The following is a 57,243-nucleotide window of genomic DNA, read 5'->3' as shown; positions in this document are numbered from 1 at the left end:
TGACTTTGTCACCGGGACTCAAAAGCGCACGATAGACAGCCTGGTTGGCCGGCGAGCCGGAATAAGGCTGGACGTTGGCATGCTCGCTGCCAAATAATGTTTTCAGGCGCTCAATGGCCAGATTCTCAAGCTCATCAACGATCTCGTTTCCAGCGTAGTAGCGCGCACCGGGGTACCCCTCGGCGTACTTGTTCGTGAAAATCGAGCCGTTCGCTTCCAGCACGGCCGAGGACGCAAAGTTCTCTGAGGCGATGAGCTTAAGCGTCGTTCGCTCCTGCCGCTCCTGTCTCAGAAGCAGCTCGTGAACGCGGCAATCAACCGCGGCCAAGGAAGACCGCCCTTGGGTGTCGGGCTGTGCGATCGCACCGTCTGCGGAGTTGTCCATGGTAGCTTCGCGCTCCAATTGGATTGACCTATTTCACGATCAAGCACGCGGTCCCCTTCGGCCGCGTGTCTCGTACCGCTTCGAGCCGCTGCAGGTCCTGTTTATGATAGCCGTCGCGATGGGGCAGGAGATCGACCAATAATTGAACCAGCCCGCCGTCGTTGGATCCTGCGTTGAGATGGTACGAGCGCCACGGAGGCTGTTCGTTGCAGCAAAGAAAGTCGGCTCTGGCGAGCAGCCGGACGTGTCGCGCAACCCGCTCTCGACACACGCCCAGAATCTCCGCTAGCTCGCAGACAGTTAGGTCCGCATGCGCACAAAGGCCCAGGATTCGAAGGCGGTCTGGATGCGCTGCCATGCGTAGGCGACTAACCAGTGTCATCATGGCTCAGGACCAAGTCCTACCGAATTTCTCATTTCGCGTTCTCCACAGAAGTTGCAGATTTCGAAGGTTGTCCAACGACCGGACAAATCTCGGTGGCCCTGACTGTGTCGAACAAACAAATGGGCGCTCTTCTTGCCTTTAGCCGAAACTGCAGGCAGGTCGGCGAGTCGAAGACAAGCGGGGCCACGGTTTGGAACCACTGACCTCAGACGTTGCAATAAGCCTACCATTCACAGCAAGCCGGAGTTGCTAAGAGTCTATGAATTTCCTTGAAGGATCTGTTGCAACGTTGCCCAGCCTGGCCTGCTCCCGGTTTGCAGCGGTCATGGTCAGGCGATCCATCGCCTCTGCGAGCACGATCAGGAATTTGCCCTGCATCGCATCGCTGATCAGCTCCTGAAGGCCGGGACGCAACAGCGACGCACCGCAGATCGCGCGGTGGGTATTGCTGTGGACGACTGTCCAACCTTGCTTTTCAGCACGCAAGCAGCAGAGCCGCAACTGATCCTCGATCGAGGCGTCTCGGTGATTGTCAGTTGAGTAGCGAGCGCCAAGCGCGACCTTCATGAGGCGGCCCCTTTCTCCGGGACGCGGTCTCGCGTCTGGCTATCCGTTTCGGCTTGAACGAAATCCCGTGCGGCCTGTCGCGCCAGCAGCCGGACCAGATTGACGAAGCGTCGATCGGGCTTCGGCGACGCAGGCACAGCCGATTCGCGGGCCGCGCCGGCGACCACACGAAGCTTTTCGGCTGTTGCCGTTTCGGCGCGCTATGATCGCGTTCCTGTCCTGACGCGAAATACACCGTTTCGCGACAATGATGCCAAGTCACAGTGCTTCGACAAGCTGGAAATTCTTTGTGATCAATAACGCGCGTCGCGCAGGAGCCAGTGCTGGCCGATGGACGGGCACCTTGTGCTCCGAAGAAGCCATGGCTATATATCCGGATAGAGAACGGAGGCACGCGATGGGCAACACTGCACAGAAGAGAGCCATCGAGAATTATCGCTCTCGCCTGGCTGAGCGCGGCATCGCGCGGTTCGAGATCCTGGCGTTCGACGCAGACCGCGATCTACTGCGAACTCTTGCCCGAAAATTAACGGAGAGCGGGCCGGATGCCCGACAGCTTCGTCGGACCATACAGCAAGCGGTGGCGGGTGAGCCACCGAAAGCGGGCAGCATTCTCGCCGCGTTGCGTCGCTCGCCTCTGGTTGGCTCCAGTCTCGACCTCAGCCGGCCGCGCGAAGAGGGGCGCAAGATCGACCTGTGACGCGCTACCTTCTTCATACCAATATCATCAGCAACGTCATAAAGCCGGAGCCTTCGGGCTCGTTGCTGGCCTGGATGGGCGCGCAGAAGGACGAAGACCTCTTCATTGCTTCGCTTACTGTCGCCGAAATTCGCCGAGGCATCCTAGAGAAGCCGAAGGGGAAAAAGCGCAGCAGCCTTGAAACTTGGTTCGAGGGCTCCGAAGGCGCGCCAGCGCTGTTCGCTGGCCGCGTGCTATCGTTCGACGAGAAAGCTGGCCTCGTGTGGGCGCGGCTGATGGCCAACGGCAAAGCCAGAGGCCGTTCGCGGAGCGCCCTAGACACAATCATTGCCGCTATAGCTGAAGCCAACGAGTGTGTCGTAGTGACCGACAATGAAAAGGACTTCGAGGACGTTCAGATAATCAACCCGCTCCGTAGCTCTGGAAGCCAAGCGGGTGATGATAGCTCCAACGGTCCGGCCGATTTAATTTGAGGATTTCAGCGGCACGGAGTCCGAACGTCTCGTGTTCGCCTACCTCTAGCGATGGCTGGATTGATCTTGCTTAGTTCGGCCAGGGACGTCTCTTCCAGTTCCGCTTTAATGCCATCCCGGTTCATCTAGTCAGCTCGATCTACCAACAGTTCGCACGCACGAGCGCCGCGGACAAGGCGCGATCGCAGGGACTGCGCGATACGCGTGTCGAGCTCGTCCATCTTACACTCGATCTTGTCTTCGAAGGCCTCTCGCCAAACGCCACTGTAGTCGATCCCGCGTGCGGCTCGGGGGCCTTCTCATCGAGGCTTTCTCGCGACTGGTCTGGCGCGCTACCAATAGCAAGTTCGCCCGCCGGGTACTCGTCGGTCTGTACTCTCTGGGCGTCCACATCAACTGCGGAGCTCTTGGCATCGCCGTGTTCTGCCTTTGGCTGGCAGCTCTCGAGCTCGACGAGCAGCCGATCAGCGACACCCGCGACCTCAAGTTCGACCCGGTTGACTCGATAACTCTATTGGCAGGTTCAGTCGGGGAGGATCTGCCCACTCCGATCACAAGCCGATCTGTCGACCCCGTGGTCGGGAATTCTCCATGGACCTTCGTGAAGAAGGAATGCAGCGCCGAAAGCCGAAGCGCTTCCGATACATCGACGCCCCTTCCGAGACGGAGCCCCGATTAGGCATTCCTGCCACTCTATCTAGCCGACCCCCGTGGCCGCGTTGCCGATCGGTGCGCACTGGTCGCCTACATCGCCCCGGCACGTGAAGATCGTCTCTGCTGACGCTCGTTGAGCAATTCAGGCCGCCTCCGGCTGGCGTTTGATCAGCGTCAGCGTCAACCAGCGCGCGGTCAGCGCCGGCTTTTTCGAGCCCTCGATCTCAATCGTCACGCCCAGCGCCGTCTGCACCCAGCCCGACGGCCTGACCTTGATGTCGGCCAGTACGAAACGGGTGCGGATGCGCGATCCGGTTTTCACCGGCGCCAGGAAGCGCAGCGATTCGAAGCCATAGTTGACACCCATCTTGCAGTTTTCGAGCGGCCGCATGGTCTCGAAAGTCATCGCCGACAAAAGCGAAAGCGACAGGAAGCCATGTGCGATGGTGCCGCCGAACGGCGTCTCGCGCTTGGCGCGCTCCGGATCGCAGTGGATGAACTGGTGGTCATCGGTGGACTCGGCGAACTGGTCGATCATCCGCTGCGAGACCACCCGCCACGGCGACACGCCGACTTCCTTGCCGACGCTGGCCAGAAGCTCGTCGAGACTGATCGGTTCCAAGCTAATGTCCTCCATTTCAAACGTCCGAAGCGCGAGCGGCTTCATTCCGTGAACAGTGTCAGCCCATGCTGCACCGACTGCCGGCCATCCATCGGCAGGATGGCCCCGGTGAGATGACTGCCGTCACAGCTGCACGAATAGAGCGTTCCGCCGGCAATCCCGCACCGATGCGGGCCGATCCGAACATGGCTGCAGACGAGCTGGCTTGTACCTCGGTCGCGGTGCGCGTCCTGCAGGCCACTGAAAACAGCTCGTCTTGCTACCGGTGATCATTCCGCCGGCGCCGCTATGCGGTATTGTCGCAGATTGATAAAATCAATTGTCTGGATAGGAACCATCCGTGTCTCGAATGGTGGAGGAGTAGTCCAGCAGACGGGATGGCTTGTGGTCCTTCTTGAAGCGCGCCGACCTCATTGGCCGCTAGCTGTGAGCCGGCAAGCAGCGCCAGTTCAATGACATTGGGTGTCGACACGGCAAGCGGCATCAGATGCTACTTCATGATGCGGGATGGCGCTTGCTTCAAGAAGCGCTCGCCTGACGTGGAAGCCAGCACCGGATCTGGACTGTCGATATGCGCCCGATATTCGCGCAGCACAGCGGCAACCGCAGCGACGATGATCTCAGCTGTTGCGAGCATGCCAACCTTGGTGCCGGCCACTCTGTTAGCCTGAAGCGCAGCGCGCATCTGATCCGCCACCAGACCGGGTTGCGTAACTTGGATTTCCAAGGCGTCTTCCTGGGTTTGCACCGTCAGCGCGCTGACAGCAAGGCAGGTGCGCACGTCAAGGCAAGCGATCGTCTCGATCTCGCGGGCAATTCCAGCCCCACCGCGGGAATCAGACCCTACAACAACGAACACATGCGGTTCTCGCCCCAGCGCTATTGTTCTGTCTTTCGATCCATTCTCGCGTGCGCGCTTCTGGGGCGTCGTTCAGCGCAAGGTCGGTGACCACGGCTGCGCTTTCGGCGCCAGCCTCGAAAAACGCCTTCGAGCCGGTCAGGTTGAGGCCGCCGATGGAGACCAATGGGATCGGCGCGACCTGGTGCTTCCACTCGCTGATCCGCTCGAGCCCTTGCGACGCCCATTCATCTTCTTGAGGCTAGTTGGATAGACTGGGCCGAGCGCCACATACTCCGGCTCGGCCACTGGCGCAGTTCGGTGTGATCGTGGATCGAAAGGCCGAGCTTCAATCCGGCGTATTTCATCGTCAGCATCGGCGGCAGCCAAATCCTTTTGACCAAGATGGACGAGTCGCAGCCTTCCTCGATTGCCGTGCGCCAATAGTCGTTGACGCTCACTTGGCAACCATGGACCGCGCAGGCGTCGTTCGCGCAGCGGATTTCCGTCTGCAGTCCTTTCTCGTCCATATCCTTTATCCGGAGCTGCACCAGACTCACGCCGAGCGGCACCAGCCGGTCAATCCCGCCGGCACGTCCACGACTTCATGAGAAGACGGCCCTGCCGATCGTCGGTGGGTAGCGCGGTTCGAGCATTCCCGAGCTGAAAGCTTCACGACCGGCATCGACCGCTTCGCCGAACGCACGCGCCATGCCGACCGGATCGGCCGCCCTCGGGACCGCCGTGTTCAGGAGCACGGCGTCAAACCTGAGCTCCATGACGGTCGCCGCGTACGACGGCCGTCCGAGCCGTGGATCCACAATCAACGGAATGTAGGGGAAATGTCCGCGCATCAACTGGACCTCGGAGCTCAACGCTTCATCGCATTAGAATGAGCGTTCGAAACGCAGGATACCGCCGACACTGCTCTTCTTGTTGGCATTGGTCCAGTTCACTTCGGAAGCTTTCACCTTTCCGACGGCGGAGCCTCCGTAGCGGTCATAGTCGAGTTCAGCCGTAACTGTGAAATCTGGAAGAAGCGCGTAGGCGACGTTCCCAGCGACACCATAGTTCTTGAGCTGATCACCCGAGAGCTGAAGGTTCAACGAAGTTGTCTCGTTGAGCTCGTAAGCGGCGCCAGCCCAGAAAGCCCAGTTCCCGCCCCAAATCTTATAGAAGCCGCGACCATGAGCGTCGATCGCGTTCATGGGGTCGTCGTTGAGCTTGCCATTGGAACCGTAGCCGAACATTCCGAACAGCAACAGTTCGTTGGTGACATTGATGTCGACACGGACCTTGGCGGCCACCGATTCGTAGTTGCTATCATAACCAGCAACGCCGGTGATCGCTCCCCAGCCATGTGTGTATTTCAAGCCGCCGACTATGTGCGGAGCGTAGTTGTCGATTGTGCCGACCACGCCTGAGCCTTCTTCGAGCGAAACCACGGCCGAAAAGCCGTTCCCGGCGTCGAAGTAGTACTGGACCACATTGGTATCCAAAGCGCCGTACGGAACCGGCGTCTGGTTGAGTACGTCACCCGCGCCGCCAATAAACATGTCGAAGGCCGACCAGTCCTTACCAACTCGGAGGCCACCAAGCTGAATCCAGGCGAAAGTCAAGATGCTGTCTCCGTTGAAGGCATAGGACCGAGAACTGTCCGAAACCGAAGTGTGGCGGTTACCGAAATTCACGCGGGTTTCGGTGTAGGTCTTCAACGTGCCGAGTTCGGTCTCCTGGCCGGTCCAAGCTTTCAGTGTGAAGCGCGTGTTGTTTTGCCATGTACCCTGATCCTCACCAGTCCTCACATCTGAGGTTCTTGCGTGGTAAAACAATCCGACATCGCCCAAGCCCACGTAGTAGCTAAGATAGCCGCCGATGCGCAGGCAGGTCTCGGTGCCTGAAATATAGACGTAGCTGGAGCCGTAGACGTCGCAGATCTTGAGGTACTCAGTGGGATCAGGCTCGGGGACGATGATCACGGCGCGAGCGTCGGAAGCGGCGATCAGTGCCGCAGTTGAGCCGAGGAGGAGGCTCCCAATGGTCATTGTTGATCTCCGTCTAAACAGTAAAAGGAATCGAGACCGATAAATGATTTTTGCTAAGCAAACGATTGATAGCGCATCAAGCTGAATTCTAGGAGTGTTGCTGCACCTGTCGTGCTAATACTCAGGAGAATTTAGAATGTGACTGAGACTTGTTGTCACATATATTAAGCAGTTATCACTCCCGGACGGTCATACAACATTTTTATACAATCACCCCTTTTCACCTCCGCGGTGGGCCTTACAAAGGGTACTACTGCAAATAACGTACCATCCTGACGACCCAGCTGCGGCTTGAAGCTCAAATGTGCGGGCGGACCTTGGTTCCCGCTTCCGTTCTTTTTGCCTTGCGGATCCACCCAAGCAGGAACGGCAAATCTTTCGGCTACGGCTCGTCTGTTCGCTTCGCGACAGTTTGGCTTAATGGCGACGGCATTGTTTGCTGTGAGCCCCGCCGTTGAGGCATCATGCGGCGGCCACCGCCCGGTACGACGCCGTCACTTTGGCGAGCTGATGGTCGATAACCACGCGCCGCAGCCTTGCACCACTGAATCAGTAGGCGCTAGCCTTGGCAGTGCGGCGGACCTGACGGTCGCGTCGAGCAGGTTCTCGTCCTGAAAGCGGCGCGCCACAGCTAATGCTTCTTGCCAGCAATTCACACAACGAGCTCATCGAGATGGCAGAGATCACTATGGGGCGGCGCTAGCTGGCGAGCAAAGTCTGGTCCCAACACCGTATTGTCTCGTCGGATGCGGCATCTGCGCTCAGAAGAATCTCCCACGCGCAGATGAAGGGAAGGTACGGTGGAACAAAACGGTGCGCGTGAGGGTTGCGGCGGGAACACCACGCTGACCGAGTGCGCTCAGACCATCGCTGTCCAGCCAAGACTGAACGGCGCCCATTGCTAAAAAATTTCGAGCCCAAAGCGGAACGGACTGACATAGCGCAAAGACGCAGGCGAGCGCAGCGGTAAGGTTGGATGTTATCAGCATGGGACGGTGACCGTTGCAGACCACGAAATTTCGAGAGGCCCGGCTGCCTTGGTACACTATCTATCCGGCTGTGTCGGAGTTCTCTGGGGCGGTCGGCGCCGAGGCTTATGAGGAATGGCTCAGGAACCTGCCGGCTGATGATCCGGTGTCACTCTATCTGCACGTTCCGTTCTGCCGATCAGCCTGCTGGTATTGCGGCTTCCCAACCACCATCACCCGCCGTGATGCGCCCATCCTCAACTATCTGGCGGCGCTGCGTGACGAGATCCGTCTGGTTTCGGTGCGAGTGCCGAAGACGTTGCCCGTGAGCGACATACATTTCGGCGGCGGAACGCCGTCTCTCATCGGACCAGCCGAGTTCCTCGCTCTGATGGAGTTCCTGCGATGCCGCTTCGCCATCTCGAAAACAGCTACGGTCGCCATCGAGATCGATCCACGCACGCTCACGCCCGAGATGGCGGAAGGCTTGGGAGCGGCCGGCGTGAACCGCGCGAGCCTGGGCGTACAGAGCTTCGATCCCATTGTTCAAAAAGCGATCAACCGGATCCAGAGCGAGGCCCAGACGTCGGCTGCCGTGGAAATGCTGCGCCGGCATGGAGTAAGCCGCATCAACTTCGACCTCATCTACGGCCTGCCGCGTCAAACGGTGGAGTCGTGCGTCGAAACAGTGAGGGCGGCGGTCGCCATGCGCCCCGACCGGCTTGCCTTGTTCGGCTACTCGCACATCCCATCCCAAATAAAGAATCAGCGCCTCATCGAGGCGGAATTTCTTCCCGACAGCGCTGCCCGCGCTGAACAGTATGCGGCTGTCACCGTGACGCTGATTGCCGCCGGCTACCGACAGATCGGGCTCGACCATTTCGCCTTGCCGGACGACGAGCTCGCGCTGGCACAGGAAACAGGTCGCCTGCGACGTAACTCGTTGGGCTACTCGGCCGATACCTGCAGAACCCTGATCGGTTTCGGCGCGTCGGCTATCGGCCGCATCGGCCAAGGATACGTTCAAAACGAAGTTACACGGGATTCCTACATCCGGCACATCGCAGCTGGCCGACTGGCGACATCGAAGGGCCATCGCCTCACAGACGACGACCGCGTGCGAGCCGCAATTATCGAGCGATTAATGTGCGATTTCGAGGCTGACGTGCCGGCAATCTGTGTCGCCCACGGATCTGATCCGATCCATCTTCGCGATTCGGCTGAGCGCTTGGCCATGCTGGCCAAGGACGGGATAGTGGACTTCGAAAACGGCTTTGTCCGCGTACGGCGGGAGCATCGCTTTGGGATTCGCGCTGTCGCTGCCGCATTCGATGTGTTTAGGGATGGCGTTACGTATATCCCGCAGCAGCTTAATGCGATGCAAAGCACAACATAGTCCGGCATCAATGTCTCCGCTTGGAACCGCCGGCCTACTTGCCACGCCGGCCGGGCGCTGGTCTGGCAAGTGGGCTTTCCGTTTGCCAATGCGTTCGTTCCCGGCCCTCACGGGGCGGCGAGTCCCTGCCGTGAGCGCCTCACCCGCGAGGCTACATGGCGGCCGTGGAGACTACCTCAGCAGCGGCGCCCGATCGGAAACCTTAGCACCTCAGCGCTTTGGCGTGGCTGCTTGAACTCTTCGACGGCAACCGCCTCAATTAGCAGGTCCAAGGCTTCGCGGCCCTTTGACTCATCGGGTCATCCCCACAAAGGTAGTCATACGCTCGATCTAAATGCACTCGGGCGGCGGAAAAATCGCTTGTCATATCATAGAACCCTCTCTACCCGCCCGCATTGCCGTCTACGAGGTGAAGGTAGTGCAATCGTCAATATATACAGATAAATTTGAATTAAATCGGAGATGATCATGGAGGCCGAGTTCCCTGACCTGATGCCGCCATCGAGCCCGCCGACGACCACTCGCTGGCGCTCGGTCGCTTCATAAATGCCGAGCACCCCGTCCCGCGACCACCTCTGACCTCCCTCCTTCGATGCTAGACGCGTGGAAGACATGGCTGCGCCGCCGCTGCGAGAAAGGCGTGTCCCGTTGCGCGGCGGCTGCATAGTGGGCAGCCAGCGCCGGGAGCTAATCGGCAAAGCCGCGTGTGGCGATTTTGCATAGCGGGCGCAGGCGAATCGCCACGCCCGTCCAGCATGTCCGATGCCGCGTAGGCCGCCAGGATCCCTGAGCGGAGTGCATGCACGATCCCGCGTGATGACAGTGGATCGGCACAGAACAGGCAGTCGCCCGCCGCGACCCAGCGGTCACCGGCGGCGGGATCGATCGTTGCGGTTCCCGCCGCCTTGATCATGCTGGCGGTCTCGATTGCGTTGGGCGGCACGAGCGGCGCGACGGACTGCGTTGCGGCTAAAGCGCGGTACCAATGTCCGGCTTTGCGCAGTTCGCTGCCCAGATCCGGATCGGTGAGGCACGCGCAAGTCGGCGCTGTACCACCAGCCTTCGGGACGCGCCTCGACGACCATGCTGCAATCGCCCGGTGCGCGGTCGAAAAAGCGTGTGTAGGCGGCAAGATGTCCGTGCATGGTGAGCTTGGCGCCGAAACATCGGGCCAGCCTCCAACTGGACCGGTCGCCCAAACCACGGCGCGGGCAACGATAGCTTCATCGGCCAGCTTGAGCAGCCAGCCTTGATCGTCGCGCACTGCCGAACCCACGGCCGAGCCAAACCGCGTGTCCACACCTGCCGCCTTGGCCGCCTGCACCATCAGCCGGTCGAATCGCGTCCGGTCGAGCTGCCAGCCGGCACCTTGAGCGGAAAACATGCCGTGCCGCTCGCTGGGAACTTCATTGGCCCACACCGAAACAAGCGCACGATTTTCAACGAAGCCGGCCTCGGCGAACGGCGTCCAGACACCAAGCTGACGCAGCAGCCCATTCGCTACTGCCGGCAGCACCTCTCCCGGCTTTGGCCGATCATGCCTTCCTGCTTCCAGCAACAGCACGCTCCGCGCGGGTGCATCGTTGCCAACGCCAGTCCGGATGTGGTCGCCGCCGAACGTGATCGTCTCAGCGAGCTGGCGGGACAAAATGCCAACCTCAAGATAGCGTTGGCCCGGATCAGCGAGGCGGACTGAGGAAGACTTTAAATTCAAAAGGTGACACGCGGCAATAGTCGCGTGCCGCTGTAGCCCCAGGCTCCGCTTCACCGTCGGGACCGATCGGTCGCACTCTCAGCCTGGGGTTCTTCTCTGCCACCCATCATCGAATTTTGGTGGATTGTCCGTCTCCCGCACCGGTTTGAGCGCGATAGACAAGAATCGCGTTTTCTGTGCCGGCCGGGCTTCAATGACGGGGATGGCGAAAAGCTGAGTGCTCGGGCTTGCGGGCCGAGCTTGTCGGCCGCTCGATGGAAAGGGTCATTTGAGGTGGGGTCTCGGCCGCGTGCAGCTGAAAGACACGCTCGTCCAGTTCCTTGTCCACTTCCGTCAGACGATGATTGAGGCGAAGGTAGTCCGTCCAGGTCGGCGTGCGGAACGTTTCTGTCCAATGCATAGGCTTCTGCAGGTTCCGCTGGAGCGTCCAGTTCCGAGCACCGACGCGGCTGTGTACATGGCGCCGCTGCCGCATGAGGTCGAGGAAGGCCTCGAGATTTCTCTCGGCTATCAGATATTCGATCTTGACCACGATCGGGCCGCTCCTCGGCTTCAAGTTGAGAGAGACAGCTGGGGCATCGAATTCCTCCAAGGGATCGGGCTCGGAGTCGCGGTGCTCTCGAAGAGGAAAGAGAACGCCGGCTGCAGCGACGATCAACAGGGCTCCAGCGGAGCCCTCCAGCGCCCAGGTCAACGAATGGTTTTCGGCCACCGTGCCCCACACCCAGCTGCCGAGCGCGATGCCGCCGTCTATCAAAGCATAGTAGATCGAGATGGTGCGCCCCACGACCCAGCGCGGGCTCGCCAGCTGCACGCTCACACCAACCCCGGACCAGGCGGTCACCCAGCCCGCGCCGCCCAAGGCGAGTGCAATTGCCGCAACGGCAATCGAAGATGTCAGTGCCAGGGAGAGAGAACACGCCGCACAGGCGACGCAGGAGAGCCTCATCAGCCTTTCTTGCGACAAGCTCCGTCTGAACAGGCTGTTGGAGAGGCCGGCGAAAACGGCACCGGTCCCGAAGCCAGCCATGAGCGCGCCATAGGCAAGCGGGCCTCCTCCCAGCTGGTCGCGGACAACCACCGGCAGCAGCGCGAGTATGGCGATGCTCGCCAGGCCAAAGAGGGTTCCGCGCGCGATCGCGGCCTTGATTTCCGATGACATCGCCGTGAAGCGCAGCCCGTCATAGATCGCCGTCCTCATCGACTCGCGTGGAAGAGGGGAAGAACGAACCTTCCACTTGCAGCGCCAAATAGTGGCCAAGGGTACGAAATAGGTGAGCGTGGTCACCGCGAATGCCGCCATAAGGCCAAACGAGGCAACTACAATGCCGCCGAGCGCCGGGCCCACAGTCCGGACGGTATTGAATCCAACAGAAAGCAGGGTGACGGCAGCGGGAACATCTCGTCGATCCACAATATCGCCAACCGACGCTTGCCAGGCCGGATCATTGAGAGCACCGCCGCTTGCGATCAAGAAGCTGAAGCCGAGGATCATCCACGGACTGACAAAGCCCAGCGCCAGCGATGCGGTCAGCATCGCGGAGGCAGTCACCATAAGGCACCGACCGGCGAACATGACCCGGCGCCGGCTGAAATTGTCAGCGAGAGCCCCGGCGAAGACAGACAAGACGAAGGCGGGCAGGTTCGATGAAGCCTGAACCAACGCAACCATCAGATCGGAAGTCGAGATCGTTGCCATCAGCCAGCTGATGGCGACAGTCTGCATCAACCAGCCGAGGCTTGAAACCTGCGTGGCGAGCCAGATCGAGCGAAAGGTGGGCTGCAGAAGTGGCCCAAAGGTCGTTGGTGCAGCCAAATCTTCGTTTGATCCAGCCACCCTACTCATTTTGCGAACCTTTTCTTTCCGTTATTGTCGCTTCCCATGTAATCTAGGCTGAACCGTGGCGGCTTAAGAATAGATGGCCCATTTGCCTACGACGAATGTGGCCACAGTTCCTCCTGACCAGTTGTCAGGCGGCCGGGACGCAGACATGGGCCGGCTCACTCGCCTTCAACGACATCTTGGTGAGCCGGGATTCACATGTCATTTGAGGCATCATGCTCGATCGACGCGCTGCCGAGCGATTTTTCGCGAAACGTTACCCTGTTCTTTTGTTGGAAACTCACTCATCAGCGGCGTTCGATGCTGAGTGTGGCTTCCGAAAAGTGAGGACGCTTGCAGATCTTTGACAGGATCAGTTCCCTGATAGATGCAGACGATTGCCAGGCCGCGATCGAAGACGCGCGCGCCCTGCTCCTTCAGTTCGGACAAAAGTCTGATGCGCTCACACATGCGATCGACGAGTTTCTGCTCGACCTGATGACATTGGCTTTCATCGTCGAATGTTACGGACGCGGCTTTGAACTTTTGGCGCGAACGCTTGCCCGTAGAAGGCTGGCGAAGGTCAGACTGTTGTCGGGAGGGGTCGGCCGGGCAGAACGGGTTCCAAAGCCTGATGGCTGAACCGGCGATCGAGCCGCGTTCCATTAACGACGTGGCGACCGCCAAAAAAAGGGCATCGGAAAACCGAGGCCCTTTAGGTGTAAAGTCAAAACCTTCAGAGGGGAACAGCTGATACCATGGAATGGGAGGAAACCATCGCGTGCATCAGCTGTAAGCTTAATGGCTAAAAGTTGTGCAATGCGCAAACACATTTTGTGCAATGCAGCTATGCAGTAACGCAAAGCCTCAAGTTGCAAGATCGATTTTGGAAATGTTTGCTGCTCGTACGGTGATGGGCGAGATCCTTAAGCGTATGTACGGCGGCATGATGGACGCTTGCAAGCAGCCAGACAAGATTATCGCGAAGCTAAAATAAGAGGTTCGATCCAATCGGCGATGCTCAATACCCGCGCCATTCTGGTTCAGCCGGGCGTTACATCGCCTCGCCAAGTTGAGGATGTATTGGTCGCGAGCAGCCGTGCGCCAATTTGGAACCCACGACCATATGCAACGATTGGGGACTGTCCGAAGAAGGCCGAGAACGGTTGAAAGTGCGCTAGATGGAGATATTCTGAATTGGAACGGGGGCCTGGTTTATCGCCAAAGCGAGACATGGATGAAAAGCAGATCGCGCCCAACGCCTGATCCAACCATTGCAACGGAAGTCCCCTGGTCGGAAAGCCTAACCGCATATGATGACAAGCATTTCGAGCTCTATTTGAAGCTCATGGACGCTTGCGCCGACAGTGCCAGCGAAGAGGAGATGGCGCTGCTTCCAAGCCGGCCGCCTCAATAACTGCGGCGCCGAACAAGGTTGCCCGAGAGATCAGGTGGCGCCCTCGGGGGATGCGAGGACACTTGAAAGCCGCAATCGGGTTATCATCTCCATACTGCGTGATCTCTCGGTGTACTACGGTCCCGACTTTACGGATGTCACCCCCGTCGGCCTGGGGCACCCCTTCAAGGTGACATTCACGTCGGCCCCGGATTTGTCTGGCACCTACGAGAACGTTGCAGGGAGCGGCTCGGTAAGCGGCTTTGAACGACCCGGTCAACTCGTAATGACCTACTCCGGAGCAGATGGGATGTCCCATGGAGTTGCCATTCTCCAAGACATTCAGACCCACCTTTCTTCCAACAACGTCGAGCATGATTACGTGGGAGCCGTTTTGGTCCACGCTTGCTATAAGGCGGACACCCAGCAGTGCGATGCCGCCAAATCACGCAATATAAATTCTGCAGGGCGATTTTGTCGAAAAACAGGGAACCCGACAAGGATCCTTCCCTCAAGGGTTACTCGACGAACCATGTTCGGCTTTTCAGAACGATCTGAAGCTGAAACTTAGCCCGACGGCACAGCTTTAGGCACGAAGGCGCTCACCAGGGTCGCAGCTCAAAGAGAACGGCGCCCTTCGCCGGGGGGCCGTCCGTTCCGCATCCCGCCTGACGGCGGCGCGTTGCTGATGCTCCTACGGCCGCCCTGTTGAGCCGGTCTCAGGGCCACGGTCTTTCTCCTGCACCGATCTGACTTGGTCCCGCTGGCGGGCATTTAGGTGCTTCCGTTTTGTACGCTCTTCTTTCTTGGGCCGCTTCGCGGCACGGCTGCGCCGACATGGATGTGCCTAGCGGCACCTCTCCTATGTAGCGGGAAGAGAGGCGCGCGGCCCTCTCTCCCCAGCAAGCCGCCGCGGGCGGGTTCCCCCATCTTCCTCCGCTTCGCTAGGTGCAGACCGGGGAGACCCCTCCGCCCCCGGGACTTGCCCCCCCCCTCGCTCCCCGCTACTCGCCGCGAGGCAGGGGTTCAGGGGACCTGAACCCATCAGGTCAATCCCTGAAATCAACACGAGCAAGTCCATGAATACCGCAGTTATCACTATCCCGCCCGCAGGTAGGGCCGAACTGGCCGCCAGCATCGAGGCCCATGGCCTCATCCATAACCTTTTGACCCGCAAGGCCCCGAAGGGAGCCAAGTTCGAAGTCGTCGCCGGAGGGCGGCGACTGGGGGCGTTGCGGTTGCTGCTGGACGAGGGCCGCACCTACAGGGCGTGGCTGTGACCAAGGATTATCCGGTCAACCGCTGGCTTGAAGACATTACGGCAGTTGCCGGCCATTATGCGTTTCTCCCTGAAGTCGACCTGCCAGATTTACTCAACGGCTTAGGCTACCGAAGCCTGGGGATGAGGATCTGGAGGGCATTGCCCAAACAGCGCGAGAGCACTGGGGAATCGGATTGCGACCGACCCCAACGTAGTTGCTCTGCTGGAGCAGATCGGCGTCGTCGTGGCGAGCGAACCAATGGAAACCACACAGTTGGATGGGCTAAGCAGGTGGGGATCTGATCGTCGCCCACACGTACTTCTAGCGCAGTCATTCGCGCGAAGACAATTTGATGCCGCGCACGAGTTGGCCCACCTCTTGCTGCACCGTGCAGTGTCCGAGGATGAGCTTGTCGAGAACTTCAAGCTGATCTAAGACCAAGCTCATCGGTTCGCTTCAGCGTTGCTTCTGCCGGCGAGTCAGTTCTCGGCTGAGGTCACTAGTGCCTCGCTTTGGGAGCTGAGAAGGTTCGCTGGCGCGTGTCCATCAAGGCTCAGATCATGCGTCTCCAACGCCTCTGCATTGTCGATGCCGAGGGAGCGACCCGCCTTTATCGTAGCTACAGCGCCAAGGGCTACTCAGGATCCGAGCCCTACGATGACGTTTGGCCGCTGCAGCAACCTACGTTACTGGCTGATGTATTTCGGACCGTGGTGGATGACGGGGGCTGTCCAAGGAAGAGCTTCGGCACGATCTGCCGTTGTTCGCTCATGATGTTGAGAGCTTGGCTGCACTTCCTCCGGGCTGGCTCTCGCAAGAGCCTGCTCGCGTCGTGAAGCTGAAGCTCGTGGCGCCGACCCGCGGTGAGGGGCCGTCCGGCCAGCTCGGCGAGGTCATACCAATGTCGCGCCGACAATAAGCGACGTCCGCCAAGAAATATGCCGCAAGCGAAACAGCGGTGGTGTGCTTACATATGGGCAAGCTGCCGTTGAGATAACCGTCTGCCTGTGCCTAGGCTGCCCTATAGCCGACAGGGAAAATGCGCTGGTGTTTCTTCTTGTAGATGCAGTAAGTGAGCAGATCGTAGGTGTTTGAGAAGCTGTGCAACCAGAATACATGGGGTTCGCCGTTCGCATCATAAAAGATGCTTTCGCCTTCGCCTACTGGACCCCGTTTGCGGTTCGTTGCGTGATCGCAGATCGCGGAATAGGCAACTGTGGTGGTGATTCCGGGAAAGTGCTCAGCTAAAGCTATCGATCTTGGAAAATATGCCACATTGTCATTCCCCGCCTTCTCGCAAATATCTCTGTGATACGGATGCCGACTGACAACGCCGAAGGCAGGAAACTCCGGGTCGCGTTCACAAACCATTTGCCAAAGTGTTGTTGTAAGTGTGTTCCCATAGCGCTTGCGAAGCTGCTCGATACTCTTCCATTCCAATGAGCAGTCCAGCGCTTCCGGTCGAAACCTTCCTCCGAGAAACAAGAGATGGCGTCCGCCATAGTTAGCTTCTGCTTCCATTGCCTGATGGAATGTTGGGTTCAGCGTGGACTCGTTGTCGCCCAGAAGCAGGGAGCGATGCCACGGTAGAAGGTCATGTGTAATTTCATGTGCGATGAGGAAGCGTCGCTTTAGCTCGGCTACCTCGTCATCGATGAAGATTCTTTTGTCGCCTTCCTTCAACATTAGGATACCACGAAGGCCATATTGCTGGACTACATCGACCATGCGCTTAGCCGTGCTGGTGATCTCGTTCCCAGCCATTCGCGCCCTGTGGGCGATCTCATCTAATAGGCTCAAGTTCGCCTTGCTATAATAGGTAAGGTCAAGCTTTTGCAGCGCGCGCACCTGCTCGAGCCTTAATGGGGGCTCTGGATTGCCGAGATCACGTAGCAAACGTGATATGTGCTCATGGATATCTCGGCGCTCAAAGTTCCCGATTATCGGCTCAATCGCAGACATGGTCATCCATTCTTCTTATCGATTGACGCCAGTACCTTAACGAAATCGTTGAGGTCGCGCCTTTCAGCCTGGCTTAGTTTCGATAGGTCGTCTGAACTCGCAGCAAAACGATGCACCGCTTCGGTGAGATTGTCATTCTGCGCGGACGCCGCCGCAGTCAGCAGTCCTACAGCACGTGCTGAAACCCCAATAAACTCGGCTAGCTGATGAACGGTACGCGGGCCTGGAACATAGTTGGGATCCTTCTCCACCTGCTCCAATTCCGCCGCATCAACACGAATTTTGGCAGCCAACTGCGCAATGCTTAAACCGTCCTTGCGTCGAAGCTGATGCACCAACTTAAACAACACAGCAGATTTCTGTTCGGGGGCAGCCGAATTAGGCTGCCCCGCAGTTGCTTGATGACGAGACTTCTCCTGCATAAGACGCTCAAGCGGAGCTGCGTCGCGGAGCGGGAGCCCCACGTCGCAATCGACATCCGGATCATGTTCGATATGGCTGCGCAGCCAATCGGCAGTGAAATGTAATTTCATGGTCGACTCCTCTTGTTAGTGTTGCACGGATAGGAAAGTCGCAGCATCCCTGCTGGAAAGCTCGAAGTATCTAAGTTCTTTATGTACTCCTTCGCTATCCGTTCCGAAATCCGTCATTCCGATCGCATCCCGGTAGAAAACTTCTGCGCCACGAAGTGAATGCAGGCCAATTCGGCCACCAAATTCCTCTTCTAGGCTCAAGCTGACTGCCGTACCGATGAGCACACGGCCCGCGCCCTTGTAAGTCGGGTCAGCAACCAACTTTGGTCGGTTCCATGGAGCCGTCGCCAAAAACTCCACATAGATCAGCGGCGCTCGCTGATGCTCGGGGTGGCGACTGAAGCAATCCTGACCGCCTTTGCGCGTCATCATGATGGCTTGGGTACTGCCACCACATTCAAGCACGAAGAAATCGAACAGGAAGGGGTCGTTCAGCGCAGCCAGCGCCTTCTTGCCCCATTCCCAATGGGCGTCTTCAGCATTGACCTCTGCTAACGTCTGAAGGGAAGCCTTAGCCTCCCTCCGACGCAACTCAAAAAGAGGTCGCCAGCGTCCTTCGATATGCGCGAGATTCGTGCTGTCCAAGCCATGATACAGGTGTGCATCTTCGTACAGGCCTGTGGCACGATTTTTGAGAAAGACTCGATCGATCAGCTCTTTCATAGAACCATCAGCTCTACTTTTTCTGATTTATCCGCGCTTTCGACGAATACCTTTTCGCCCCGCGCCAGTCGATCGTCGACTGATTTGTAGAGCCGCAGCGCTTGGCGAACGAGTGCGGTTTTAGACAACCCTTTTTCTTCACACATGGTTTCAAGGACGCTCATTTCTGCGTCCGACAAATTAAGCGTCATCGTACGCTTCACAGGCGTTTCTCCCTAACCAGCATCCTCCATGTAGCTATAAAGTCCATATCTGTCAATCAAAAAACAATCATTAATTAGCTAATTAATAGCTAGACATTGGCTAAAAAATCCATATATGATTTGTGCAGAATGAGAAACAAGGAGGCTTCAATGCCTGACGTAACGGACTTTACATATAAGCTGGATGGTCGCGTGATCGCCACCAATGACGCCATAATCTCAGGTCGCGAGGTCCGCACCATCGGCGGGCTCAATCCAGCTAGCGATTATATTCTCATCCAGATTGCGGACGGGTCCACGCGTTCGATCGGGCTTGAGGAGCAGACCGACCTGCGACAGATGCCGCAGCCGGAGTTCCTTTCATTCGAAGGCGATCGGACCTTCTCCCTCACCGTCAACGAGCGCGGCTGGGAATGGGGGTCGGCCAAACTCTCCGCAGCTGACATCTACCGTTACGCCAGCATCGATGAGGAACTCGAGCTAATCCTGGACAGCGCCGGCGACGCGGTCATTCCCACTGATGGCGAGGTGACTCTGAGCGGACAGGGAGTCGAGCGCATCCGCAGCCGCGAAGCGAAGACGGTGGTCATCAAGGTCAACGGGCGACCGCGTACGGTGCCTAAGAAAAAGCTCAGCTATCGCGAAGTCGCACTTCTCGCCTACCCTGACGCCGACTTCGAGAAATTCAAGTACACGATAACTTACCTGAAAGGTGTACACGGCGCGGAAGGTGATCTGGTGGAGGGCGAAAAGATCGAAGTCAAGAATGGGATGGTCTTCAATGTCCGCCGATCTGATAAGTCGTGATCCACATCTGAAGCAACTGCTGGACGAGGGGTTTGAGCTTGAGATGCGCGACCTCGTCCTCCTCGTTCACAGCGTGCCCTATGTGAAGCGGGACATGTCGCTTGGTCGAGGCACACTTGTCTGCACTCTGTCGCTGGATACGGAAGGCCTGACCTCGACTCCACTGACGGACCACACCATGTGGTTCGCCGGCGAGACGCCTTGCCATCGCGATGGCACGCCAATGACAAATATCATCCATAATAGTCAGGAAGCGACTGTGGGGTCGGACATCAAGGTCCACCATTATTTCTCGTCGAAGCCAGAAGGCACCGGCCAGTATGCCAACATTTACGACAAGGTTGTCACCTATGAGTCTCACCTCGGTGCTGCTGCGCGGTCTCACGACAAGACCGCCAACGCGCGTACAGGCGTCACGTTGGCCAGTGCGGAGGACGATAGTCCCTTCGCGATTCCCGATTCTGCGTCAGTCCGCTACGGAATCCTCGCCGCCAACCGCAAACTCAGGGGCAGCATCGCGATCATCGGCCTCGGCGGAACCGGTGCCTATCTGCTCGACCTCGCCGCCAAGACCCGTGTTGCCGAGATCCACATCTACGATGACGACCAGCTTCTCAACCACAATCTTTTCCGTTCGCCTGGTGCTCCTGAACTGGTGCTAGCGAAGAATTTCCCCCGCAAGGTAGATTATTACGCTGCGCTCTACGCGCGCATGCACAAGGGCGTGAAGCCGCACACCACTCGAGTGACGGCTGACAACATTGACGAATTTTCAGCCTATGACTTCGTATTTGTCTGCGTTGATAAGGGATCGTCGCGGCGCGTGATTGCCGAAGGGCTGGTTCGCCTGGGCATTGCATTCGTCGACACTGGCATAGGTATAGGGCTGGACGACAACACGCTCGACGGTTGCGCAAGGGCAACGTTTATTGCCCCTGGCATGCCGTGGGCGGAAGTGGCTACCCATCTGTCGTTCGGTGACGACGACGAAGAGGCCGATGTGTACGGAACCGAAATCCAGATCGCCGAACTCAATTCTTTGAACGCGATTATGGCGGTCATGCGCTGGAAACGCTGGCTGACCTTCTATCGTGATGAGCGCAACGAAAGGAACGCGACATACATGATCGAGGGCAACAATATCACAAACCGGGTGACATGATGGCTCGGGTGGATTGTCTTACAACGGTCTTCGTCGAAGACATTCCGGAACAACTGGAAGACGGTGTCCTTTACGTGTCGCGCGAATGCCACGTCGCGCTGCATAATTGCGCGTGTGGGTGCGGCGAGGAGGTTTCAACACCGCTCGTTCCGACTGAATATGACCTCATTATGGAAGACGAGGGAGCCTCGATATGGCCGTCGATCGGCAATCACGACTTCCCTTGTGGCTCGCACTACATCATTAAAAGCGGCCGCATCCAATGGGCCGGCAAGATGTCTCGCGCGCAGATCGAAGCGGGCCGCGTCCATGACCGTCTGCTCAAGCGCGGCGCCCAGCCGAAGGGGCTCAGGGCCATCGTCGCATGGTTCAAGCGCCTGTGGATCAAGTTCATTGGCTAATCAACGTTTGCCATGGGGTCGGCCGCAATTTGCGGTCGGGCTGGCGCCGACACGGCTGTCCTCCGATTGGCTCCAAGTAGGTCTAGGAAGCCGGTAGTCGTTGATGTTGCAAATCTGAATGAAGGGCAGGTTTCAGGGAAACGGTTACCTGGCGGCGTTGTCCAAATGAGGCGCGAAGCCCGATCTTTCATCCAGGAGCACCCGGACAACGCCGAAACTCGCTCGTCAGGGCCGGAGATCGCTTCGTTTTCTGTGAAGTCGGTCGATTAGGGATTCATTTTGGTCGGTACCCATCCAATTCTGAATGAACCGAATTTGGCGGTCTGACCGGCCGAACAGATAGGTGTCTGCTGACCCAACGACGTGTTCGTTTATTGGCCTAATGCCAAACCCAGACGCTGCCGCGCGCGGGATCATGTCTGTACCGCAATGCGGGCAAGAGCCCCCGAAACCCGCTTGCGGGCGGAATCTTCGCCCATCGACCAATGCGTTACGCATGGCACCTTTCCCGGCAATGCAGATATGTGGCAGAATTTATGGCCGGGAGCGGGAGCGAAGATATATGCGAGGGTAAAACCTTGGCATGCTTATCGTTGGGCGCGATCACTGAGAATGGCCTTTCAAACCAATCAGGAACCTGTTGCTGCCACCTACGGCATTGCCGGGACGTCGCGCCAGAACGCGACAATCGCGTCTGAGAACGTCTGGAACTGGTCATCGCTCACCTTGAGGTGCGTGTGGTTCAGCAGTTTCTCTGACCACGGCGGCCGAGTGCCTTTGAGCGGATCGTCTAGATACTCGGAGCAGGTTTTCTTCAGGTCATCCAGCGATTTTCCGGCGCCGTGCTTGTAGACGTTGACCACCAACCGGCACGCATCGAGCGTCTTGAAGTAGTCCGTGCTTCGGACTTTCCAGCCGAAACTTTCCAGGAGGTCTGCAATCTTGGCGAAATCCGCTGACCAGACCTTCGCAGCTGCCGTATCCCCTCGATGCCAGTTTCGTAATTCGCGGACCAGCCAGTCCCGCAGCTGTTTGTCCCACTCGTGGAACATCCCTGCGGTGACACTCAACCGGGTTTGGTCGCGTATGCCGCTCAGGAGCTGGTAGAACTCAATGCCGGCGTCGCGAGCAGCCTCGTAGAAATCCCCGGAATCGTCTCAAACCGGCCTTTGCTTTGCTCCAGCACTGCGGGGCCAGATCCGGCGTTCCCCGCCGCGCTGAAATGCCTCACTCCTGCGGCCTCACACTCGCCAGGAGGCACAAGTGCATCCCCATGCCTGACTGGCAGTGCGCTTCGCCGCAGGAAGAGTCCCGTTACTTTCCCGGCCTGGCAGGGCAGCTTGTCTCGGCGCCGCTGAATTCCGATCTGCAAAGCGGCCTCATTCCGTCACGCGCTGTGAAAAAAGGGCAGGAGGGCTACGGCTTCCATTTCAGCGTCAGCCGCTGAACGCTTGAGCCGTCTCTACGGCTATTCGGCTGGGGTTTTCCGAAGCTTTTCTAACACAAAGAGCTTGCCCTGGCGCACGGCGTACTCGATTGATTGCGCCTTCGCCAGATGTGCCGCAATCGAGCTGGCCAGCATGCAGCCCGTCCCGCGCATCGATGCGGCAAGACGCGGCGTGTCAAAGCGGACTGGTTCGTGATCGGGGCGCAACAGAATATCGGTTGATTGCGGTCCCGATGCATGGCCGCCCTTGATCAGCAGAGCCCGCGCGCCGGCTGCCAGCAATTCTTGGCCTTGCCACACTACGCCGTCCTCATCCACTGCCCGCTCCGAGCCAACAAGGAGTGCCAGCTCGAAGAGATTGGGGGTGACCAGACGGCAAAATGGCATCAGATCGCATTTCAGGGCGGCGATGGCGCCGGCTTCCAGGAGCGCCCGGCCTGACGTCGAGGCCAGCACCGGGTCGAGCACTGCCGGCACCTGCGGATTTTCGCGCAGCACTCCGGCAACCGCAATGACGATCTCCACCGTGGCGAGCATCCCGATCTTGATGGCCGCCACTTTGTTGGCCTGCAACCCCGCACGCATCTGACCGGCCACCAGACCGGGTTGCATAGAGTGGATTTCCATGACCGCATGGTGCGTCTGCACCGTCAGCGCGGTGACAGCAAGGCAGGTGCGCACGCCAATGGAAGAGATCGTCTCGATATCGCGTGCGATTCCAGCCCCACCGCTGGAGTCAGATCCGCCGACCACGAGCACATGCGGTTCTCGCCTCAGCGCCATGGCTTTGTCTTTTCGATCCATTCTCGCGTGCGCGCTTCGGGATTGGCATTCAACGTGATGTCGGTGACCACCGCCGCGGTGTCCGAACCAGCCGCGAAAACACCGTCGAGCCGATCGGGGTTGAGGCCGCCAATGGCGACCAATGGGATCGGCGCCACCCGATGCTTCCACTCGCTGATCCGCTCGAGCCCTTGCGGCGCCCATTTCATCTGCTTCAGGACGGTGGGATAGATGGGGCCGAGCGCGATATAGTCGGGCTCGGCAGCGATGGCCGTTTCCAGTTCTAGATGATCGTGCGTGGAAAGCCCGAGCTTCAATCCGGCGTACTTAATCGCCAGCAGGTCGGCCGCAGCCAAATCCTCCTGGCCGAGATGGACGAAGTCGCAGCCTTCCTCAATTGCCGTGCGCCAATAGTCGTTGACGATCAGTTGGCAACCATGGACCGCGCAGACGCCGTTCGCGCGGCGGATTTCCGACCGCAGCGTGGTCTCGTCCCTATCCTTGATGCGCAACTGAACCAGCTTGACGCCGAGCGGGACCAGCCGCTCGACCCAGTCAGCGCTGTCGACGATCAGGTAGAAGGGATCGAGCTTCATGAAAAAACGGCCCTGCCGATGGTCGGCGTCGACGGCACGGCGACGTCGCGCGGTTCAAGCATACCCGAGCTGAAAGCTTCACGACCGGCCTCGACCGCCTTGCCGAACGCACGCGCCATGCCGACCGGATCGGCCGCCTTGGCGACCGCGGTGTTCAGGAGTACGGCGTCAAAGCCGAGCTCCATAACGGTTGCCGCGTGCGACGGCCGTCCGAGCCCCGCATCCACGATCAGCGGAACATCTGGGAAATGTCCGCGCATCGAGCGCAGCGCCGTGATGTTGATCGGTCCGAGAGCGGAACCGATCGGCGCGCACCACGGCATCAAGACCTTGCAGCCCGCCGCAAGCAGCCGCTCGGCAACGATAAGGTCGTCGGTGATATAGGGGAATACAGCAAAACCGTCCTCGCACAGGATGCGGGCGGCTTCGACCAGACCGAAAACATCCGGCTGCAGGGTGTCATGGTTGCCGATCACTTCGAGCTTGACCCAGTTCGTACCGAAGACTTCGCGCGCCATTTGTGCGGTCGTGACCGCTTCCTTGACGGAGTGGCAGCCAGCAGTGTTGGGCAGGATTCTGACACCAAGCGAGCGGATCAACGACCAGAATTCTTCGCCAGCCCTGCCGCCTGCCATTTCACGGCGCAACGAGACGGTCACCACCGCCGTGCCCGAAGCCCTGACTGCATAGGCAAGGATGGCCGGCGAAGGATATTGAGCCGTGCCAAGAAGCAGGCGCGACGGAAGCTCGGCTTCATAAAGCTCGATCATGGCCTAGCCGCCCTGCATGGGCGAGAGGATTTCAATCCGGTCGCCGTCGTTCAACTGGAATTCCGCCCGGTTGGCTTTGTGCACGAGGTCATTGTTGACGGCGGTCGCGAGCCAATCGCCCTCATAGTCGAGCGCGGCAAGCAGCTCGGCCAGCGTGGTGGCGGCAACCTCATGCGCTTCGCCGTTGACCATCAGTTTCATGAGCAAGCTCCTTGGTTCTGTCTTGAGTGAAAACCAGGTCGGCAGCCTGGCGCGCCATGGCGGGAGCCAGGAGAAAACCGTGACGATAGAGCCCGTTGATCGCGATGATTTCACCCTTGGTTTCGACGCGCGGCAAATTGTCGGGAAAGGCTGGGCGGACGCCGACACCGGTTTCAACGATCTCGGCCTCGCCAAAGGCCGGGTGGAGGGCATAGGCGGTACCCAGCAGCTCCATTATGGAACGCGCCGTCACCGGTCCGGCACTCTGGCTTTCAATCATCGTCGCTCCGATCATGAAACGGTGATCGGTGCGCGGCACGGCATAAAGCGGAAAGCGTGGATGAAGCAAACGGACCGGCCGCGACAGCGAGACATCAGGCGTGCGAAGAATCAGCATTTCGCCGCGAACACCGCGCAGCCTGTCATCGGCCGCTGCCATTCCCATACAGTCTATCTGACGGGCGAAACCCGAAACAGGCCGGGCGTCGCAGCCGAAGTGGAATTTGACACCCATGGTCGCAAGCTTGTCATGAAGTGCCGCCATCGCCGGGCGTGGGTCGAGGTGAGCCTCATCGGCGAACAGCAATCCGCGGCGGAAGCGGCCGGCTAAGTCGGGCTCCAGCAAGGCAATTTCATCTTCCTCGACGCGCCGATAGCCCGTCGTGCGGCTGGCGAACCGGTCGAGCTCGCCCGCATCGCGCGGCGCGGCCAAGACCAGCGTTCCCCGTCGTGCTACCAAGCCTGGCGTTGCGGCGTCCCACCAGTCGGCGGCGTCGCTTCCGAGATCCAGCACCGGCTGCTCGGCGCTTTCACGCTCGCACCACGGCGCCAACATGCCACCGGCGAACCACGACGCATTGCCCCCAAGGGCAGGCCTTGTCTCGGCAACGGTAACCGCCGCGCCGCGTGCGGCGAACTCGAAGGCGGCGGTGAGGCCAGCAACGCCCGCTCCTTTGACCAAGACCTTCATGATGGCTCACGTGGCTGAGGTATGAGCGGTGCCCCGGTCTCGTCCGCCGGCAGGTAGAGATCACCGCCCTCGCGGTATTTCGCCGCCATCGCCGCCATGCCCTCTTTCTGCGCCTCGGCACGGATGTCGTGAGAGATACGCATCGAGCAGAATTTCGGTCCGCACATCGAGCAGAAATGCGCCACCTTGTGCGCTTCCTTGGGCAAAGTCTGGTCGTGGAAGGACCGCGCCGTTTCCGGATCGAGCGACAGGTTGAACTGGTCCTCCCAGCGGAACTCGAAGCGCGCGCGGGAAAGCGCATCATCCCTGACTTTCGCTGCCGGATGGCCCTTCGCCAGGTCGGCGGCGTGGGCGGCGATCTTGTAGGTGATCACGCCGATCTTGACGTCGTTGCGATCGGGAAGGCCGAGATGCTCCTTGGGCGTGACGTAGCAGAGCATGGCGGTGCCGAACCAGCCGATCATCGCGGCGCCAATGCCTGAGGTGATGTGGTCATAGCCCGGCGCGATGTCGGTCGTCAGCGGTCCAAGCGTATAGAACGGCGCCTCGCCGCAGACGGCGAGTTGCTTGTCCATGTTCGCCTTGATTTTGTGCATCGGCACGTGGCCAGGCCCCTCGATCATCACCTGGCAATCCTTCGCCCAGGCGATCTGCGTCAGCTCGCCGAGCGTTTCCAACTCGGCGAACTGCGCCGCGTCGTTGGCATCGGCGATCGAGCCCGGACGAAGGCCGTCGCCGAGCGAGAAGGAGACGTCGTAGGCTCTGGCGATGTCGCAGATCTCCGCGAAGTGCTCGTAGAGGAAGCTCTCCCGGTGATGGTGCAGGCACCATTTGGCCATGATCGAGCCGCCGCGCGAGACGATACCCGTCACCCGGTCGACGGTCAGCGGGATGTAATGCAGCCGCACGCCGGCGTGGATGGTGAAATAGTCGACGCCTTGCTCGGCCTGTTCGATCAGCGTGTCGCGGTAGACCTCCCAGGTCAGATCCTCGGCAATGCCGCCGACCTTTTCGAGCGCCTGGTAGAGCGGCACCGTGCCGATCGGCACCGGCGCGTTGCGCACGATCCAGTCGCGGATGTTGTGGATGTTGCGGCCGGTCGACAGGTCCATCACCGTATCGGCGCCCCAGCGGATCGCCCACACCATCTTTTCGACCTCTTCCGCCATCGACGATGTGACGGCGGAGTTGCCGATATTGGCGTTGATCTTGACCAGGAAATTGCGGCCGATGATCATTGGCTCGCTCTCGGGATGGTTGATGTTGGCGGGGATGATCGCCCGTCCGCGCGCCACCTCGTCACGCACGAATTCGGGCGTGACGAAATCGGGCAGCGTCGCGCCGAAAGCCTCGCCGTCGCGCTCAAGCTTGCCGCGCAGGATCTCGCGACCAAGGTTCTCGCGGATGGCGACGAACTCCATTTCGGGTGTGATGATGCCGGCGCGCGCGTAGGCAAGCTGCGTCACCGCCTTGCCTGCTTTGGCCCTGAGCGGTCGGTGGCGGATGGGAAATTCTGGCGTCAGGCGTTCGCCCGTCGCGAATCCGTTGTCCTCCGGCCGGACATGGCGGCCGTCGCAGACCTCGACATCGCCGCGCGCCAAGATCCATTCGTGGCGAAGCCGGGCCAGGCCTTTTTCGATGCTGGTTTCGACAGCCGGATCGGTATAGGGGCCCGACGGATCGTAGACGGTGACGGGCGGTTCGCCGGCTGTCGGATGGACGGAGATTTCGCGCATCGGCACCCTGATCTGCGGGTGGATGGCACCGGGCTTGTGGATCTTACGCGAAGCAGGCAGCGGCCCCGTTGAGACGGCTGGGGTGAGGGCATTCATCTTGAGGCTCCTTTGCTCATGCATTGGAGACCCAGTTCTGTGCCGGAAGGATGAAAAGACGCTTCTGTCGACCTGCCGAAACAGGACCTCGGGCGTGAACTCCCGCAGAGCGCTTGCACCGTCCCTACGCCAGTATGAACTGGATCAGGTTCAACGGGTCACTGCGCCGCGAAAGCCAGCAGTATCTCAGCCCCTTGCCGGGACTCCCCTGGTGAATGCCTCAAGTTGAACGGGCCGGCGTTGTCTTGTCAAGCGCATGTTCGTCCTGCGGCGGCGGTGGGCGGCATTCAAATTGGGCCCAAATTGGGCCGACGGCCTCGCCATGGGTCGCGGAGAAGTTCCGCGGGAGACAAGGCAGGTGTGGCCAAAGCTGCATTTGCCTCGTCAAACTTGATGTGACATTGACGTAGACGGAACTGCTGCGTTTCAAGGATCTTAAGCCGTCAATGCCTGATCGGAACAGAACTGGTGGGCCGCCCGAACGCCCCACAAACATCGTGCTCTCGATCACCTCTTATTGTCGCCGGAAAAGGGGTGATCGACCATTCGATCAAGTCGACCGCTCGCTGAAGGGCGCCCTCGGTTTCAGCACGGCTGGGCGAAGTGGCAATGACATGTCCAATCCAGTCTCGGAAATCCCCCTTCCTGACGATCGGTGTCTTGGGTTCAACATTCAATTTGACCTCGGCCACACCTGATATAGCAGCTGCCTGAGTGTCGCCACCAATCCAGTCGAGGGTGCCATCTTGATCAGGAAGCAGGAATCGCGCGGCCGCAGTATGCGAATGCTTTTTGCGCAGATCCCATTCCTCGCCAATGACAAGCTTGATGTGCTCGGTGACGAGGTCGACACCGTAAGCTAACTGGACCAGTTGAGGGTCGGGCGCGCCACTAAGACGCGGATTGACTTCAATGACAACTGGACCGCGTTTCGTGCACCGGAGTTCAATGTTAGTTGGCCCCCAGCCAAGGCCGAGAGCCCGCAAACAGCTCAGCGAAACATCGGCGATGCGCTCACGCTCCTGATCGGTTAGCAGGGCCGGATACGTCACCTCACGTATGACGAAATGGGGGAGGGGACCAAAGTCATTGGCGCAAATCGCAACGACCTCATTCCCCATAACATTAATGCTATAGAACGGGCCCTGTGCGAATTCTTCGACGAGTATTTTCGGTGTAGACCGCCATATGTGCTTTCCGCCCAATAGATGGGTCGTATGTTCGGCTACGTCTTCGAGGCTGCGGCACAATCGGACACCCATGCTGCCGCTGCCTACTGCCGGCTTAAGAATCACGGGCAGGCCGATCTCTGCAGCCGAGCTTTCTACCTCCGCCGCATTCGCTGCCAACCGATAGGCCGGTATTGGAACGCCGGCCTGCGCGAGGAGTTGGCGTTGCTTGAATTTGTCGCAGCTTCGTTCAATCGATTCAGGGTTCGGTCCCGGTAGATCGAAATGCCGGCAAAGCTTGCCAACTGTCGCATAGATCGATTCATGGTCCCCGGCAAAGCCAGTAATGCCAGCAATGTCGTGGGTAGCACGCAGCCGCGAACTTTCGCGGACCAACGCTTCGAGATTGCCAGTGTCGACACGGATTGCCTCAACGTTTTCCGCCGAAAGATAGTCGTACCGAGGTGGATCAGCCGTCAGAGTAATTGGATGAAGACCAAGACACTGAGCCGCTTGGACGTATAGCTGACCAGTACCCCTATGGCCTTCGACCAATATGAGCGCTCTTCTTCTTACCATTGCTGTTAATCCCGATGTTGCGTGCTGGCGGCGGTCCGAGGGTACCGGTGTCACTTTTGTGGCCGTGCCGGACCTCAGACTCGGGGTGCCGTACCATTGTCAACGACTGACGGTTGTAAAAATCTTGTAAATTGATTTGAAGGATCTGTTGCAGCGTTTTTGATTAGGGCGGCGTCGGAGGCTTGCTCCGTTCAAACCAGGTTAGCTGGGGTTGGTGTGTGATCCCGTGGGCCTGGGCGTGACCTACCCCTCGGGTAGGGCACGCCAAGCCACATCAAACTCGCAGCACAAGAACATGCGCTCTGGTCATACCGGCTCATGGTGAGCCCTGAATCTGGAACCGGCCCGATGTGTAAGCAGCGAGTCGTCAAACGGCCCCATTCAATCATGGAGTCACATCATTTAAGATCGCGAAAGCTGTCATTGCGGGTTACGGAACTGCTTTCCGATGACATTCGAAGATGCGATCGGGCGTCAGAACCGGATCGCTGACCGCCGCTTCCACCTCGGCGAGCCCGGCTGATATAATCAGGTCTGAGGCTGCGCGCCCTGTCGTTCCCAGCATTTACATTAGGCAGCCTTGCCAAGATTGTCCCGCAGCAGAACCTGCCTGAGCGCATCGACGAACGTCCGAATATCTGTCGTACTATGGGCAGGCGTAACCGTCACCCTGAACCGCTCGGTTCCCACCGGAACACTCGGCGCCAGAATTGGCTGAACGTATATTCCATGCTGATCCAGAAGCTGGCGGGACGCTTCCTTGCAACGGAATGGATCACCAATAGGCACAGGAATGATGTGGCTTCGGGTCGGCATGACGGGGATGCCCGCCTCTTTCAGCAATCCGATTAAAAGTTTCGTTTTCCGGTGCAGATCAATTCGTTCTGAATCTGAATCGCGAAGATGGCGCAGCGCTGCCAGCGCACCAGCCGCTAGCGCTGGCGCAAGCGCCGTGGTGAAAATGAAACCGATCGAGAAGCTTCGTATGCTGTCAACAATGGAGGCACGTCCGGTCACATAACCCCCCATCGAGCCGAACGCCTTACCTAGCGTCCCTTCGATGATGGTTGGACGATCCATGATGCCAAGTTCCGCGGCAATGCCGGCGCCTTTCGGACCGTACATTCCCGATGCATGAACTTCATCCAGAAACGTCATTGCGCCAAATTCGTCCGCCATGTCACAGATATCTTTGATCGGTGAAATGTCACCGTCCATTGAATATACCGATTCAAAAACAATGATCTTGGGTCTTGCAGGATTTACGCTGCGCAGAAGCTCCCGCAAATGCGCAACGTCGTTATGCTGGAAGACGCGCTTTTCGGCCCGGCTGTTGCGGCATCCACTAATAATTGAAGCGTGGTTGTGCGCGTCAGAAAATATAATTGTGTCCGGCATCAAAGATGCCAATGTACTCAATGATGAATCGTTTGAGCTGAAGCCGGAAACAAAAATCAATCCTGCTTCCTTGTTGTGGAAAGCTGCAAGCTCCCGCTCGAGCAACACGTGATAATGGTTGGTGCCACCAATGTTGCGGGATCCTCCCGATCCTGCGCCGTTGGCATCGATGGCGCGCTTCATTGCCGATAGCACTTTGGGGTGCTGCCCCATACCGAGATAATCATTAGTGCACCAAATGGTTATCTCTTTTCGGCCGTCGGGCCTATTGAGCCAGGCCTTTGGGAAGTTGCCAGACTGACGCTCCAGATCGGCAAATTCACGATACCCGCCACGGCCTTTGAGTTGCTCGATTCTTCCGGCGAAATACTGCACATAATCCAAATCAATCTCCTGTTGGGAAGCCGTTTTTCGGCGCGCTCAGTGCTGCTTCACAGCGCACCTGCGCCGGCCCATCGCGTCGCATCCCTCGACAAGCACCAGCAAGATTGGATTTCGACTACGCGCTTGATCTTGCGGGGGTTTCGGCCGCTCCAGCTAATTCGGGTAACGCGCCCCAAAGTGCAAGTGAAGAGAATGTTAAATCTATTTGTTACTGAAATGTCTGAAATTGCATGAGTGTCGCAAGCGATTTCATAATTCTGGCCAGTCGTCGTTCGATTCCTGTCGCGGCCTTGTCAGAGCTGCGCTCGGCGGGCTTTCGGGCCCGAGAGCCGCAATGCGCGAGGGCCGCGTCTTGTCGCGCAACAGCCCTTGAAGCCCTTCGGCGGCGAAACGCTCTGCAAACGCCATACGCAGCTTTTGGACGTGCTGGCCTGCCGGATCATCTTGACGGTGCCGACGTCATCGTCGGTCCAGCCGGTTCGGAGTCGCCTCAGAATCGGAAATTTCTGCCCATCAGACTGGAAATTGACATGTAAGCTTCCCGGCTCCTTCAGATGTCATCATCTCTCGCACACCAACTCATGCCACGCAGATGAGATCGCGCCTTTTTCTGTCGTCACATTCCATTGTCAGAATCGGAAAAGAAGGGTCTCCTTGTTTTTATATGAAACAAAATTTCACAAATAATTATGAAAACGGACATGTTTGCTGCAGACAATTAACGTGCACGTACTTGTCTGCCGCTGCATAACGAAATATAGGCAGCGATTATAACTTATAAACGTAGTGAAACGCGTAAATCGACATTTCCATAGAGCTGCAGCAGAGGCGAGGGGAGTCCCATGGGCCCTATGAAGATGCAGCCCGAGGAGATGGGCAGCCTGTCCGCGCGGATTTACAGCAAGGTGCGGGATGGCTTGATCATCGGCAATTTCGCGCCGGGCGATCGTCTCCTTATGCAGGATCTTGCCGGGCAGCTCGGAACCAGCATTACGCCGGTGCGCGAAGCCTGTCTGCGGCTCGTCAGCGAGCAGGCGCTCGAGTTGCGCTCCGGCAGGTTCGCCGCGGTGCCAGACCTCAGCCGCGCCCGCTACATTCAGATCAAGCTGATCCGCGTGGCACTTGAAGGGCTTGCGGCAGAACACGCTGCCGACCATTTTGCCCCCGCCGATCTCGAACAGCTTGAGACCTTCCGCGCCTCATTTGTAGAGAGCCATAAGGCCGGTAATATCAAGGAAGCGCGATCCTCCAATCGCGCTTTCCACTTCGGCGTCTACCGCCTGTCGCGTATGCCGATGCTGATCGGACAGATCGAAAGCATGTGGGCCTCGATGGGTCCAATCCTTAACGTTTACGATCGGGAAATTCCGCGCGGGTACACCGGCGCGGAAGAACATGACCATCTCATCGAGGCCTTGAGGGGTGGCGACAGGAAGAGGGCCCGCGAGGCGATCGAGAACGACATCCAGCGAGGCTCACATGGTTTTCTGCGCTATTTCGACGAGCGCGGCTCCGGCTGAGCTGAATTGCCCTAAGCACCATCGATCTGCGCGACGCGGGGTGTGCGCAGGCCGGCTGTTTCCCCGCCGTCTACAGTCACCACCGTGCCGTTGACATAGCTCGATTGATTCGAAAGTAACCAAGCGACCACATCAGCGATCTCTTCAGGGGCACCGAAGCGGTTTGCAGGGATCCGCAGTTCGAGCTGCTTCTTGCGCAGTGCATCGCTTATGATGTTGCCCATCATGCGTGTTTCGATCTGGCCGGGGCAAACAGCGTTGAAGCGGATCTCCTCGCCGAACTCCAGCGCGAGTGCCTGCGTCAGCCCGATGACCGCGGCCTTTGAGGCGCAGTAGGCAGCGAGCCCTTCTTCGCCCGTCTTTCCGGCGATGCTGGCCATGTTGACGACTGAACCCCTCCCGAGCCGCAAGCCGTCCAGCGCATGACGGATGAAGAAAAAGACGCTGCGTGCATTAACCGCAAGGACCTCATCCCAATCGTCCTGGGTGGCGGTGGCGAAGGCAATGCGCTTCGACATGCCGGCATTGTTCACGAGCCCCGCGAGCCGGCCGTTGCCAAGTTCAAGCGCACGGTCGACGACACGGCGGCAATCGTCTTCACGGATGATGTCACCGGCAACGAACGTGACACCGTGATTGGCGCGTTCGAGCGCCGCGCCCGCTTCTGCATCTCGGCCGGTCGCCACCACTCTGGAACCGGCAGACGCAAGTTTCTCAACGCAGGCCCGCCCAATCCCGTGCGTGGCGCCTGTTACGATGATCATTCCAATTCACTCCATTACGTATTTGGCAACCGCACAGTTTGGGGGGCTCGCTTTTGGGCCAATCCCCGCCCCATCAAATCATGACGAACAACGTTGTCGTCACCTAGGATCAGTGGATCAAGTTGTGACGCAGGTTAAAGCCGGTGGACTGGCCCAAGCGCCGGGCCGTCGGCCCAACGGCTAGATTGGCGATACTGCGCATGTGGCCATGTCTTTCCTCGCGTGATGGGGTGTTCCCTAGAAGCGGAGCGATATGCGGGTGTGACGACCGATAAGGCGGACCGGCTATTCCGATGGGGACATCCATACTGTCGCATGACCGACTCGTCATCCCCGCAAGGCCAGTAATGCCAGAAGTGCTGCACAACGCCGAGAACGCACACCCCCAATCAGTGTTTCGACTGTTCGCGGCACACGGGATCGGCCTCTCAGCTGACAAAACCATGTCGCAATGGCTGGACGTGCATCGCGATTTGCGAGCCTGGTGACGCGGGACCTTGCGCCGGCACGCTATCAAGGGAACCGGCCGCGACGGCTTGCCGGCGGAGGCTGTGCTGCCCTGCCCCTGCTCAAGCAGCACCACCCACTAAGCATCGGGAACCCGCGTTCCATTTAGAAGCCTCCACGTTGCGGGCCTTTGCCCGGCTGCCGGGAGAATGAAGTCGCAAGACAACACCCGCAATCCGGGCGCCGACCTCTAGGAAGAACTCAGGCTGGCAAGCGCCAGACGAGAGAAGTTGGAAAGCGGCAGGGTCGTGCGCGGGGAACCGTCATTTCAACAATCATCCGACCGCAGCGTGTTATGGCACGCTGCCGTGCGGTTCAGCGCGGCTGTTGCAGCACGCGAATGCACTGGGCACATCTCCTCCCTAAAGACCCTATGACGATTTGGTCGATAGCGAAGTGCGGCTGCTGACCAATGGCTCTGTATTCGAAGGCCACGCTGATGGCTTTGACTTATTCGCCGGCGCTTGATGTCAGGCAACTCGATCGACAAGCCGCATACCGGTCGGTCGCGAGGAAGCCCACATCGCCGAGGCCAGTTGCATGGCTGCTGTCTCCGACCTCGTCTTTCGTCAAATGGATTGTGATCCCGGTCGAGGCAGCGAAACCGCGATTGAAGACACCTTCCCGGCTGAGCACCGGCTAATGAAAACCCTATTGACTTATAACTTATAAGTAGTACGGTAGCACTGTGAAAATGAACAACGGCGCGGATGGCCCTGAAGGCGGACTCGCCTAGACGGTACTACGATCCGCCAGCAAGCCTCTGCTCCCAAGGCAGACCGCGGAGCCGGCGAAATCGCCGGCTCCGGACCCGGGAACACACGAAAATGGGGAATCACATGACCAAGAATCACGCTTTCCGATCCATCCTCGCGGCGGCTTTCGTCACCGGCGTGGCCGTCCTGCCCAACGCCGCCCAGGCCAAGGATTGGTGGCCCTTCAAGATCAACTCGGCCAAGGGCGGCGATCTGAAAAAAGTCGAGGCACTCGACTATGTGCCGCTGGAAAAGGCCGAGAAGCCTTGGAACCTGTGCGTCTTGTTTCCGCACCTCAAGGACAGCTACTGGGTCTCGGTCGACTACGGTATCGTTGAGGAAGCAAAGCGCCTGGGTGTCAAAGTGACGGTCCTGCAGGCTGGCGGCTATGACGCGCTGCCCAAGCAGCTGTCGCAATATGACGATTGCGTCGCATCCGGTGCCCAGGGCATCCTCGTCGCCGCCATCTCGGAAGCCGGCCTGGCGGCCAAGCTGAAGGAGGGCGACGCCAAGGGTCTTGTCCAGATCGCCGTCGCCAATCCCATCCTGGAAACTCCGATCACCGCGCGCATCACGCCCGATACCTACCAGAAGGGTTTTCAGGAGGGTGAGTACCTCAAGAAGTATCTCGGCGACAAAAAGACGACCGCAATCGGCCTGCCGGGTCCGCAGGGATCGGGTTGGGCGGAGAGCTATATGGCGGGCTTTCGCGACAGCATCAAAACCGGCAACATCAAGCTCGCGGCCGAGCTCTATGGTGAGCCCGGCGTTCCGCAAAGCCTGCGCCTCGTCGAGGACGCCCTGCAGACCTATCCGGATCTCAATGTCATCTGGGGCGGGGCTGCTGCGGCGGAAGCGGCCGTCAGCGCCGTCGCCGACGCTGGCCGCGACGATGTCGTGATCATGTCGTCTTACGAGAACCAGACGATGCTGAAGCTGGTCAAGGAAGGCAAGGTGCTTGGCTTTGCCGCCGAGTATCCGGTGATGATGGGCCGCATCAGCGTCGACCTCGCGGTGCGCGCCTTGGAAAAGAAGGACTATGAGAAGGTTCTGCTGGTCGCGCCGGGTATCGTGACCAAGGACAACGTCGACAAAATCGACCCGACGCAGATTTTCGCGCCCGATGGGTGGAAGCCTGAATTTTCGGTACAATAGTCGCATCTTCGATGGGCGGTAGACCTCGGCCTTGGCCTGCCGCCCGTTTTGCTTCGAGTTCGGTGGTGTCAGCGATGCTTGAACTTACGGGTATGACGAAGCGTTTCGGGGGTGTGGTGGCGCTTGACGGCGTCGACTTCACGCTGCTGAGCGGTGAGGTCCATGCCCTTCTCGGCGAAAACGGCGCCGGAAAGTCGACGCTCATCAATCTGATAGCGGGAACCTACGGCTGGACCGAAGGCTCTTGCCGTATCGACGGCCAAACCGTTTCCGCGCTGACCCCACAGAAATCCCGCGATGCCGGGGTGGCGGCTGTGTTCCAGGAATTCAGTCTTGTCCCCGACCTCACGGTCGAGGAGAACCTGTTTCTTGGACGCGAGATCAAGGGAAGGCTTTTCCTAAATCGGCGCGCGATGCGTGCCCGCGCGGAAGAACGCTTCCGCGAAATTGGCTTTCACGTCGAGTTGGACAGCAAGATCGAAACGCTGACCCGGGCGCAAAAGCAGATGGTCGAGATTGCCAAGGGCATGCTTTCGGATGCCAAGATACTCATCCTCGACGAACCGACCGCGTCGCTTACCGACGGTGAAGCGGAAAAACTGTTCGCCGCAATCGCGGGCCTCAAGGCGCGGGGCGTCGGCATCATCTATGTGTCGCATCGCATGGCCGAGATCCGTCGGCTCGCGGACCGCGTCACGGTGCTGCGAGGAGGGCGCAAGATCGACACCTTGGCCATCGCCGCGGCATCCGACGCGACGCTCATCGAGATGATGGTCGGCCAGCCGGTCGAACGACTTTATCCGTCAATCAGCCAGCGCCCCGCCGAAATCGTGCTGGCGACCAGGGGGATCAGTGTCTCCGGCACCCTATCCGATGCCTCCATCGTGGTCAGAGCTGGCGAAATCGTCGGCCTGGCGGGCCTGGTTGGCTGCGGTCGTAGCGAACTTTGCCGAGCCGTATTCGGCCTGGAGCGTGTGACGTCCGGTGAGATCGAACTCCATGGCGAGGTGGTCAGAGCGCCAGTGCCGCACAGCATGTTGCGTGCTGGACTTTGTTACTACCCGGCCGATCGCGGCGCCGAGGGACTGGCGCTTGGCCGGCCAGGCCGCGAGAATGTGACCATGGCCGCGCTCGACGACCCGAGACTGTCCCAGGCCGGACTGCTCAAGTTCTGGCGCGAGCGCCGGGCGATAGCCGCGCCGTTGAAGACACTGGGTCTACGGCCGATGGCGCCGGAACGCGCGGCGTCGTCGTTTTCGGGAGGAAACCAGCAGAAACTCGTGCTGGCGCGCGGTCTGATGCGCCCGGTCTCGGTCCATATCTTCGATGAACCGACGGTCGGCATCGACGTCGGCGCCAAAAGCGAGGTCTACCGGCTGATGAAAAGCCTGGTCGAGAATGGCGCGGCTATTCTGCTGTCATCGTCCGAACTGCCAGAGCTCGTTCACCTGGCCAACCGCGTCTATGTCATGCGCGAAGGGCGCATAGTCGCCGAACTCAAAGCCGACGGCATCACCGAGGCCACTGTGCTGCGTCACTATTTCGACGCCGAAACCGGCGCCACGGAGGCAGCATGAGCCCTGACACGCTGCGGCGCCGTTTTCTGGAAACCGGCGGGATCGTCATCCTGCTTCTGGTCGCGGTTGCGGCCGCGGCCGCGATCATCGAACCGCGTTTTCTGAACCGCCTGAACATCCTCAACGTCCTGCGCAATTTCTCCTTCCTGGCGGTTCCGGCGATCGGCCAGATGATCGTCATGACCACCGGCGGTTTTGATCTGTCGGTCGGCGCCACCATGGCCTTGGCGTCCGTGGTCACGGCCGCGGCGATGGCCGCGATGCCCGACGCGCATGGGCTCCAGCTGCTGATGCCGGTAGCGCTGGCCTTGGCCTGCGGCGCCTGTGTTGGCCTGGTAAACGGCACGCTGGTGGCGCGCCTTTCCCTATCACCTTTCATGGTGACATTGGCATCGTTGTCGATCGTCGCGGGACTTACGCTCTATTACACGCAGGGTATCCCGATCTATGGCGTTTCCGACGCCTTCGTCTATGCCATCGGGCGAGGGCAGGGGCTTGGCCTGCCGCCGGCCTTGCTGCTGGCGATCGTGGTGATCGCCATCGCCATCATTCTGCAGCGTCGGACCGCGCTCGGGCGCCACTTCTACGCCGTCGGCGGCAACGTCGGCGCCGCCCGACTGTCGGGAGTGCGCACACACCATGTGTTGATTACCGCGTATGTGCTCTCCGGTCTCCTGGCCGCACTCACCGGCGTGCTGATCACCGCCCGTATCGGTTCCGGCCAGTCGACGATCGGCGGGACCCTCGGACTGGAGACGATCGCAGCGGCGGTGATCGGCGGCGTTTCATTGCGCGGCGGCTCAGGCCGCGCCGAGAACGTCGCCATGGCGGCGCTGTGCCTGGCGATCATCGCCAATGCGATGAACCTCACGCAGATCGACAGCAAATTCCAGACCCTGGTGCTGGGTTCGGTGCTCATCGGCGCACTGGCTTTCGACCGAATTGTTCAGGGGAGGCGGGCCAATGTCTGATCGTCCAGACATGGCGGCTCCGGTTGTTCTTGACCGCGCTCGCCCGGACATCCGCCAGTTCGCGGCGCAGGCCAAGCTGCCGGGGCTCGTATTCCTGGCCCTGCTGGGTCTCGGTCTGCTCGACCCGCGCATTGTTTCAAGCGGCAATCTCTGGAACATCGCGATCCAGACGAGTTATCTCGCACTGTTTGCCATGGCGCAGACCATGGTGCTGCTGACGCGCGGCTTCGACCTGTCGCTTGGTTTCACCGTCTCGCTCGTCAGCGTCATATCGGCGATGGTGATGACCGGAACCGGCGATATGCCGATCCTGTGGGGAATCGCCGCTGGCCTTGGCGTCGGGCTGCTGATCGGCGGGCTGAACGGCGTCCTCATCGCCGGTATCGGCATCAACCCGTTGGTGACGACGCTTGGCATGGCCAACATTGTCATGGCACTGGCGTCAACCGTCAGCGGCGGCTTTCCCGTGCCGGGCGTTCCCGAAGCCTTTACGGACGCCTTGGCGGAGGGACGGCTGATCGGCATTCCGGTGCCCATCCTGTTCGCCGCGCTGTGTTTCGCACTGCTGTTCCTGGTCCTGCGCTTCACCGTGTTCGGGCGCGGCCTGTATCTCATCGGCGCCAACCCTCGCGCGGCGAAGGCGGCGGGCGTTCGCACCGGACGCGTCGTTGCGATCGACTACGTGGTCTGCTCGCTGCTGGCCGCGATTGGCGCCATGCTGCTCACCGCGCGGACCGGATCGGGCGAGCCCAATCTCGGCGGCAACCTGACCCTGGAATCGATAGCGGCGGCGGTGGTCGGTGGCGTGCGCCTCACCGGCGGAGAGGGAGGCGTCACCGCGGCTCTGCTCGGTGCCCTGTTCATCACGGTCATTTCCAACGCCATGAACCTCATGCAGGTCGACGGCTATCTGCAGCAGGTTCTTTTGGGCCTCATCATTCTGGCCAGCCTGATACTGGGCCGCGATTACAAGAAACGCTAACAGCTTCGGACCTTAAATGGCTTATCAAGTCTGCATCGACATCGGCGGAACCTTCACCGATTGCCTGATTTCCGAGCCCGGTGGGAAAATCTCGATCTTCAAATCGCCCACCACGCCCGGCGAATTCGAGAAGGGATTCATCAACGTGCTGCACGTGGCGGCCGCCGGATACGGGCTCGATCCCGCGACGTTCATGACCAAGATCGACTTGATCGTACACGGCTCGACCGTCTCGACCAACGCGCTGGTCGAGCGCAAGACCGTCAAGGTCGGATTGATCCTCAACGAAGGACATCAGGACATCCTCGTCCTGCGCGAGGGGCCGCGCAAGGGCGCCTTCCAGTGGCGGCTCGACTATCCCGAGCCCTATGTCCCGCGCCACCTGACGAAGACGGCGCGGGGCCGCGTCGATGCGCGCGGGCGGGAGCTCACGCCTCTGTCGAGATCCGATGTCGAGGCGGCGATAGCCGACTTCCGGCGCTATGGGGTCGAAGCGATAGCGGTCGGTCTGCTTTGGTCGGTCGTCAATCCCATCCATGAAACAACGGTGCGCGATATCATCGCGCAGGCATGGCCGGAGATCCCGGTCACGCTTAGCCATGAAGTCAATCCGATGTCGCGCGAGTACAAGCGCATCATCGCGGCCGCTATCGACGCGTCGATCAATCCGATCGTGCGCACCTACATCGAGGACTTGCGGCAAGCACTGTCGCAGGCGGGTTTCCAGGGCGAGCTGCTGCTCGCCAACTGCGTCGGTGGAATGATGCCTCCCGCCGAGATGCTGCGGCGGCCAATCTACAGCGTCATGTCGGGGCCGACGCTGGCGCCGATGGCCGCGCTGGCGCTGAGCGACGAAGCCAACGTCATCGTCGGTGACATGGGCGGCACCACATTCGACGTCTCGGCTTTGCGCGACCACCAGATCATCGTCACCCCGGACAGCATGATCCACGACGACTCGCTGGGGATCGCGAAGGTGGATGTGAGATCGGTCGGCGCCGGCGGCGGGTCGATTGCCTGGGTCGATGATGGCGGCCTGCTGCGGGTCGGACCTCAGAGCGCTGGCGCGCGGCCGGGGCCGGCATGCTACGGAGCGGGCGGCACCGCGCCGACGGTCACCGATGCCAATGTCGTGCTCGGCATCATTGACCCGGATTATTTTCTCGGCGGCCGGATCAAGATCAGCCGCGATCTGGCCGAGAAAGCGGTCGCGAGCATCGCGACGCGGCTCGGCATCCCGCTGCTCGACGCGGCTTACGCCATCCAGACCACCAGCAACCACAACATGGTCGGGGCCATCGAGGAAATCACCATTCGCGAGGGCATAAACCCACGCGACAGTTTCTTTGTCTGCGGCGGCGGCGCGACCGCCATCCACATCGCCGAGATGGCCGACATATTGGGCTTGAAACGCTACATGATCCCGCGCTTCATGGCCGGGCTGAGCGCGTTCGGCGGGTTGATCTCTGATATCACGCGCGAGGAAAGCGCGGTTTTCCTGACCTCGACCCGGCGCTTCGACGCCGCCGGCGTCTCCGACATCCTGGCGCGGTTGAAGGTGTCGGGCGAAGCATTCCTCGAACAGGCCGGCGTTGAGCCCGAGCTGCGGCGTTTCGAGTTCTCCTTTCTTGGTCGCTACGAGTACCAGTCCTGGGAGATCGAGGTCCATTTCGAGGCCAATGAGGCGCGCCTCGAAGCGGAAAAACTCCCAAGTCTCGTCGAAGCGTTTCATCAGATGCACGAACGCATCTATTCGATCAGATCCGACCGCGACATTGTCGAATTCACCAACTGGAAGCTGCGCGCGGTGGGCAAGCGGGCCAATCAGGATGCTTGGAAGGATTTCAGGCTGGCCGACCAGGCGACGGCGCCGGTCGCCAAGACCCATCGGTCAGCTTATTTGCACGAAACCCGGGGGACGAGCTCTCTGCCTGTTTACGACATGGACCAGCTGGGCGCGGGGGCGGCGCTTGATGGGCCATGCCTGGTTGAGGCGACGACGTTCACCGCCTTCCTCAAGGACGGACATCGCGGGCGCGTGGACCCGCAAGGCAACATTGTCGTGACAGTCGATTGAGACTCAAACCTTCCCGAACAAGGCATCGTAAAATGAATTCACCTGTCATTCGCCTGGAGACGCCAACGCGCCGCGTCGATCCGTTCCTGATGTCGGTTCTCAAAAGCCGGTTCGAGGCGGTGGTGCGGGAAATGACGCTGGTCGTGATGCGGGCCAGCCGCTCAGCGGTGATCAAGAACGCCCGCGACCTGAGCTGTGCGATCCTGACCTATGATCACCGCCTCGTTTCCACCGAGGACGCGCTGCCGATCCACGTCATGTCGATGGATCTGGCGACCCGTCCGATAACGGAGTTGTTCGACGATATCGCCGACGGCGACATCTTCCTCAACAACTGCCCATACACTGGCGGCACCCATCATGCCGACCTGATCATGGCGATGCCGATCTTTTTCGACGGCAAGCCGCTGTTCTGGGCCGTGGCGCTTTCCCATCACGCCGATACTGGCGCGCCGACACCTTCGACCTATCTGCCATTTGCCAAGAACGTTTATGAGGAAGGGATCCACTTTCCCTGCGTGCGTGTGGTCGAACAGCACCGGGAGAAGCAGGACATCCTGCGCATCGGCATGATGCGCAACCGTGTTCCAGACATCTGGCTGGGCGACGTGCGAGCCCAGATCGGCGCCTGCAGGACCGGTCGACGCCGTCTCTTGGAACTGCTTGAAAAATACGGCCGCGACACGCTGCTGGATTTCGTCGAGGACTGGTTCGACTACGGTGCGCGTCGCGCCATGGCCGAGATCGCCAAATTGCCGAAGGGCAAGTTCTCCTACGAGGTCCGCCATGACCCGGTCCCCGGCGTGGCGGAGGAGGGCATCCCGGTCCGGATCACCATCGATGTCGACCCTGAAGCCGGCGAGATCACGGTCGACGTGCGTGACAACATGGATAACGTCCGTGGCGGTCTCAACCTGTCGGAAAACACCTGCACGGGCTCGTGCCGCATTGGCGTCTTCAACAATCTCGACGACGGCATCCCGCACAACGAGGGCGCCAAGAGCCGGATCAAGGTGTTGATGCGGGAGGGAAGCGTGGTTGGCAAGCCCCGCTACCCAGTAGGCACCTCGGTGGCGACCACCAATGTCAACGACCGGTTGATCATCGCCGGCAATTGCGTGTTCTCGACGATGGGAGAACCCTATGGCCAGGCCGAGAGCGGCTCGCACCTGCCGGCGGGGATCGGGGTGATTTCGGGCAAGGATCCGTTCAAGGACGGGCAGCCCTACGTCAACCAGGTCTTCATTGGCTACGCCGGCGGCGGCGCGCGTCACGGCTATGACGGCTGGTTGACATATTGCGGGCCGGCGAATGGCGGCCTGATCGCGCTGGATTCCGTGGAAGTGGACGAATCCATGTATCCCATCATCATTGAATCGCGCGGCGTGGTGGCGGATACCCAAGGCATTGGCGAGTTCGAGGGCGCTCCCGCGGTGGGCGGTGTCTTCTATCCCGTCGACCACGAGATGACACTGGTCTACTCGGCCGATGGCACAACCTTTCCGCCGCGTGGCGTGCTGGGCGGCGGTGACGCCAAAGCAAGTCGCAGTGCCAAGCGCGGCACGGATGGCAAGCTGGTGGAATTGCCGGCCTTCCATGAGGAGGCGTGCCGCGCCGGCGAGCGCATCGAGTTCGTTGCCTGTGGCGGCGGCGGCTACGGCGACCCGACCAAGCGCGATGTCCGCCGTGTCGCGGCCAGCGTTGGCCGCGGCTGGCTAACAAGCGAAGCGGCTCGCAAGTCCTACAAGGTTGCCCTGGTGCTGGACGCCGAGCAGGGCGTCTGGGCCGTCGACCAGGATGCCACCGCGCGCCTTCGGGCGGCCTGAGCCAGCGCGAAGAGAGGTCGCCAGCAAATGACCGGCGGCTTCGATCACGCCCGCTTGGCGGCCGCGTCCTGCTCGTCGAAATACCGCAACAGGTTCATGCCACCGCGCACGATGTCGCGTTCGATCGCCTTACGCGCCACCTTCTTGTTGCGGGTCCGGAACGCTTCGATCAGCGTCTCGTGCTCCTCCGCGCCGATGTAATCGTTCTCGGCCTGCAGATAATACACGTTAAGGATAGGGCCCATCGAGACCCACAGGCTTTCGATCTGCGCGATCAGCATATCCATCTTGGACAGGCGGTAGACGCCGAAGTGGAATTCACGATTGGCGCGACGGGCGCGGTCAGCATCGCCGGACGTTTCGCCGGCCACGAAATCGCGATGGATCTCGACCAGTTTTGCAATGTCCTTCTCCGAAACATGCTCAACGGCGAGTTCGGCCGCTAGTCCCTCGAGCGCGATGCGAATGAGCCGGACCTGCCAGTAACGCGACCGGGTCAGCTCTGGAACGGTGATGAACCGCCCTGACCGCAGTTCCAGCGCCTGCTCGCTGACGAGCCTGAAACAGGCCTCGCGCACAGGCGTGACGCTGGTGCCCAGCCGTTGCGCCAGATCCTGCATCAACAGTCTTTCGCCGGGCCGGAAATTGCCGGCGATCAGGGCTTCGCGCAGCGAGATATAAGTTCTCGCCGACAGACTGCCTTGCTCGATTGGCTGCATCGTGCTCATGGTCCACCGCTGCAATCTTGGCCGCACCGAATCGACAACGGATAGTGCGAGACGCTCTTATATCCTATAAGTCCGTTGCGAAACATGGCTAGGAGCTGGCGGGTTTCCCAGCGGAGAGCTTGCGCAGGATTGTCTCGATGATATCCAGCGATTTCTCGACTGTCGCCCGGTCATGGCTCCCTGACAGGTAGAGACGCTTGAGCGGAAGCGGCTGGCCGATCAGCCGGTTCGCCACCATCTCTCTGCGGAATGCAAGATCGAAAACATCGTCGTTGCCCAGCAAGTCCTGGTAGTCGCGGTAAGGACCGCTGAGGAAATAGATCAGCCAGACCGAGCCAAACCCGGCGCTCTGCGCGGGCAGGCCGAGGCGATCGATAATGCCATCCAGCTGCGTGCGCATGAAAGCGCCGAGGGCAAACAGGCGGTCGTAGAAGCCTGGTTTCGACAGCTCCTCAATCGTCGCCTGCATGGCGGCGAGCGTCGACGGCGTGCCGTTGAAAGTACCGCCCATGAACACGGATCCTTCCCCGGTCCGGCCGACGAGCGCCATGAGATCGCGACGACCGGCCACCACGCCAACGGGATAGCCTGACGAGGCCGCCTTGCCGAAGGTCGCGAGATCAGGCGTGACGTCGGCGATCGACTGATAGCCGCCGAGCGCGTGGCGAAAGCCGGTGATGACCTCGTCGAAGATCAGCACGACACCATGATCGCTGGTCAGGCGACGCAGCTCGCGCAGGAAAACATCCGTCGCGATCACCGACCCCATATTGTGAGCGATTGGCTCGATGATGATCGCCGCGACATCGCCTGGATTGGCCTTGAGATAATCCTCGACGGCGCCGGCATCGTTGTAAGGCAGCACGATGGTGTGACGGGCGGCATCCTCGAGGATGCCAGCACTGATGGGATCGTACTTGCCGATCGCCTGCGCGTGCGACTGTACGTTCATGGCGACATAGTCGTGCCAGCCATGATAGCCGCCTTGGAACTTGATGATGCGCTTGCGACCGGTGGCGGCGCGGGCAAGGCGCAGGGCGTGATAGGTCGCCTCCGATCCGGAATTGCAGAAGGCGACGAGATCCGCGCAAGGGATGCAGTCGACCAGCGCCTCCGCCACCTCGATCTCCAGCCGCATCGTTCCCGCACCGACAAGATCGATATCCTGCGTGACCGCAGCGATGCGTTCGCGCACCGCCGGATGACAGTGGCCAAGCACGTTGGCGCCGAAGCCGCAATGGAAGTCGGTGTACTGGTGTCCGTCGACGTCGTAGAGAAACGCACCCTGCGCCCGGGCAAATACATGCGGCGCGCCGAGCCTGCGGCTCGGGCTGAGCAATCCGCCCGGCATCACCGCACCGGCGCGCTCAATGAGTCGGGCGGTGTTATTCTGATCGGTCATCGGAATGTCCGTGCATGGCTATGGTCCGCCGGCTCAGCCGAGGGCTTCAAGAACGGTGGCCTCGATTCCCGCCGCGTCCAGCCGGTAGTGCTTGTAGAGATGCGTTGGCGGCGCAATCAGGCTGTATTCGTCGCGGATGCCATGGCGTATCAACCGTGCCGGGCTGCCCGCCTCCGCCAGGATTTCCGCCACGGCGCCGCCCAGACCGCCCAGGATATTGTGTTCCTCGATGGTTAGAATGAAGCGGGAGTGAGCCGCGGCCGAGAGCACTGCCTTCGTATCCATTGGCTTCACCGTATGCATGTCGATCAGTCCGACGGATTTGCCCGCCGCGCGCAGCGCGCGGTAAGCCTCCCTTGAGGGATGGACCATCGAGCCACAGGCGATGATGGTCAGGTCCGATCCTTCGCCGTGAACGATCGCCTTGCCGAACTGGAAGTCGACGCCGTCGTCTTCATAGACCAGCGGTTCCTGGCCGCGGCCAATGCGGAAGTAGATTGGCTGGGCATGATTGACAGACGCCTTGACGGCGGCCGCCAGTTGCGGGCCGTCAGCCGGCGCGACGACCGTGAGGTCGGCGATGCTTCGCATGATGGCAAGATCTTCCGTCGCATGGTGGGAGGTGCCGTAGAAGCCGAGTGAAATACCGGCATGATGACCGATCAGCCGCACCGGCAGAGCCGAATAGGCGACGTCGGTTCTGATCTGTTCGCAGCACAGCAGCGCCAGGAAAGAAGCGAATGTAGCGACGAACGGCATGGCGCCTGTGCTGGCCATGCCGGCAGCAGCCGAAACCATGTTCTGCTCGGAAATGCCAAATTGCGTGAAGCGTTCGGGAAAGCGTTGCGCGAACCGCACCAGCCCGTTGGAATATTGAAGGTCGGCCGTACCGGCCACGACCGGATAACCGTCTTCGACCAGATCAATGAGCGCGTTGGCCAGATAACTCAGGCCAGGCGCACGCGCGTTGATCTGGCGGTACTGCCAGGAGTTGGTATCGATCGGGCCGTTCATTGTGTTTTGCCTCCACGCTTGATCTCTTCGGCGGCCAAGGCCTCGTCCGATGGCGCGAGATAGCCCAGATGCCAGCCGGGTTCGGTTTCCATGTAACCAACGCCCTTGCCTTTGGAGGTCTTGGCAATGATGCAGACGGGCCGGGTGCGGTCTGCCTCGGCCTTCAACTGTCGCAGCAGCGTCGCGAGAGCGACGACGTCGTGCCCATCGACCTCGTGCACCTGCCAGCCGAACGCCGCCCATTTGTCGGCCAACGGTTCGATGCCGATGATGTCGTCGACCTGCCCGTCGAGCTGGTATCCGTTGCGGTCGACGATGGCGATCAGATTGCCGGCCTTATGGTGGGCGGCGGAGAGCGCCGCTTCCCAGACCTGGCCCTCCTGCATCTCGCCGTCACCGAGCAGGACATAGACATCGAAGCGCCGGTTGGCCGCACGGCCGCCAAGCACCATGCCGAGGCCGCCGGACAGGGCATGGCCGATCGAGCCGGAGCTGAAATCGACGCCGGGCACCTTGCGCATGTCGGGATGATCGCCAAGCGGATTGCCGAGCCGGGTGTAGCCATCGAGGACGTCCTTGGAGAAGAAGCCCCAGTCGACCAGCAGCGGGTAAAGGCCGACCGCGGCATGTCCCTTGCCCATCAGGAAGCGGTCGCGATCCGGCCATTGCGGCTCGCCGCGCCTCAGCCGCATCGCATCGTAGTAGAGCGTGGCGAATATTTCCGCGCAGGAGAATACCGACGAATAGTGGCCCACCTTGGCGATCTGGATGAGGCGCAGCGTCTCGAGCCGGACGAACTCTGCCCTGTCGCGCAACAGGGCGATCCGCTCCGCGTCGGGTGGCAGGGTGTTGTTTGAAGGAGTGGGTGCGTTGGCCATTGGACGTCACTCTCAGGATCATTTTTTCTCGACAACTTATAAGTTATAAGATATTTCTCGCCGAAGCAACCGCCTATCTGGTCGCAAGGAGAATTTTGATGAACAACGAATCGCGCGTGCTGGACATGGCCAGGCACTTTCATTCCCAAACGGATCCACGCCTGCATGAGGATCATGGTCCGTTGACGATCGTGGCCGGCGAAGGCGCGACCGTCACGGATGACGCGGGCAACCGCTATATCGAGGGCATGGGCGGACTCTGGTGTGCCTCGCTCGGCTTCAGCGACAGCCGGCTGGCCGCCGCTGCTGACCGCCAGATGCGCAAGCTCGCCGTCTATCACACCTTCAATCACCGCTCGAATGAGCCCACCGTCGAACTCGTTGAACAGCTTACCGCGTTGGCGCCGTTCGACCACGCGCGCGTCTTTCTGGTCGGCTCCGGTTCGGAAGCCAATGACACGATGGTCAAGCTCGCCTGGTATTACCAGGCCGCGCGGGGACGTCCGGAGAAACGCAAGATCATCAGCAGGTTTGGCGCCTTCCACGGCAGTACGATCATGGGCGCGGCGCTGAGTGGGCTGCCGCACATGCACAAGTCCTTCAACCTGCCGCCGCTTCCCGTCATATTCGCCGCGCGGCCGTTCCACTATCTCGACGGTCTGCCGGGCGAGGCGGAGCATGACTACGCCACGCGCCTGGCCCAGGAACTCGAGGCCCTGATCCTGGCGGAGGGGCCAGAGACGATTGCCGCGATGATCGCAGAGCCAGTCATGGGCGCCGGCGGCGTGCTGGTACCGCCGGAGAATTATTTTCCAAAGGTTCAGGCGGTGCTGCGCAAATACGACATTCTGATGCTGGCCGACGAGGTGGTCTGCGGTTTCGGACGCACCGGAAATTGGTTCGGCAGCCAGACTTTTGGCATGGAACCGGACATGCTGTCGGTCGCCAAGGGGCTTTCATCCGGTCATCTGCCCATTGGCGGCGTCATTATCTCCGACAAGGTCTACCAGTGCGTCGCCGACGAGGCCCACAAGGTCGGCGTGTTCGGCCACGGTTTCACCTATTCCGGCCATCCGGTGACAGCCGCCGTCGCCGCCGAGGCGATCAGGATCTACCGCGAGATCGATCTCGTGAGCCAGGCGCGCCGTCTCGGCGATTATCTGCATGCAGCGCTCGCGGACGCGCTCAACGACCATACACTGGTCGGCGAGGTCCGCGGCCGCGGTTTTATAGCGGGGATCCAGATCGTCGAGGATCGCGCCACCCGTCGCGCCTTTGCGCCGGAGCTGCGAATTGGCACCGATGTCGAGCGGCGGTGCCGCGAGCACGGAGTCATGATCCGCAACATGGGCGACGTGCTGGCAATCTGCCCGCCCTACGTCATCGCCCCTAAAGAGATCGATTACATGGTTGATGGCATTCGCGCGGCTCTTGATGAGACCGCGGCGGCCCATGCGCGGACTGACCAGTCGGCATGAACCCGCCCGGCGTGCGGCGAGACGTCGCTGGAGGGGCCGGCCGCGCGAAAGGCGCTTGGGCAAGCGCGAGCCGCAGCCAGCATACAGGATCCTGATTGTCTTATCCGAACGGAGGCCAGACCATGCTTCAGAAAACCAGCCATTTCATGCGCCAGGCCAATCTCATCAACGGCGAATGGGTGCAGGCCGACAGCGGCCAGACGGTCGACGTCAACAACCCGGCCACCGGTCTCAAGATCGGCACCGTGCCGAAGTCGGGCAAAGCCGAGACCCGCCGCGCCATCGAAGCCGCCGCGGAAGCTTTCAAGACCTGGCGCAAGACGACCGCGCTCGAGCGCTCGAAGCTGCTGCGCAAGCTGCACGACGCGATGATGGACAATCAGGACGTGCTGGCCGAACTGCTGACCATCGAGCAGGGCAAGTCGCTGTTCGAATCGAAGGGCGAGATTGGCTCTGCCGCGGCCTACATATTGTGGTTCGCCGAGGAAGGCCGCCGCACCTATGGCGACGTGGTGCCGTCGCCGTGGGCGGATCGCCGTATCCTGGTGACCAAGGAACCGGTCGGCGTCATCGCCGCCATCACGCCGTGGAATTTCCCGTCCTCGATGCTGGCCCGCAAGCTCGGCCCGGCGCTCGCCGCCGGCTGCACCGCGGTGGTCAAGCCGGCCTCGCAGACGCCATATTCGGGCCTCGCCTGGGGTGCGCTCGCAGAGGAGGTCGGCTTCCCCAAGGGCGTCGTCAACATCCTGACCGGTTCGGCAAGCGAGATCGGCGACGAGATCTGCGCCAATCCGCTGGTGTCGAAGATCACCTTCACCGGATCGACGGAAGTCGGCAAGCTTCTCATCCAGAAGTCGTCGGTCACCGTCAAGAAAGTGTCGATGGAACTCGGTGGCAACGCGCCGTTCATTGTCTTCGATGACACCGACCTCGAGCGTGCGGTCGCCGGTGCGATCACCGCCAAGTATCGCAATTCCGGCCAGACCTGCGTCTGCACCAACCGCTTCCTTGTCCAGGCTGGTGTCTATGACAAGTTCGTCGAGAAGCTCGCTGCCGCCAGCAATGGGCTGAAGGTCGGCTCCGGCCTCGAGGACGGCGTGCAGCAGGGGCCGCTGATCGACGAGAAGGCGGTCGAGAAGGTCGAAGAACTGATCGCCGACGCCACATCCAAGGGCGGCAAGATCGTTGCCGGCGGCAAGCGCCATGCGCTCGGCGGCTCGTTCTTCCAGCCGACCGTCATCGCCAACGCGACACCCAATATGCGCTTCATGAAGGAAGAGATCTTTGGGCCGGTCGCCCCGGTGTTCAAGTTCGAGACCGAAGAGGAAGCGATAGCGCTCGCCAACGACACCGAATTCGGCCTCGCCTGCTATTTCTACACCGGCGATCTCGGCCGCGCCTTCCGCGTCATGGAAGGGCTGAAATACGGCATGGTCGGCGTCAATGAAGGCCTCATCACCACGCCGGAGGCACCCTTCGGCGGCGTCAAGGAATCCGGCCTCGGCAAGGAAGGCGGACATCAGGGCATCGAGGATTACCTCGACACCAAATATGTCTGCATCGGCGGCCTCGGCTCTAGTGCGCCGGCTTTTCCCGCGTCTCAGAACGCGGAATGACGAACCCGCGGGTGATCCGGTGAAAATCTTTCCGGTTCCGAGGAGAAGTGACCTAAGATCGTGAGCGCCCTATGCTCTTACGTTTCCGGAAAAAGCTTCGGAAACAGCGCGTCCAGAGCGTCCGCCGGAAAGCGTAGGGACACTGGGCCCTTTGGCGTTTCCGACGCCAATAGTCCGAGCGCGATTACGTCATTGAACACTCGACGCGCCGTACGTTCGGGTAGTCCGCTAATACGGGATGCCTCGCCGCGGTCAAACTCACCGCGCGTGAGCGCTTCCTCCACGAGGCGGCCGGCTTCGGGCTTCAGACCACTGCGCTCCACATGCCGATACAGCCGCTTGGCCAACGTGTCGAGATCGAACAGTCCGGTCATGAAGCTCACCTGATCGATACACGCCTGCAGGAACCATAAGGTAAAATCGCCGAGTGCGCGTTCGGAGAGGTTGCCACGTCCGTCGAGATCACCCTGGCGGGGCATATCGGCATGATCCATCATGCTCTTGTAATCCGTTCGGCTTTTCACGCCACGTGCCAAGCCTCGTGAGATCGACCACAGCCCGTGCGCGGCGACCCCGGCCTGAGGGCCATGGCGTGGCTCATCAATCGGCTGACGCGTCCGTTGCCGTCCGGAAACGGGTGAATGTAGTTGAAGCGGTGATGCGCGGCAGGAATGGTCAGGATGCGTCCGGCCTTGCCCAGCTTATCGAAGCGATAACGCATGGCAAAGTATTGCATGAAATCGTTGACGCGATCGCTCGAAGGCGGTTCATGCCGGCCGATGGCGACGTCATGCTCTGGCTTCGATCGCCACTCACCTGGCGCCATGACGAACTCACGGCCGGAACCCTTGATGGTCAGCATGGGCGATTCCGCATCGCGGTAGAATTCCGCATGCAGCCATCGAAGAAAACCTACCGATGCCGGTTCCGGCAACTGCCCATCGGCAGCCAGGCGGTCGATCTCGGCTTGCACGCGAACGTGCGCGGCCGCCTCGAGCTGCAGATTGCGGCGGTTCTCGTCTCGATCGAAATTCCGACCAGCGCCCGTTCGATGTCGCGCGGGCGCGTATCGTGGCCTTCGATCAGGTTGCTGTAGTAGGTGTTCATGATGCGCACGAGATGGGGCGAGGTTGGCTGCGGTACGCGAGTGCAGGCTTTTGCCCAAAACAGCCGACGTCGCCAGGCTTGGACACAAATCGATGCTGCCGATGATGATCATGGCCGATGTTCGGCAGGCCTATCGTACTGACAACTACGCACAAACCGTAATTGGGGAGCCATCTGGCCGATGCTTTGGCCGATCTATGACGATCGGCCGGACTCAGACAGGTTCGAGGTGGAAAACAGGCAGCTTTAAACATGGTTCTGCCTCGGCCAGCGCAAGATTCGCCTGGAGCTTCGCTTATGCTGTGTGAGCTTGTTCTCTCGCGCCCGAATTCCCCATGGATGGCCCAAAAGCAGGCGATCCATTTGTCATTTTTAAGTGCGTCGGACTGCCAGTTGATCGCGTTCTGACCCGACTGGGAGTTCAAGTTTGACCTGAACTGACCGGGTGCTGGATGGCAGGCTTCATCCCCACCGGTCTGATATGAAACAACGTCCGGCCCCGAGGCTAGGCTGCAATCTCGGATGGCTTGTATGCGCCGTTTTTTTAGAGCGTGTTGCGGGCTTGGTCTGCTCAACCTCGGAGCTCTACGCTTCACGGCGTTAGGATGAGCGTTCGAGGCGCAGGATTACTGCCGACACTGCTCTTCTTGTTCGCATTGGGCAGTTCCCGTTGGAAGCTTCCATCTTGCCGACTGCTGAGTTTGGAGTCGCCGTAGCTGTGAAATCGAAAAGAAGCCCATAGGCAACGTTTGCCGCGACGCTACTGAGAGCTGGTCACCGGGAGAGCCGAAGGTAGAACGAAGTTGTCTCGTTGAGCTTGTATGTGGCGCCAGCATAGAAGGCCCAGTTCCCACCCCAAGGCTTATACAAACCGCCACCGTTAGCGCCGATCGCGTTCATGGCCTCGTCCTTTTGGCAGAGATCACCACGGTCGCTAGCTGGCGAGCAAAGTCCGTCCCAGCGCTGCATTATCTCGTCGGATCCGGCAAGCTGGCAGAATTTCCCAGGCGGAGCTGACGGGGAGGGATGGTGGGAATAAAACGGTGCGCGTGAGGTCTCGGCGGGAACAGCCAAGACATCTAAGCGGAACGGACTGGCATAACGCAAAGACACAGGCGAGCTCAGCGGCAAGGTGGTTTGTTATCACCATGGGACGCCTGCCGCGTCAAACGGTGGTGTCGTGGGTCGAGACGGCGAGGGCAGCGGTCGCCATGCGCCCCGACCGGCTTGCCTTGTTCGGCTACTCGCATATCCCATCCCAAATAAAGAACCAGCGCCTCCCATCGAGGCGGAATTTCTTCCCGACAGCGCTGCCCGCGCTGAACAGTATGCGGCTGTCGCCGTGAGGCTGATTGCCGCCGGCTACCGACAGATCGGGCTCGACCATTTCGCCTTTCCGGACGACGAGCTCGCGCTGGCACAGGAAACAGGTCGCCTGCGACGTAACTCGTTGGGCTACTCGGCTGACACCTGCAGAACCCTGATCGGTTTCGGCGCGTCGGCTATCGGCCGCACCGGCCAGGGATACGTTCAAAACGAAGTTACACGGGATTCCTACATCCAGCACATCGCAGCTGGCCGACTGGCTACATCGAAGGGCCATCGCCTCACAGACGACGACCGCGTGCGAGCCGCAATTATCGAGCGATTAATGTGCGATTTCGAGGCTGACGTGCCGGCAATCTGTGTCGCCCACGGATCTGATCCGATCCGTCTTCGCGGTTCAGATGAGCGTTTGGCGATGCTGGCCAAGGACGGAATAGTGGACTTCGAAAACGGTTTTGTCCGCGTACGGCGGGAGCATCGCTTTGGGATTCGCGCTGTCGCTGCCGCATTCGATGCTTTTAGGGATGGCGTTACGTATCCCGCAGGTGAGGGCAAGCAGACACACGGAAGCTAACACAGGGGGTATCTTTTGCCGGAGAGAACGAGCTGCCATCGTGCGGTGCCCGGTTAGTAGTGAAGCGCCGTAAAATGTCGACATAGGCGTTGGTGAACTGGACCGAACGACGAGAACAGCCTATCCAGTGTGTTGTCGGCAGTTAGTTCGAAAGTCCTGCTACACCCGATCCGATGCCTCTCAACGCCGAGGCCGCACCTCCGTGCCGAAGCCGGCCTTCCCAATGGTGGGTCGAGCCGTCGCTTACCCCGTGCTTGCCTCACAGATCCGCGACCGAGAACCCAGCCTCATGCTCCCGCCCTGCCGGGGCCTAGGTCAATCTAGCATGAAAGGAACACGTCGGAACCTGGGATATCGCTTGCCCGGCCGGGCGGCGATAGCCTTGTCGGGGCAGCGAGGAGCCGTAGCCGATGATGAACGCACAGGAGAAGTCTGGCGTGAATGGGGCGATGATTGTCAAGCTTTGCTCTCGAGTCATTTCGTCAACCATCTTGCGTGACCGATTGGCGACCATCTCCTCGTCCCGACCTTATATTACCCGTTGCCTGTCGCCGCCAGCGCGCAGTGACTTGTCAAGGATGGAGGCCCGCAGACCCCATCGCGCGGCGACTTGTCCTTGACGGTCACGAGCACGGCGGCAGGTTTGCCGTGGTCGGGGAGCCCTTCCTTGGGCGGAGCCGACGACGGTGTTCGAGGGGAACTCGCCATGAGCCGGGTGCGCAGAGATCGTCCGACGCTCTTGTATTTGCTGGATCCCAGCCGGCTCCGCCTCCGACTGCCTCGGTAGCTCGGTATCCTGAGCGCGTCGGCGGCATCATGCCATTATCATCCTACGAATTGCATGCTCCATCGTCCTGGACGAGACCGGTTTGGCTAGCCAAAGGACGAAGGTCTGATTACCAGATGTGATCGGCATGGGGTCGCTTCCACCAACGACGATGATGGGCACCGTCATCAGGGTGGTACGTAGAGCTTCGGGCTGTCCTGGCCCGAGGAAAGTCGCTTTATCGAAAATTAGGAGGTCGGCTGCCTTCCCGCTCTCGATCCAGTCGCAAAGACTCTCGAAGGTCGCGAAGCCGACCGGCTTATAACCCAGCGCGGCGATCTTATCCTTGTAGATCTCCAACGCTGCTGGATCGGGGTCAACGACTGCAATGATTTCTCCGTTGCCAAGTGATCCATCGCATGGGCCGAAAGCGCTATCAGCTCTGACCTGCTCCTCAGCGCAGGCCGGTAAGTAGAGATCGAAGCGTGTACCTCGGCCAACAGCCGAGGTGACGTCAAGGCATCCTGCGAGCGCGCTCACATGGCGGTCCACTGCAGCAAGACCCAGTCCGGTCCCGCCGACGCGAGAGCGCGTGGTAAAAAAGGGCTCAAAGATATGCGGAAGCACCGAACTTGCGATTCCTTGGCCATCGTCGCTGATGGAGAGGAGAACGTAATCTCCCGGTTTCAAGGTGCCCTTAGCCACGGGCTTCGTTTGACAGACGTGAGCGCGAGAAACGCTAATCTCGACACGGCCCTCATTCAAGAGAGCCTCCGACGCGTTCTTGCATAGATTCATAAGGATCTGCTGTATCTCGGTCGGGCTGCCCTCGATCACCGTTTGCCACTCGTTGATCTTGAAGTTCAACTGAACATCCGCACGAAGTGTAACCCGCAGCAATGGCGCGAGATCCATTACACTCTCCGAGACGTCGAAAGGCATCGTCACGCGCTTCCGATTTCGGCTTAGTGACAAAATTTGATCAATAATCAGTTTGGCTCGGTTGCTGGCCAAGATAATTTGGCCGATGTGGCCCCGAATTCTCGAGGGGCGACGCACAAGACCTTTAGCCATCTCTGCGTAGCCGACTATTGCTCCTAGAACATTATTGAATTCATGTGTAACGCCGCTTGCGATTGTGCCGACAGCCGTCAGCCTTTCCGCATGCTCCCATCGACTCTCAAAAAGGTTACGTTCCGTGTGTACACGTTGCATTTCAAGATGGTTGCCTAAACGCACAGTAGCGCTCGCCAGAACCAGGAGGTCGTCTGTGGAGGGTGGTGAGCGATCTCCTTCAAAAACAAGGATACAAACCGCAGCCTGCTGATCGGAGGCCCGGCAACCAACAATTTGACAAACACCGGTAGTGCCTACGGCAGTCCGAACCACTTCCGACGCCGGAACGACGCGAAACACTGGCTGTTCCGGGTGTACAAGTGAGACGACTTCATGGATTAGCGTGGCGTTCCAGACGCGCATGCGCTTGTTCGCGACAAAGTACTCGGTATTCCTGCTGATACTCGGATCCACCAGAGCAAGCGCGCATTGATCCGCATCGAAAACGCATTGAATGAGTCTAAGCGCCGCTTCGGTGGAGAAGCGCCGCGAAGCCTTCGTTGCTTGACTGTCGATGAAACAAGCTTCGATCTCACTCATCGCCGCTTCAAGCTCTAACCGCCTTTCCAACCGGTTCGTCCGCACATGCAGCGTGGAGGCTCGAATGGTCGCAAACAAGCAGAGGCATATGGACACCAAGCCAAAGAAAAGCCGTGTACGCTGCGCTTGCGCGCTGGCGAAGCTGTAGGCTTTCAGATGTTCTCGCTCCAATTCGGCAGCCTTGGCGAACGTGTCGAAGGATGGGATCCGATTGACAGCGCGGTCCAACCTCAACATTGAGGACAGGATAGCGCGGCCCTCGCGGGCAACATCCTCCGTGACTTGGTCCTGGCTAGGAGGAAGTCGGCGGAGAGACTGATCGATTTGTAATGCGAGGCTGAATCCCGGTCTGGCCGAAAATTGAAGGATCAGATTGGAAAATTCAGGCCTGTTCGACACTCCCCCCCAAAGGCGATTAGCCGAGCGAGCAAAGCGTACGAGAGAGCTTTGCAGAAGCTCATTTTGCGCGGCCGAGTTCGAGATGGCAGCTTCTGTGTTTTCGAGGGACTTTTTGAGCTGTGCAACCAACCTGGAGTGCACCCCGGAGCTCTCATTGGGCGAAATCTCAACAAGGCGTTGGTAGTTTTGAAGGTTCCTTTTTAATGCTTGCCCGGTAGAAGCAACGGAACGGAAGTCCAATACCATGTCGGCGCGGGCGACGTCTCGCTGGAGCAATGCGTAGTTGATCTGAATCGTCCGCAGTTCGCTTAGGACCGCCTCGTTGATCTGGGGGTCTTGCCACTGTATCGCGACCAAGAGCGCAACCGAGGCCACTAGGGCCATTACAGAAGCTTTGTCGGTACTGAGCCATTTTTCCCAAACGAACGGCGTTTGAGCCGCGGTGCGTGCCTTGCGAAGGTCCGAGTTGAATTCTAGCTCCCCATCGCGTCGGTGTGCGGCCGGATGCTGCTGGAACAGGAAAGCCAAGTGTACCTCTCCCCTCAAACAGGCGGTGTAGACACCGTTGCACTCTGCCCCCATGGCCCGCTGACCTTCCATTGATTCGCGGGCGTTTCGACCTCGACGGCGAGGCGGCAGCACAAGGCGGGCAACTGATCGCAGTTTTCGGAACTGGTCTTCCGAGAGATCATCGAAGGGGCATACAAGCGCACGCCTGCAGCAGCCGAGGATGATACCGGCCGGTCAAACGCAACTGGCGAGGGCCGGATCTGCTGTTGGCTGGCAGCTAACACTGGCGGGGCGGCGGCCTCAACTACGGCGTGCCTAGAGCCGGCTGCTGCGAAAGCGTCCGACACGCTTCCCTTGGGGTCATCCCGTCCAGCGGGCATTCTTGGATCGCTGAAAAAAGACGAGGCGGCTTGATGATCCTGCCCTCGCTGAAGCACCTCGCGAAACCCCTTTTCCAGTCGCAGAAGCTCCTCTGGACCGGTAGGCGGCTCGTCAGCTCGACCATCGAACAGCGGCCGGAGCGCCTCGGACACGTGCTGCTCAAAGCCCACTCGCCGGGCCTGGACCG

50 protein-coding genes, 4 pseudogenes and 1 riboswitch (1 of these 55 only partly in view) are annotated in these 57,243 nt (G+C 60.0%); of the genes and pseudogenes, 20 read left to right on the top strand and 34 right to left on the bottom strand.

Going from position 1 to position 57,243, the window contains the following annotated elements:
• The 3 genes from glyA to NKI21_RS27375 all read right to left on the bottom strand — a co-directional run.
• Window positions 1-385 carry the beginning of a serine hydroxymethyltransferase gene (glyA, locus tag NKI21_RS27385; RefSeq protein ID WP_352868351.1) on the bottom strand. It extends 953 nt beyond the left edge of the window, so only the first 385 of its 1,338 coding nucleotides appear in the window; its start codon is at window positions 383-385; its stop codon lies off the left edge, out of view.
• Between the two features lie 28 nt (window positions 386-413).
• The gene (locus NKI21_RS27380; RefSeq protein ID WP_245260337.1) at window positions 414-743 is read right to left on the bottom strand and encodes an ArsR/SmtB family transcription factor; all 330 of its coding nucleotides are present in this window, start codon (window positions 741-743) and stop codon (window positions 414-416) included.
• 276 nt (window positions 744-1,019) lie between these two features.
• Entirely contained in the window at window positions 1,020-1,337 is a 318-nt protein-coding gene (locus NKI21_RS27375; RefSeq protein WP_352868348.1) for a recombinase family protein, read from the bottom strand.
• Window positions 1,338-1,734: 397 nt separating this feature from the next.
• On the opposite strand from NKI21_RS27375, the gene NKI21_RS27370 reads away from it, so the two are divergent.
• Together NKI21_RS27370 and NKI21_RS27365 are read left to right on the top strand one after the other, a co-directional pair.
• Window positions 1,735-2,037: a hypothetical protein gene (locus NKI21_RS27370; RefSeq protein ID WP_352583647.1), complete on the top strand. Its 303-nt coding sequence runs from the start codon at window positions 1,735-1,737 to the stop codon at window positions 2,035-2,037.
• A complete protein-coding gene (locus tag NKI21_RS27365; RefSeq protein WP_352868345.1) occupies window positions 2,034-2,510 on the top strand; it encodes a type II toxin-antitoxin system VapC family toxin in 477 nt (158 codons plus the stop codon). Before NKI21_RS27370 ends, NKI21_RS27365 begins: the two co-directional genes overlap by 4 nt.
• A 796-nt stretch (window positions 2,511-3,306) precedes the next feature.
• On the opposite strand, the gene NKI21_RS27360 is transcribed toward NKI21_RS27365, so the two are convergent.
• The 6 genes and pseudogenes from NKI21_RS27360 to NKI21_RS27335 all read right to left on the bottom strand — a co-directional run bounded on the left by NKI21_RS27360 (window position 3,307) and on the right by NKI21_RS27335 (window position 6,669).
• Window positions 3,307-3,801, bottom strand: a complete 495-nt coding sequence (locus tag NKI21_RS27360; protein WP_031246656.1) for a MaoC family dehydratase — start codon at window positions 3,799-3,801, stop codon at window positions 3,307-3,309.
• A 475-nt stretch (window positions 3,802-4,276) separates the two neighbouring features.
• Window positions 4,277-4,645, bottom strand: coding sequence for a bifunctional hydroxymethylpyrimidine kinase/phosphomethylpyrimidine kinase (locus NKI21_RS27355; RefSeq protein ID WP_352868341.1), 369 nt, complete (start codon window positions 4,643-4,645; stop codon window positions 4,277-4,279).
• Entirely contained in the window at window positions 4,623-4,817 is a 195-nt protein-coding gene (locus NKI21_RS27350) for a hypothetical protein (protein ID WP_502896782.1), read from the bottom strand. The genes NKI21_RS27355 and NKI21_RS27350 overlap by 23 nt, the downstream gene beginning before the upstream one ends.
• Window positions 4,818-4,872: 55 nt before the next feature.
• Entirely contained in the window at window positions 4,873-5,154 is a 282-nt protein-coding gene (locus NKI21_RS27345; RefSeq protein ID WP_352555197.1) for a beta/alpha barrel domain-containing protein, read from the bottom strand.
• Window positions 5,155-5,229: 75 nt separating this feature from the next.
• Window positions 5,230-5,493 (bottom strand): annotated as a pseudogene (locus NKI21_RS27340) (thiazole synthase); the annotation flags it as partial.
• 18 nt (window positions 5,494-5,511) lie between these two features.
• Window positions 5,512-6,669, bottom strand: coding sequence for a porin (locus NKI21_RS27335; RefSeq protein WP_352538825.1), 1,158 nt, complete (start codon window positions 6,667-6,669; stop codon window positions 5,512-5,514).
• A gap of 1,002 nt (window positions 6,670-7,671) precedes the next feature.
• On the opposite strand from NKI21_RS27335, the gene hemN reads away from it, so the two are divergent.
• Window positions 7,672-9,033 (top strand): oxygen-independent coproporphyrinogen III oxidase, encoded by a 1,362-nt coding sequence (gene hemN, locus NKI21_RS27330; RefSeq protein WP_352538824.1) that lies wholly within the window; start codon window positions 7,672-7,674, stop codon window positions 9,031-9,033.
• Window positions 9,034-9,209: 176 nt separating this feature from the next.
• On the opposite strand, the pseudogene NKI21_RS27325 reads toward hemN, so the two are convergent.
• From NKI21_RS27325 to NKI21_RS27310, 4 genes and pseudogenes are all read right to left on the bottom strand, one after another.
• Window positions 9,210-9,400 (bottom strand): annotated as a pseudogene (locus NKI21_RS27325) (hypothetical protein).
• Between the two features lie 228 nt (window positions 9,401-9,628).
• Complete coding sequence (locus NKI21_RS27320; protein WP_352538823.1) at window positions 9,629-10,681, bottom strand: NAD(P)/FAD-dependent oxidoreductase; 1,053 nt, start codon at window positions 10,679-10,681, stop codon at window positions 9,629-9,631.
• 256 nt (window positions 10,682-10,937) lie between these two features.
• The gene (locus NKI21_RS27315) at window positions 10,938-12,593 is read right to left on the bottom strand and encodes an MFS transporter (protein ID WP_352558844.1); all 1,656 of its coding nucleotides are present in this window, start codon (window positions 12,591-12,593) and stop codon (window positions 10,938-10,940) included.
• Window positions 12,594-12,803: 210 nt separating this feature from the next.
• Window positions 12,804-13,256 carry a hypothetical protein gene (locus NKI21_RS27310; protein WP_352538821.1) on the bottom strand — a complete coding sequence of 151 codons (453 nt, stop codon included), beginning with the start codon at window positions 13,254-13,256 and terminating at the stop codon, window positions 12,804-12,806.
• 1,788 nt (window positions 13,257-15,044) lie between these two features.
• Between NKI21_RS27310 and NKI21_RS27305 the strand changes: the two genes are divergently transcribed.
• On the top strand, window positions 15,045-15,245 hold the full coding sequence (locus tag NKI21_RS27305) for a ParB N-terminal domain-containing protein (protein WP_352538820.1): 201 nt from the start codon (window positions 15,045-15,047) through the stop codon (window positions 15,243-15,245).
• 240 nt (window positions 15,246-15,485) lie between these two features.
• The gene (locus NKI21_RS27300) at window positions 15,486-15,662 is read left to right on the top strand and encodes an ImmA/IrrE family metallo-endopeptidase (protein WP_352868335.1); all 177 of its coding nucleotides are present in this window, start codon (window positions 15,486-15,488) and stop codon (window positions 15,660-15,662) included.
• Between the two features lie 576 nt (window positions 15,663-16,238).
• On the opposite strand, the gene NKI21_RS27295 is transcribed toward NKI21_RS27300, so the two are convergent.
• Genes NKI21_RS27295 through NKI21_RS27280 form a run of 4 tightly spaced genes read right to left on the bottom strand, consistent with a single transcriptional unit; the run spans window position 16,239 to window position 18,588 of the window.
• Window positions 16,239-17,195, bottom strand: a complete 957-nt coding sequence (locus tag NKI21_RS27295) for an ImmA/IrrE family metallo-endopeptidase (RefSeq protein ID WP_352538818.1) — start codon at window positions 17,193-17,195, stop codon at window positions 16,239-16,241.
• Window positions 17,192-17,722, bottom strand: coding sequence for a helix-turn-helix domain-containing protein (locus NKI21_RS27290; RefSeq protein ID WP_023830723.1), 531 nt, complete (start codon window positions 17,720-17,722; stop codon window positions 17,192-17,194). The genes NKI21_RS27295 and NKI21_RS27290 overlap by 4 nt, the downstream gene beginning before the upstream one ends.
• 15 nt (window positions 17,723-17,737) lie before the next feature.
• Window positions 17,738-18,385, bottom strand: coding sequence for a hypothetical protein (locus NKI21_RS27285; RefSeq protein ID WP_352868333.1), 648 nt, complete (start codon window positions 18,383-18,385; stop codon window positions 17,738-17,740).
• A complete protein-coding gene (locus tag NKI21_RS27280) occupies window positions 18,382-18,588 on the bottom strand; it encodes a ribbon-helix-helix protein, CopG family (protein ID WP_010913797.1) in 207 nt (68 codons plus the stop codon). Before NKI21_RS27280 ends, NKI21_RS27285 begins: the two co-directional genes overlap by 4 nt.
• Before the next feature lie 150 nt (window positions 18,589-18,738).
• Here NKI21_RS27280 and NKI21_RS27275 point away from each other — a divergent pair, with 150 nt between their 5' ends.
• The 3 genes from NKI21_RS27275 to NKI21_RS27265 are packed head-to-tail and all read left to right on the top strand — an operon-like array spanning window position 18,739 to window position 20,958.
• Window positions 18,739-19,395, top strand: a complete 657-nt coding sequence (locus tag NKI21_RS27275) for a multiubiquitin domain-containing protein (protein ID WP_352868331.1) — start codon at window positions 18,739-18,741, stop codon at window positions 19,393-19,395.
• Complete coding sequence (locus NKI21_RS27270) at window positions 19,370-20,557, top strand: ThiF family adenylyltransferase (RefSeq protein ID WP_023697173.1); 1,188 nt, start codon at window positions 19,370-19,372, stop codon at window positions 20,555-20,557. Before NKI21_RS27275 ends, NKI21_RS27270 begins: the two co-directional genes overlap by 26 nt.
• Entirely contained in the window at window positions 20,557-20,958 is a 402-nt protein-coding gene (locus NKI21_RS27265; protein WP_032898265.1) for a ubiquitination-like system serine protease family protein, read from the top strand. The genes NKI21_RS27270 and NKI21_RS27265 overlap by 1 nt, the downstream gene beginning before the upstream one ends.
• Window positions 20,959-21,608: 650 nt before the next feature.
• On the opposite strand, the gene NKI21_RS27260 is transcribed toward NKI21_RS27265, so the two are convergent.
• Window positions 21,609-22,028: a hypothetical protein gene (locus NKI21_RS27260; protein WP_245272726.1), complete on the bottom strand. Its 420-nt coding sequence runs from the start codon at window positions 22,026-22,028 to the stop codon at window positions 21,609-21,611.
• A 203-nt stretch (window positions 22,029-22,231) separates the two neighbouring features.
• Between NKI21_RS27260 and NKI21_RS27255 the strand changes: the two genes are divergently transcribed.
• A complete protein-coding gene (locus NKI21_RS27255) occupies window positions 22,232-22,405 on the top strand; it encodes a hypothetical protein (protein WP_352538816.1) in 174 nt (57 codons plus the stop codon).
• Window positions 22,406-22,426: 21 nt separating this feature from the next.
• Here the strand turns inward: NKI21_RS27255 and NKI21_RS27250 are convergent, their stop codons facing one another.
• The 8 genes from NKI21_RS27250 to hemA all read right to left on the bottom strand — a co-directional run bounded on the left by NKI21_RS27250 (window position 22,427) and on the right by hemA (window position 31,087).
• The gene (locus NKI21_RS27250; protein WP_352538849.1) at window positions 22,427-23,188 is read right to left on the bottom strand and encodes a hydroxymethylpyrimidine/phosphomethylpyrimidine kinase; all 762 of its coding nucleotides are present in this window, start codon (window positions 23,186-23,188) and stop codon (window positions 22,427-22,429) included.
• The gene (locus tag NKI21_RS27245) at window positions 23,179-23,784 is read right to left on the bottom strand and encodes a thiamine phosphate synthase (RefSeq protein ID WP_352538815.1); all 606 of its coding nucleotides are present in this window, start codon (window positions 23,782-23,784) and stop codon (window positions 23,179-23,181) included. The genes NKI21_RS27250 and NKI21_RS27245 overlap by 10 nt, the downstream gene beginning before the upstream one ends.
• Entirely contained in the window at window positions 23,781-24,554 is a 774-nt protein-coding gene (locus NKI21_RS27240; protein WP_352868328.1) for a thiazole synthase, read from the bottom strand. The genes NKI21_RS27245 and NKI21_RS27240 overlap by 4 nt, the downstream gene beginning before the upstream one ends.
• A gap of 3 nt (window positions 24,555-24,557) precedes the next feature.
• Window positions 24,558-24,755, bottom strand: coding sequence for a sulfur carrier protein ThiS (gene thiS / locus NKI21_RS27235; protein ID WP_023685606.1), 198 nt, complete (start codon window positions 24,753-24,755; stop codon window positions 24,558-24,560).
• Complete coding sequence (thiO, locus tag NKI21_RS27230; protein WP_352868326.1) at window positions 24,724-25,725, bottom strand: glycine oxidase ThiO; 1,002 nt, start codon at window positions 25,723-25,725, stop codon at window positions 24,724-24,726. The genes thiS and thiO overlap by 32 nt, the downstream gene beginning before the upstream one ends.
• Window positions 25,722-27,557 carry a phosphomethylpyrimidine synthase ThiC gene (thiC, locus tag NKI21_RS27225; protein ID WP_352558838.1) on the bottom strand — a complete coding sequence of 612 codons (1,836 nt, stop codon included), beginning with the start codon at window positions 27,555-27,557 and terminating at the stop codon, window positions 25,722-25,724. The genes thiO and thiC overlap by 4 nt, the downstream gene beginning before the upstream one ends.
• 103 nt (window positions 27,558-27,660) lie before the next feature.
• Window positions 27,661-27,777: riboswitch (TPP riboswitch) on the bottom strand.
• 223 nt (window positions 27,778-28,000) lie between these two features.
• Window positions 28,001-29,305, bottom strand: coding sequence for an ATP-grasp domain-containing protein (locus tag NKI21_RS27220; protein WP_352558836.1), 1,305 nt, complete (start codon window positions 29,303-29,305; stop codon window positions 28,001-28,003).
• A 570-nt stretch (window positions 29,306-29,875) separates the two neighbouring features.
• Window positions 29,876-31,087 (bottom strand): 5-aminolevulinate synthase, encoded by a 1,212-nt coding sequence (hemA, locus tag NKI21_RS27215; protein WP_352868322.1) that lies wholly within the window; start codon window positions 31,085-31,087, stop codon window positions 29,876-29,878.
• A gap of 851 nt (window positions 31,088-31,938) precedes the next feature.
• Here hemA and NKI21_RS27210 point away from each other — a divergent pair.
• Window positions 31,939-32,607: a GntR family transcriptional regulator gene (locus tag NKI21_RS27210; RefSeq protein WP_352868320.1), complete on the top strand. Its 669-nt coding sequence runs from the start codon at window positions 31,939-31,941 to the stop codon at window positions 32,605-32,607.
• Between the two features lie 11 nt (window positions 32,608-32,618).
• Here the strand turns inward: NKI21_RS27210 and NKI21_RS27205 are convergent, their stop codons facing one another.
• Window positions 32,619-33,371, bottom strand: coding sequence for an SDR family NAD(P)-dependent oxidoreductase (locus NKI21_RS27205; protein WP_286461381.1), 753 nt, complete (start codon window positions 33,369-33,371; stop codon window positions 32,619-32,621).
• Window positions 33,372-33,718: 347 nt separating this feature from the next.
• Between NKI21_RS27205 and NKI21_RS27200 the strand changes: the two are divergent.
• The 7 genes and pseudogenes from NKI21_RS27200 to NKI21_RS27170 all read left to right on the top strand — a co-directional run.
• A pseudogene (locus NKI21_RS27200) lies at window positions 33,719-34,241 on the top strand (ISNCY family transposase); the annotation flags it as partial.
• Window positions 34,242-34,717: 476 nt separating this feature from the next.
• The gene (gene torT, locus NKI21_RS27195; RefSeq protein ID WP_023707089.1) at window positions 34,718-35,788 is read left to right on the top strand and encodes a TMAO reductase system periplasmic protein TorT; all 1,071 of its coding nucleotides are present in this window, start codon (window positions 34,718-34,720) and stop codon (window positions 35,786-35,788) included.
• Window positions 35,789-35,862: 74 nt separating this feature from the next.
• Entirely contained in the window at window positions 35,863-37,365 is a 1,503-nt protein-coding gene (locus NKI21_RS27190; RefSeq protein WP_352868316.1) for a sugar ABC transporter ATP-binding protein, read from the top strand.
• A complete protein-coding gene (locus NKI21_RS27185; protein WP_352868313.1) occupies window positions 37,362-38,336 on the top strand; it encodes an ABC transporter permease in 975 nt (324 codons plus the stop codon). The genes NKI21_RS27190 and NKI21_RS27185 overlap by 4 nt, the downstream gene beginning before the upstream one ends.
• Entirely contained in the window at window positions 38,329-39,318 is a 990-nt protein-coding gene (locus NKI21_RS27180) for an ABC transporter permease (protein ID WP_352868311.1), read from the top strand. Before NKI21_RS27185 ends, NKI21_RS27180 begins: the two co-directional genes overlap by 8 nt.
• A gap of 16 nt (window positions 39,319-39,334) precedes the next feature.
• Entirely contained in the window at window positions 39,335-41,395 is a 2,061-nt protein-coding gene (locus NKI21_RS27175; RefSeq protein ID WP_352868308.1) for a hydantoinase/oxoprolinase family protein, read from the top strand.
• Between the two features lie 32 nt (window positions 41,396-41,427).
• Window positions 41,428-43,221, top strand: coding sequence for a hydantoinase B/oxoprolinase family protein (locus NKI21_RS27170; RefSeq protein ID WP_352868306.1), 1,794 nt, complete (start codon window positions 41,428-41,430; stop codon window positions 43,219-43,221).
• 44 nt (window positions 43,222-43,265) lie between these two features.
• Here the strand turns inward: NKI21_RS27170 and NKI21_RS27165 are convergent, their stop codons facing one another.
• The 4 genes from NKI21_RS27165 to NKI21_RS27150 all read right to left on the bottom strand — a co-directional run bounded on the left by NKI21_RS27165 (window position 43,266) and on the right by NKI21_RS27150 (window position 47,243).
• Complete coding sequence (locus tag NKI21_RS27165; protein WP_023737066.1) at window positions 43,266-43,949, bottom strand: GntR family transcriptional regulator; 684 nt, start codon at window positions 43,947-43,949, stop codon at window positions 43,266-43,268.
• Between the two features lie 88 nt (window positions 43,950-44,037).
• Complete coding sequence (locus tag NKI21_RS27160; protein ID WP_023768619.1) at window positions 44,038-45,351, bottom strand: aspartate aminotransferase family protein; 1,314 nt, start codon at window positions 45,349-45,351, stop codon at window positions 44,038-44,040.
• Window positions 45,352-45,384: 33 nt separating this feature from the next.
• On the bottom strand, window positions 45,385-46,365 hold the full coding sequence (locus tag NKI21_RS27155) for a transketolase family protein (RefSeq protein ID WP_023747620.1): 981 nt from the start codon (window positions 46,363-46,365) through the stop codon (window positions 45,385-45,387).
• Window positions 46,362-47,243 carry a transketolase gene (locus tag NKI21_RS27150; RefSeq protein ID WP_023768618.1) on the bottom strand — a complete coding sequence of 294 codons (882 nt, stop codon included), beginning with the start codon at window positions 47,241-47,243 and terminating at the stop codon, window positions 46,362-46,364. Before NKI21_RS27150 ends, NKI21_RS27155 begins: the two co-directional genes overlap by 4 nt.
• Window positions 47,244-47,341: 98 nt before the next feature.
• Between NKI21_RS27150 and NKI21_RS27145 the strand changes: the two genes are divergently transcribed.
• Together NKI21_RS27145 and NKI21_RS27140 are read left to right on the top strand one after the other, a co-directional pair.
• Window positions 47,342-48,721 carry an aminotransferase gene (locus NKI21_RS27145; RefSeq protein WP_352793957.1) on the top strand — a complete coding sequence of 460 codons (1,380 nt, stop codon included), beginning with the start codon at window positions 47,342-47,344 and terminating at the stop codon, window positions 48,719-48,721.
• Between the two features lie 122 nt (window positions 48,722-48,843).
• Window positions 48,844-50,337: an NAD-dependent succinate-semialdehyde dehydrogenase gene (locus NKI21_RS27140; protein WP_023768617.1), complete on the top strand. Its 1,494-nt coding sequence runs from the start codon at window positions 48,844-48,846 to the stop codon at window positions 50,335-50,337.
• 77 nt (window positions 50,338-50,414) lie between these two features.
• Here the strand turns inward: NKI21_RS27140 and NKI21_RS27135 are convergent, their stop codons facing one another.
• On the bottom strand, window positions 50,415-50,834 hold the full coding sequence (locus tag NKI21_RS27135; RefSeq protein ID WP_023737287.1) for a Fic family protein: 420 nt from the start codon (window positions 50,832-50,834) through the stop codon (window positions 50,415-50,417).
• A 23-nt stretch (window positions 50,835-50,857) separates the two neighbouring features.
• Window positions 50,858-51,556 (bottom strand): Fic family protein, encoded by a 699-nt coding sequence (locus tag NKI21_RS27130; protein WP_245264324.1) that lies wholly within the window; start codon window positions 51,554-51,556, stop codon window positions 50,858-50,860.
• A gap of 1,045 nt (window positions 51,557-52,601) precedes the next feature.
• Here NKI21_RS27130 and NKI21_RS27125 point away from each other — a divergent pair.
• Window positions 52,602-53,344, top strand: a pseudogene (locus NKI21_RS27125) (oxygen-independent coproporphyrinogen III oxidase); the annotation flags it as partial.
• Window positions 53,345-54,158: 814 nt separating this feature from the next.
• Here NKI21_RS27125 and NKI21_RS27120 read toward each other — a convergent pair.
• Window positions 54,159-56,693: a two-component system VirA-like sensor kinase gene (locus NKI21_RS27120; protein WP_031204404.1), complete on the bottom strand. Its 2,535-nt coding sequence runs from the start codon at window positions 56,691-56,693 to the stop codon at window positions 54,159-54,161.
• Window positions 56,694-57,243 lie beyond the last annotated feature (550 nt).

The sequence above is a fragment of the Mesorhizobium sp. M0715 genome (assembly GCF_040320355.1).
Classification (GTDB): domain Bacteria; phylum Pseudomonadota; class Alphaproteobacteria; order Rhizobiales; family Rhizobiaceae; genus Mesorhizobium.
Note: the sequence above shows the minus strand (reverse complement) of the source record. Positions and strands in the feature narration are given on the sequence as shown.

Excerpts from the sequence above, each read along its gene's own strand:
- NKI21_RS27265 (WP_032898265.1), top strand. The coding sequence starts at position 20,557 with ATGGCTCGGGTGGATTGTCTTACAACGGTCTTCGTCGAAGACATTCCG.
- thiC (WP_352558838.1), bottom strand. The coding sequence starts at position 27,557 with ATGAATGCCCTCACCCCAGCCGTCTCAACGGGGCCGCTGCCTGCTTCG.
- NKI21_RS27305 (WP_352538820.1), top strand. The coding sequence starts at position 15,045 with ATGAATACCGCAGTTATCACTATCCCGCCCGCAGGTAGGGCCGAACTG.
- thiO (WP_352868326.1), bottom strand. The coding sequence starts at position 25,725 with ATGAAGGTCTTGGTCAAAGGAGCGGGCGTTGCTGGCCTCACCGCCGCC.
- NKI21_RS27150 (WP_023768618.1), bottom strand. The coding sequence starts at position 47,243 with ATGGCCAACGCACCCACTCCTTCAAACAACACCCTGCCACCCGACGCG.
- NKI21_RS27140 (WP_023768617.1), top strand. The coding sequence starts at position 48,844 with ATGCTTCAGAAAACCAGCCATTTCATGCGCCAGGCCAATCTCATCAAC.
- NKI21_RS27240 (WP_352868328.1), bottom strand. The coding sequence starts at position 24,554 with ATGATCGAGCTTTATGAAGCCGAGCTTCCGTCGCGCCTGCTTCTTGGC.
- NKI21_RS27285 (WP_352868333.1), bottom strand. The coding sequence starts at position 18,385 with ATGAAAGAGCTGATCGATCGAGTCTTTCTCAAAAATCGTGCCACAGGC.
- NKI21_RS27205 (WP_286461381.1), bottom strand. The coding sequence starts at position 33,371 with ATGATCATCGTAACAGGCGCCACGCACGGGATTGGGCGGGCCTGCGTT.
- NKI21_RS27295 (WP_352538818.1), bottom strand. The coding sequence starts at position 17,195 with ATGACCATGTCTGCGATTGAGCCGATAATCGGGAACTTTGAGCGCCGA.
- NKI21_RS27220 (WP_352558836.1), bottom strand. The coding sequence starts at position 29,305 with ATGGTAAGAAGAAGAGCGCTCATATTGGTCGAAGGCCATAGGGGTACT.
- NKI21_RS27190 (WP_352868316.1), top strand. The coding sequence starts at position 35,863 with ATGCTTGAACTTACGGGTATGACGAAGCGTTTCGGGGGTGTGGTGGCG.
- NKI21_RS27360 (WP_031246656.1), bottom strand. The coding sequence starts at position 3,801 with ATGGAGGACATTAGCTTGGAACCGATCAGTCTCGACGAGCTTCTGGCC.
- NKI21_RS27275 (WP_352868331.1), top strand. The coding sequence starts at position 18,739 with ATGCCTGACGTAACGGACTTTACATATAAGCTGGATGGTCGCGTGATC.
- NKI21_RS27155 (WP_023747620.1), bottom strand. The coding sequence starts at position 46,365 with ATGAACGGCCCGATCGATACCAACTCCTGGCAGTACCGCCAGATCAAC.
- NKI21_RS27315 (WP_352558844.1), bottom strand. The coding sequence starts at position 12,593 with ATGAGTAGGGTGGCTGGATCAAACGAAGATTTGGCTGCACCAACGACC.
- NKI21_RS27180 (WP_352868311.1), top strand. The coding sequence starts at position 38,329 with ATGTCTGATCGTCCAGACATGGCGGCTCCGGTTGTTCTTGACCGCGCT.
- NKI21_RS27165 (WP_023737066.1), bottom strand. The coding sequence starts at position 43,949 with ATGAGCACGATGCAGCCAATCGAGCAAGGCAGTCTGTCGGCGAGAACT.
- NKI21_RS27250 (WP_352538849.1), bottom strand. The coding sequence starts at position 23,188 with ATGGCGCTGAGGCGAGAACCGCATGTGCTCGTGGTCGGCGGATCTGAC.
- NKI21_RS27130 (WP_245264324.1), bottom strand. The coding sequence starts at position 51,556 with ATGATCATCATCGGCAGCATCGATTTGTGTCCAAGCCTGGCGACGTCG.
- NKI21_RS27245 (WP_352538815.1), bottom strand. The coding sequence starts at position 23,784 with ATGAAGCTCGATCCCTTCTACCTGATCGTCGACAGCGCTGACTGGGTC.
- NKI21_RS27135 (WP_023737287.1), bottom strand. The coding sequence starts at position 50,834 with ATGATGGATCATGCCGATATGCCCCGCCAGGGTGATCTCGACGGACGT.
- NKI21_RS27145 (WP_352793957.1), top strand. The coding sequence starts at position 47,342 with ATGAACAACGAATCGCGCGTGCTGGACATGGCCAGGCACTTTCATTCC.
- NKI21_RS27210 (WP_352868320.1), top strand. The coding sequence starts at position 31,939 with ATGAAGATGCAGCCCGAGGAGATGGGCAGCCTGTCCGCGCGGATTTAC.
- NKI21_RS27290 (WP_023830723.1), bottom strand. The coding sequence starts at position 17,722 with ATGAAATTACATTTCACTGCCGATTGGCTGCGCAGCCATATCGAACAT.
- NKI21_RS27335 (WP_352538825.1), bottom strand. The coding sequence starts at position 6,669 with ATGACCATTGGGAGCCTCCTCCTCGGCTCAACTGCGGCACTGATCGCC.
- NKI21_RS27375 (WP_352868348.1), bottom strand. The coding sequence starts at position 1,337 with ATGAAGGTCGCGCTTGGCGCTCGCTACTCAACTGACAATCACCGAGAC.
- NKI21_RS27185 (WP_352868313.1), top strand. The coding sequence starts at position 37,362 with ATGAGCCCTGACACGCTGCGGCGCCGTTTTCTGGAAACCGGCGGGATC.
- NKI21_RS27255 (WP_352538816.1), top strand. The coding sequence starts at position 22,232 with ATGCCTGACTGGCAGTGCGCTTCGCCGCAGGAAGAGTCCCGTTACTTT.
- NKI21_RS27300 (WP_352868335.1), top strand. The coding sequence starts at position 15,486 with ATGGAAACCACACAGTTGGATGGGCTAAGCAGGTGGGGATCTGATCGT.
- NKI21_RS27380 (WP_245260337.1), bottom strand. The coding sequence starts at position 743 with ATGGCAGCGCATCCAGACCGCCTTCGAATCCTGGGCCTTTGTGCGCAT.
- NKI21_RS27345 (WP_352555197.1), bottom strand. The coding sequence starts at position 5,154 with ATGGACGAGAAAGGACTGCAGACGGAAATCCGCTGCGCGAACGACGCC.
- NKI21_RS27175 (WP_352868308.1), top strand. The coding sequence starts at position 39,335 with ATGGCTTATCAAGTCTGCATCGACATCGGCGGAACCTTCACCGATTGC.
- NKI21_RS27270 (WP_023697173.1), top strand. The coding sequence starts at position 19,370 with ATGTCCGCCGATCTGATAAGTCGTGATCCACATCTGAAGCAACTGCTG.
- NKI21_RS27160 (WP_023768619.1), bottom strand. The coding sequence starts at position 45,351 with ATGACCGATCAGAATAACACCGCCCGACTCATTGAGCGCGCCGGTGCG.
- thiS (WP_023685606.1), bottom strand. The coding sequence starts at position 24,755 with ATGAAACTGATGGTCAACGGCGAAGCGCATGAGGTTGCCGCCACCACG.
- NKI21_RS27370 (WP_352583647.1), top strand. The coding sequence starts at position 1,735 with ATGGGCAACACTGCACAGAAGAGAGCCATCGAGAATTATCGCTCTCGC.
- torT (WP_023707089.1), top strand. The coding sequence starts at position 34,718 with ATGACCAAGAATCACGCTTTCCGATCCATCCTCGCGGCGGCTTTCGTC.
- NKI21_RS27170 (WP_352868306.1), top strand. The coding sequence starts at position 41,428 with ATGAATTCACCTGTCATTCGCCTGGAGACGCCAACGCGCCGCGTCGAT.